General features: G+C 62.7%; 59 protein-coding genes and 1 pseudogene (1 of these 60 only partly in view). 28 read left to right on the top strand and 32 right to left on the bottom strand.

Annotation, left to right across the window (positions count from 1 at the left end):
• The 4 genes and pseudogenes from ABX74_RS26190 to dapA all read right to left on the bottom strand — a co-directional run.
• Positions 1–1,562 (bottom strand): ArnT family glycosyltransferase (locus ABX74_RS26190; RefSeq protein WP_082148565.1); only part of this gene is annotated, 1,562 nt, incomplete at its 3' end.
• A 93-nt stretch (positions 1,563–1,655) separates the two neighbouring features.
• Positions 1,656–2,168 carry a GNAT family N-acetyltransferase gene (locus ABX74_RS26195; RefSeq protein WP_019748801.1) on the bottom strand — a complete coding sequence of 171 codons (513 nt, stop codon included), beginning with the start codon at positions 2,166–2,168 and terminating at the stop codon, positions 1,656–1,658.
• Positions 2,169–2,291: 123 nt separating this feature from the next.
• Positions 2,292–3,595 (bottom strand): annotated as a pseudogene (locus ABX74_RS26200) (DUF222 domain-containing protein).
• A 48-nt stretch (positions 3,596–3,643) separates the two neighbouring features.
• Entirely contained in the window at positions 3,644–4,537 is an 894-nt protein-coding gene (gene dapA / locus ABX74_RS26205) for a 4-hydroxy-tetrahydrodipicolinate synthase (RefSeq protein WP_047890044.1), read from the bottom strand.
• 71 nt (positions 4,538–4,608) lie between these two features.
• On the opposite strand from dapA, the gene ABX74_RS26210 reads away from it, so the two are divergent.
• Entirely contained in the window at positions 4,609–5,517 is a 909-nt protein-coding gene (locus ABX74_RS26210) for a LysR family transcriptional regulator (protein ID WP_047890045.1), read from the top strand.
• Between the two features lie 6 nt (positions 5,518–5,523).
• Here ABX74_RS26210 and nadC read toward each other — a convergent pair whose 3' ends face one another.
• The 3 genes from nadC to nadA are packed head-to-tail and all read right to left on the bottom strand — an operon-like array spanning position 5,524 to position 9,001.
• Positions 5,524–6,396 (bottom strand): carboxylating nicotinate-nucleotide diphosphorylase, encoded by an 873-nt coding sequence (gene nadC / locus ABX74_RS26215; protein WP_003941805.1) that lies wholly within the window; start codon positions 6,394–6,396, stop codon positions 5,524–5,526.
• Complete coding sequence (locus ABX74_RS26220) at positions 6,396–7,967, bottom strand: L-aspartate oxidase (RefSeq protein WP_047890046.1); 1,572 nt, start codon at positions 7,965–7,967, stop codon at positions 6,396–6,398. Before ABX74_RS26220 ends, nadC begins: the two co-directional genes overlap by 1 nt.
• Complete coding sequence (nadA, locus tag ABX74_RS26225) at positions 7,964–9,001, bottom strand: quinolinate synthase NadA (protein WP_020908027.1); 1,038 nt, start codon at positions 8,999–9,001, stop codon at positions 7,964–7,966. The genes ABX74_RS26220 and nadA overlap by 4 nt, the downstream gene beginning before the upstream one ends.
• A 102-nt stretch (positions 9,002–9,103) precedes the next feature.
• On the opposite strand from nadA, the gene ABX74_RS26230 reads away from it, so the two are divergent.
• Complete coding sequence (locus tag ABX74_RS26230; RefSeq protein ID WP_047890047.1) at positions 9,104–9,832, top strand: NUDIX hydrolase; 729 nt, start codon at positions 9,104–9,106, stop codon at positions 9,830–9,832.
• Positions 9,833–9,846: 14 nt separating this feature from the next.
• Here ABX74_RS26230 and ABX74_RS26235 read toward each other — a convergent pair whose 3' ends face one another.
• On the bottom strand, positions 9,847–10,179 hold the full coding sequence (locus ABX74_RS26235) for an SDR family NAD(P)-dependent oxidoreductase (RefSeq protein WP_047890048.1): 333 nt from the start codon (positions 10,177–10,179) through the stop codon (positions 9,847–9,849).
• A gap of 110 nt (positions 10,180–10,289) precedes the next feature.
• Positions 10,290–10,892 carry a TetR/AcrR family transcriptional regulator gene (locus ABX74_RS26240; RefSeq protein WP_047890049.1) on the bottom strand — a complete coding sequence of 201 codons (603 nt, stop codon included), beginning with the start codon at positions 10,890–10,892 and terminating at the stop codon, positions 10,290–10,292.
• Positions 10,893–10,975: 83 nt separating this feature from the next.
• Here ABX74_RS26240 and ABX74_RS26245 point away from each other — a divergent pair, with 83 nt between their 5' ends.
• Positions 10,976–11,806, top strand: coding sequence for an SDR family NAD(P)-dependent oxidoreductase (locus ABX74_RS26245; protein WP_047890050.1), 831 nt, complete (start codon positions 10,976–10,978; stop codon positions 11,804–11,806).
• 45 nt (positions 11,807–11,851) lie between these two features.
• Here the strand turns inward: ABX74_RS26245 and ABX74_RS26250 are convergent, their stop codons facing one another.
• From ABX74_RS26250 to bioB, 3 genes are read right to left on the bottom strand one after another with little or no spacing between them, the layout of a single operon-like run.
• Positions 11,852–12,442, bottom strand: coding sequence for a DUF2567 domain-containing protein (locus ABX74_RS26250; RefSeq protein WP_019748811.1), 591 nt, complete (start codon positions 12,440–12,442; stop codon positions 11,852–11,854).
• 11 nt (positions 12,443–12,453) lie between these two features.
• Positions 12,454–12,678, bottom strand: a complete 225-nt coding sequence (locus ABX74_RS26255) for a hypothetical protein (RefSeq protein WP_019748812.1) — start codon at positions 12,676–12,678, stop codon at positions 12,454–12,456.
• On the bottom strand, positions 12,675–13,688 hold the full coding sequence (gene bioB, locus ABX74_RS26260; protein ID WP_024487821.1) for a biotin synthase BioB: 1,014 nt from the start codon (positions 13,686–13,688) through the stop codon (positions 12,675–12,677). The genes ABX74_RS26255 and bioB overlap by 4 nt, the downstream gene beginning before the upstream one ends.
• A 164-nt stretch (positions 13,689–13,852) precedes the next feature.
• Here bioB and ABX74_RS26265 point away from each other — a divergent pair, with 164 nt between their 5' ends.
• Positions 13,853–14,509, top strand: coding sequence for a TetR/AcrR family transcriptional regulator C-terminal domain-containing protein (locus ABX74_RS26265; protein ID WP_047890051.1), 657 nt, complete (start codon positions 13,853–13,855; stop codon positions 14,507–14,509).
• Here the strand turns inward: ABX74_RS26265 and ABX74_RS26270 are convergent.
• Together ABX74_RS26270 and ABX74_RS26275 are read right to left on the bottom strand one after the other, a co-directional pair.
• Positions 14,495–14,815 carry an AzlD domain-containing protein gene (locus ABX74_RS26270; protein ID WP_047890052.1) on the bottom strand — a complete coding sequence of 107 codons (321 nt, stop codon included), beginning with the start codon at positions 14,813–14,815 and terminating at the stop codon, positions 14,495–14,497. The two genes, ABX74_RS26265 and ABX74_RS26270, sit on opposite strands and share 15 nt — an antisense overlap.
• Positions 14,812–15,507 (bottom strand): AzlC family ABC transporter permease, encoded by a 696-nt coding sequence (locus ABX74_RS26275; protein ID WP_047890083.1) that lies wholly within the window; start codon positions 15,505–15,507, stop codon positions 14,812–14,814. Before ABX74_RS26275 ends, ABX74_RS26270 begins: the two co-directional genes overlap by 4 nt.
• Positions 15,508–15,571: 64 nt before the next feature.
• On the opposite strand from ABX74_RS26275, the gene ABX74_RS26280 reads away from it, so the two are divergent.
• The 3 genes from ABX74_RS26280 to ABX74_RS26290 all read left to right on the top strand — a co-directional run bounded on the left by ABX74_RS26280 (position 15,572) and on the right by ABX74_RS26290 (position 17,063).
• Entirely contained in the window at positions 15,572–16,144 is a 573-nt protein-coding gene (locus ABX74_RS26280) for a helix-turn-helix domain-containing protein (RefSeq protein ID WP_047890053.1), read from the top strand.
• Positions 16,145–16,245: 101 nt separating this feature from the next.
• Positions 16,246–16,659, top strand: a complete 414-nt coding sequence (locus tag ABX74_RS26285) for a VOC family protein (protein WP_019748817.1) — start codon at positions 16,246–16,248, stop codon at positions 16,657–16,659.
• A 29-nt stretch (positions 16,660–16,688) separates the two neighbouring features.
• Complete coding sequence (locus tag ABX74_RS26290; protein ID WP_047890054.1) at positions 16,689–17,063, top strand: VOC family protein; 375 nt, start codon at positions 16,689–16,691, stop codon at positions 17,061–17,063.
• A 5-nt stretch (positions 17,064–17,068) separates the two neighbouring features.
• Here the strand turns inward: ABX74_RS26290 and ABX74_RS30500 are convergent, their stop codons facing one another.
• Complete coding sequence (locus ABX74_RS30500) at positions 17,069–17,233, bottom strand: hypothetical protein (RefSeq protein WP_019748819.1); 165 nt, start codon at positions 17,231–17,233, stop codon at positions 17,069–17,071.
• A 288-nt stretch (positions 17,234–17,521) separates the two neighbouring features.
• Between ABX74_RS30500 and ABX74_RS30795 the strand changes: the two genes are divergently transcribed.
• The 7 genes from ABX74_RS30795 (at position 17,522) to ABX74_RS26325 (ending at position 24,450) form a co-directional block, all read left to right on the top strand.
• The gene (locus ABX74_RS30795; protein ID WP_021333694.1) at positions 17,522–17,650 is read left to right on the top strand and encodes a hypothetical protein; all 129 of its coding nucleotides are present in this window, start codon (positions 17,522–17,524) and stop codon (positions 17,648–17,650) included.
• A complete protein-coding gene (locus ABX74_RS26300; protein WP_144419599.1) occupies positions 17,634–18,149 on the top strand; it encodes a tail fiber domain-containing protein in 516 nt (171 codons plus the stop codon). The genes ABX74_RS30795 and ABX74_RS26300 overlap by 17 nt, the downstream gene beginning before the upstream one ends.
• 10 nt (positions 18,150–18,159) lie before the next feature.
• On the top strand, positions 18,160–20,133 hold the full coding sequence (locus ABX74_RS26305) for a helix-turn-helix domain-containing protein (protein WP_047890085.1): 1,974 nt from the start codon (positions 18,160–18,162) through the stop codon (positions 20,131–20,133).
• Between the two features lie 106 nt (positions 20,134–20,239).
• The gene (locus tag ABX74_RS26310; protein ID WP_019748823.1) at positions 20,240–21,529 is read left to right on the top strand and encodes a hydroxymethylglutaryl-CoA reductase, degradative; all 1,290 of its coding nucleotides are present in this window, start codon (positions 20,240–20,242) and stop codon (positions 21,527–21,529) included.
• A gap of 5 nt (positions 21,530–21,534) precedes the next feature.
• The gene (locus ABX74_RS26315) at positions 21,535–22,503 is read left to right on the top strand and encodes a hydroxymethylglutaryl-CoA lyase (protein ID WP_078377482.1); all 969 of its coding nucleotides are present in this window, start codon (positions 21,535–21,537) and stop codon (positions 22,501–22,503) included.
• Between the two features lie 61 nt (positions 22,504–22,564).
• Entirely contained in the window at positions 22,565–23,071 is a 507-nt protein-coding gene (locus ABX74_RS26320; RefSeq protein WP_019748825.1) for a hypothetical protein, read from the top strand.
• A complete protein-coding gene (locus tag ABX74_RS26325) occupies positions 23,068–24,450 on the top strand; it encodes a tripartite tricarboxylate transporter permease (RefSeq protein ID WP_003941745.1) in 1,383 nt (460 codons plus the stop codon). Before ABX74_RS26320 ends, ABX74_RS26325 begins: the two co-directional genes overlap by 4 nt.
• A 59-nt stretch (positions 24,451–24,509) precedes the next feature.
• On the opposite strand, the gene ABX74_RS26330 is transcribed toward ABX74_RS26325, so the two are convergent.
• The 3 genes from ABX74_RS26330 to ABX74_RS26340 all read right to left on the bottom strand — a co-directional run bounded on the left by ABX74_RS26330 (position 24,510) and on the right by ABX74_RS26340 (position 27,828).
• Positions 24,510–25,922 carry a GGDEF domain-containing protein gene (locus ABX74_RS26330; protein ID WP_223258018.1) on the bottom strand — a complete coding sequence of 471 codons (1,413 nt, stop codon included), beginning with the start codon at positions 25,920–25,922 and terminating at the stop codon, positions 24,510–24,512.
• A gap of 80 nt (positions 25,923–26,002) precedes the next feature.
• Positions 26,003–26,686 (bottom strand): dethiobiotin synthase, encoded by a 684-nt coding sequence (gene bioD, locus ABX74_RS26335; RefSeq protein ID WP_047890056.1) that lies wholly within the window; start codon positions 26,684–26,686, stop codon positions 26,003–26,005.
• Positions 26,683–27,828 carry an 8-amino-7-oxononanoate synthase gene (locus tag ABX74_RS26340; RefSeq protein WP_047890057.1) on the bottom strand — a complete coding sequence of 382 codons (1,146 nt, stop codon included), beginning with the start codon at positions 27,826–27,828 and terminating at the stop codon, positions 26,683–26,685. The genes bioD and ABX74_RS26340 overlap by 4 nt, the downstream gene beginning before the upstream one ends.
• Positions 27,829–27,866: 38 nt before the next feature.
• Here ABX74_RS26340 and ABX74_RS26345 point away from each other — a divergent pair, with 38 nt between their 5' ends.
• From ABX74_RS26345 to ABX74_RS26365, 5 genes are all read left to right on the top strand, one after another.
• Positions 27,867–29,159, top strand: coding sequence for an adenosylmethionine--8-amino-7-oxononanoate transaminase (locus ABX74_RS26345; protein ID WP_047890058.1), 1,293 nt, complete (start codon positions 27,867–27,869; stop codon positions 29,157–29,159).
• Between the two features lie 57 nt (positions 29,160–29,216).
• On the top strand, positions 29,217–31,556 hold the full coding sequence (gene glgX / locus ABX74_RS26350; RefSeq protein WP_047890059.1) for a glycogen debranching protein GlgX: 2,340 nt from the start codon (positions 29,217–29,219) through the stop codon (positions 31,554–31,556).
• Positions 31,557–31,569: 13 nt separating this feature from the next.
• Positions 31,570–33,927 (top strand): malto-oligosyltrehalose synthase, encoded by a 2,358-nt coding sequence (gene treY / locus ABX74_RS26355; RefSeq protein WP_047890060.1) that lies wholly within the window; start codon positions 31,570–31,572, stop codon positions 33,925–33,927.
• A gap of 94 nt (positions 33,928–34,021) precedes the next feature.
• Positions 34,022–34,834, top strand: coding sequence for a mycofactocin-coupled SDR family oxidoreductase (locus ABX74_RS26360; protein ID WP_047890061.1), 813 nt, complete (start codon positions 34,022–34,024; stop codon positions 34,832–34,834).
• Positions 34,835–34,900: 66 nt separating this feature from the next.
• On the top strand, positions 34,901–35,830 hold the full coding sequence (locus ABX74_RS26365; protein ID WP_047890062.1) for an NADP-dependent oxidoreductase: 930 nt from the start codon (positions 34,901–34,903) through the stop codon (positions 35,828–35,830).
• Positions 35,831–35,836: 6 nt separating this feature from the next.
• Here ABX74_RS26365 and ABX74_RS26370 read toward each other — a convergent pair whose 3' ends face one another.
• The gene (locus tag ABX74_RS26370) at positions 35,837–36,256 is read right to left on the bottom strand and encodes a PaaI family thioesterase (RefSeq protein WP_223258019.1); all 420 of its coding nucleotides are present in this window, start codon (positions 36,254–36,256) and stop codon (positions 35,837–35,839) included.
• Between the two features lie 55 nt (positions 36,257–36,311).
• Between ABX74_RS26370 and ABX74_RS26375 the strand changes: the two genes are divergently transcribed.
• Positions 36,312–36,905, top strand: a complete 594-nt coding sequence (locus ABX74_RS26375) for a TetR/AcrR family transcriptional regulator (protein WP_047890063.1) — start codon at positions 36,312–36,314, stop codon at positions 36,903–36,905.
• 34 nt (positions 36,906–36,939) lie between these two features.
• Here the strand turns inward: ABX74_RS26375 and ABX74_RS26380 are convergent, their stop codons facing one another.
• Positions 36,940–37,836 carry an EamA family transporter gene (locus ABX74_RS26380; RefSeq protein WP_047890064.1) on the bottom strand — a complete coding sequence of 299 codons (897 nt, stop codon included), beginning with the start codon at positions 37,834–37,836 and terminating at the stop codon, positions 36,940–36,942.
• A gap of 83 nt (positions 37,837–37,919) precedes the next feature.
• Here ABX74_RS26380 and ABX74_RS26385 point away from each other — a divergent pair, with 83 nt between their 5' ends.
• Positions 37,920–38,810: a LysR family transcriptional regulator gene (locus ABX74_RS26385; RefSeq protein ID WP_047890065.1), complete on the top strand. Its 891-nt coding sequence runs from the start codon at positions 37,920–37,922 to the stop codon at positions 38,808–38,810.
• A 1-nt stretch (position 38,811) separates the two neighbouring features.
• Here the strand turns inward: ABX74_RS26385 and ABX74_RS26390 are convergent, their stop codons facing one another.
• Genes ABX74_RS26390 through ABX74_RS30075 form a run of 3 tightly spaced genes read right to left on the bottom strand, consistent with a single transcriptional unit; the run spans position 38,812 to position 40,101 of the window.
• Entirely contained in the window at positions 38,812–39,168 is a 357-nt protein-coding gene (locus tag ABX74_RS26390; protein WP_019748838.1) for a PLD nuclease N-terminal domain-containing protein, read from the bottom strand.
• Positions 39,169–39,225: 57 nt separating this feature from the next.
• A complete protein-coding gene (locus ABX74_RS26395) occupies positions 39,226–39,849 on the bottom strand; it encodes a TetR/AcrR family transcriptional regulator (RefSeq protein ID WP_047890066.1) in 624 nt (207 codons plus the stop codon).
• A 57-nt stretch (positions 39,850–39,906) separates the two neighbouring features.
• The gene (locus tag ABX74_RS30075; protein ID WP_003941743.1) at positions 39,907–40,101 is read right to left on the bottom strand and encodes a DUF1918 domain-containing protein; all 195 of its coding nucleotides are present in this window, start codon (positions 40,099–40,101) and stop codon (positions 39,907–39,909) included.
• Between the two features lie 178 nt (positions 40,102–40,279).
• On the opposite strand from ABX74_RS30075, the gene ABX74_RS26405 reads away from it, so the two are divergent.
• From ABX74_RS26405 to ABX74_RS30800, 3 genes are read left to right on the top strand one after another with little or no spacing between them, the layout of a single operon-like run.
• Positions 40,280–42,292: an MFS transporter gene (locus ABX74_RS26405; RefSeq protein WP_024487828.1), complete on the top strand. Its 2,013-nt coding sequence runs from the start codon at positions 40,280–40,282 to the stop codon at positions 42,290–42,292.
• Positions 42,293–42,332: 40 nt separating this feature from the next.
• Positions 42,333–42,923, top strand: coding sequence for a TetR/AcrR family transcriptional regulator (locus ABX74_RS26410; protein ID WP_047890067.1), 591 nt, complete (start codon positions 42,333–42,335; stop codon positions 42,921–42,923).
• Complete coding sequence (locus ABX74_RS30800; RefSeq protein WP_256922339.1) at positions 42,920–43,051, top strand: hypothetical protein; 132 nt, start codon at positions 42,920–42,922, stop codon at positions 43,049–43,051. Before ABX74_RS26410 ends, ABX74_RS30800 begins: the two co-directional genes overlap by 4 nt.
• A 21-nt stretch (positions 43,052–43,072) precedes the next feature.
• Here ABX74_RS30800 and ABX74_RS26415 read toward each other — a convergent pair whose 3' ends face one another.
• From ABX74_RS26415 to ABX74_RS26430, 4 genes are all read right to left on the bottom strand, one after another.
• A complete protein-coding gene (locus ABX74_RS26415; RefSeq protein ID WP_007733138.1) occupies positions 43,073–43,486 on the bottom strand; it encodes an arsenate reductase ArsC in 414 nt (137 codons plus the stop codon).
• Positions 43,483–44,586, bottom strand: coding sequence for an ACR3 family arsenite efflux transporter (arsB, locus tag ABX74_RS26420; RefSeq protein ID WP_020969838.1), 1,104 nt, complete (start codon positions 44,584–44,586; stop codon positions 43,483–43,485). Before arsB ends, ABX74_RS26415 begins: the two co-directional genes overlap by 4 nt.
• Positions 44,583–44,969, bottom strand: coding sequence for an ArsR/SmtB family transcription factor (locus tag ABX74_RS26425; RefSeq protein WP_020969839.1), 387 nt, complete (start codon positions 44,967–44,969; stop codon positions 44,583–44,585). The genes arsB and ABX74_RS26425 overlap by 4 nt, the downstream gene beginning before the upstream one ends.
• A 64-nt stretch (positions 44,970–45,033) precedes the next feature.
• Entirely contained in the window at positions 45,034–45,918 is an 885-nt protein-coding gene (locus ABX74_RS26430; protein ID WP_047890068.1) for a helix-turn-helix domain-containing GNAT family N-acetyltransferase, read from the bottom strand.
• A gap of 95 nt (positions 45,919–46,013) precedes the next feature.
• On the opposite strand from ABX74_RS26430, the gene ABX74_RS26435 reads away from it, so the two are divergent.
• Both ABX74_RS26435 and treZ read left to right on the top strand, forming a co-directional pair.
• Positions 46,014–47,375: an NAD(P)-binding domain-containing protein gene (locus tag ABX74_RS26435; protein WP_047890069.1), complete on the top strand. Its 1,362-nt coding sequence runs from the start codon at positions 46,014–46,016 to the stop codon at positions 47,373–47,375.
• 69 nt (positions 47,376–47,444) lie between these two features.
• Positions 47,445–49,166: a malto-oligosyltrehalose trehalohydrolase gene (gene treZ, locus ABX74_RS26440; RefSeq protein ID WP_047890070.1), complete on the top strand. Its 1,722-nt coding sequence runs from the start codon at positions 47,445–47,447 to the stop codon at positions 49,164–49,166.
• A gap of 50 nt (positions 49,167–49,216) precedes the next feature.
• On the opposite strand, the gene ABX74_RS26445 is transcribed toward treZ, so the two are convergent.
• Positions 49,217–50,761 (bottom strand): MFS transporter, encoded by a 1,545-nt coding sequence (locus ABX74_RS26445; protein WP_019748849.1) that lies wholly within the window; start codon positions 50,759–50,761, stop codon positions 49,217–49,219.
• Between the two features lie 128 nt (positions 50,762–50,889).
• Between ABX74_RS26445 and ABX74_RS26450 the strand changes: the two genes are divergently transcribed.
• Complete coding sequence (locus ABX74_RS26450; protein ID WP_019748850.1) at positions 50,890–51,411, top strand: TetR/AcrR family transcriptional regulator; 522 nt, start codon at positions 50,890–50,892, stop codon at positions 51,409–51,411.
• Between the two features lie 13 nt (positions 51,412–51,424).
• Here ABX74_RS26450 and ilvA read toward each other — a convergent pair whose 3' ends face one another.
• The 3 genes from ilvA to ABX74_RS26465 form a co-directional block, all read right to left on the bottom strand.
• Positions 51,425–52,780 carry a threonine ammonia-lyase IlvA gene (gene ilvA, locus ABX74_RS26455; RefSeq protein ID WP_019748851.1) on the bottom strand — a complete coding sequence of 452 codons (1,356 nt, stop codon included), beginning with the start codon at positions 52,778–52,780 and terminating at the stop codon, positions 51,425–51,427.
• A 79-nt stretch (positions 52,781–52,859) separates the two neighbouring features.
• Entirely contained in the window at positions 52,860–54,635 is a 1,776-nt protein-coding gene (locus ABX74_RS26460) for a pyruvate dehydrogenase (RefSeq protein WP_047890071.1), read from the bottom strand.
• Positions 54,636–54,751: 116 nt separating this feature from the next.
• Positions 54,752–55,186: a nitroreductase family deazaflavin-dependent oxidoreductase gene (locus tag ABX74_RS26465; protein ID WP_019748853.1), complete on the bottom strand. Its 435-nt coding sequence runs from the start codon at positions 55,184–55,186 to the stop codon at positions 54,752–54,754.
• A gap of 220 nt (positions 55,187–55,406) precedes the next feature.
• Here ABX74_RS26465 and ABX74_RS26470 point away from each other — a divergent pair, with 220 nt between their 5' ends.
• Positions 55,407–55,640, top strand: a complete 234-nt coding sequence (locus tag ABX74_RS26470) for a hypothetical protein (RefSeq protein ID WP_047890072.1) — start codon at positions 55,407–55,409, stop codon at positions 55,638–55,640.
• Positions 55,641–55,735: 95 nt separating this feature from the next.
• On the opposite strand, the gene dnaE is transcribed toward ABX74_RS26470, so the two are convergent.
• On the bottom strand, positions 55,736–56,496 hold the 3' end of the coding sequence (dnaE, locus tag ABX74_RS26475) for a DNA polymerase III subunit alpha (RefSeq protein ID WP_047890086.1). 2,776 nt of this gene lie beyond the right edge of the window; 761 of the gene's 3,537 nt are visible here — the last part of the coding sequence; the start codon falls outside the window, past its right edge; the stop codon is at positions 55,736–55,738.

The raw sequence follows: 56,496 nt of genomic DNA on the forward strand, positions 1-56,496 counted from the left end.
CCCATGCCTCCTCCCCCGCCCATTCCGGAGTCTGACACGGCGCCGGTTGGTCCTGCTGTCGGGATGGACCCACCATGCGCTGTTGCGGCAGTGGCAATCGCGTAAGACGCCGAACCGGTTATCCCTGCCAACGAACCGATGATCAATCCAGCGACAGCGAGCTTGCGAAATCGACCCTTGGCTCCCACCAGAACCAGGATCGCGCCGACGACAGTGCCCGCCAACAGAATCCACTTCAGCATGGGCAGCCATTCGGCATTGCGGTGCAACAACACCCAGCTCCAAATTCCTGCGGACAGCATCATCGCCGCCAAGCTGCAGCGTCCGATCCAGCGGGCACGCACCAACCACAGGGCGTATCCGCCGATGCCGATCATCCCCGCAACAGCAGGCGCCAGCGCAACTGTGTAATAGGGGTGGATCGTTCCGGACATGTAGCTGAAGATCAGGCCGGTAACGAGAAACCAACCACCCCACAGGATCAACGACGCACGGAGAAGATCTGTGCGCGGTGCACGCCCACGGGTGAGGAGTCCGAACACCAACGCGATCAGTGCCGCAGGAATCAGCCAGGAAATCTGGATACCCATCTCGCTGCCGAACAGCCGATCGAGTCCGGCACTTCCCCCAAAGCTGGAACCTGCACTGCCACCGGCCATTCCACTACTACCACCGGACATTCCGCCACCGGTGTTCCCGAAAAGTCGACCCAATCCGTTGTATCCCAGTACCAAGTCCATGACGCTGTTGTTGGTCGATCCGCCGATGTACGGGCGAGAATCAGCGGGCCACAGCCACACTGCCAACACCCACCACCCAGCCGATATGACAACGGACGCAGCACCGATCACCAGGTGGAACAGGCGAGTCCGCAAGCGCACCTGTCCGGCAATCAAATACGCGGCACCAAATGCAGGCAACACCATCAGCCCTTGCAACATCTTGGTGAGAAAAGCGAAGCCCAGCGCGACTCCTGCGAGCGCCACCCACATTGCGGCTCGTCGACCCACCGCCGTGCACATGGCGCGAATCACGAAGTAGCCGGCGAGAGTCATGAGCAGGACAAGCAACGCATCGGGATTGTCGAACTTGAACATCAGGGCGGCAGCGGGCGTAGCTGCCAACACAGCTCCCGCCACAAGACCCGCAGCCGGGGTCGCCACTCGTTTGACGGCCGCATACACGAGCGCAACCGATCCGACGCCCATCAATGCCTGCGGAACAAGAAGGCTGGCACTCGAAAATCCGAAGATTCGTCCGGACAGACCCATGACCCACAATGAAGCGGGCGGTTTGTCGACAGTGATGAAATTCGAGGTATCGAGGGAGCCGAAGAACCACGCTTTCCAATTCTGGGAGCCGGCCTGCGCCGCCGCAGCGTAGAAGGTGTTGGCGTAGCCACTCGCGGTCAGATTCCACAAATACAAGACCGCCGTTGCTGCCAACAGGATCGTCAGCGCCAATCCTGTACGGCGAGTGCGGAACCACGACGGCGAGGGCTCGGCTCGATGGGCAGTTGGTGCCGGCCGCTGAGGCGGGGCCGGATGCAGAACGGCGGTCATCAGGAAGTCCCTTCACGAGTTACTGTCCTGCCAACGATCGCGCTTTCAACCCCGGCGGCACTGGGAGCCGGCTGGAAAGTTGCTGTGAATGAATCAGGTCAGGGAACGCTCGAACAGCACGACGCTGAACCAACCGTTGTAGACAACATCTCCGAAGTCACGACGCCCTACCTCGGCGAAACCCGCGTCTCGGTAGTAGCGGCGCAACCGCACGTTCGTTTCGACACAATCGAGCCGCAAGTACTGCGCGCCCTCCTCCGCGGACCGTCGATGGGCCCAGACGAGTAAGCGTTCGCCCAACGAGGTGCCCGAAAATTCTCGATCGATAACCAATCCGTGCACGTAGCCGGCAGGCTCGTTCGAATCGGGCCAGACCACGGGGTCTGACCAGATCAACCGCAGGGCGCCGACAATCCTTAACTGCGCCCGGTCTCGCGCAACAAAGAACTCCCCTCTCGAAATCTGCTCCCCGACCTGCTCGACAGACACTTCGCGTGGGCGCCACTGGATGATTCCGCGTTCTGCCAACCAGTCTTCTGCCGCGTGCCGCAGCGCCAGAATCTCCGGCCCATCGCTCTCGACCGCTTGCACAACGTCCACAACCATATGACCTCCCCCATATCTGCAGCCGTTCACAACAACACGGCCTCCAGGCCCCAACCCGGGTGTTTCTACGAGGTGAAGCCTATCGACGTGAAGTTGTGTATCTGAACGGGTCTCACCACTCAGTCAGGTTTTGAATATGGTGTTCGCCGATCGCGGGTGCTGCTGCGGGTCGATCGAGGGCGGCGGGATGAACCACGGTTTGTTGTCGACGCCGATGCGGATCACCCATTTCCCGACGAACCCGGACTTGCGGTGCATCAACCGGTGATGCGAACGGCACAGCAGGACAAGGTTGTTCATCACCGTCGGGCCACCGTTGGCCCAGTGCCGAATGTGGTGCGCATCGGTCCACGCGGGAACACATGTGCAGCCGGGGAACGCGCAGCCTCTGTCCCTCGCGATCAACGCCACTCGCTGTTCGGCGGACACCAATCGCTTTCCGGGTTTCGCATCGAGCGGCGCGCCGTGACCGTCGAGCAGCACCGTGGACAGGAAGCAGTCACACCCGAGGAGTCTGGTCTGCGAAACGGACAGCGGCCCGAGCCAGGGCATGTGCCCGACATCGAGATCCGACACAGCTACTCCGTCACCAGAAGCAGCGGGTGTTGCGGCGCAGTCCCGATGCTCCGCCAGGTCGCGGGCGTTAATGTGCACGTTCACGTGCGGCCGCTGCCCACCATCGGCGCCGGTTTTGGCGCAGTCCAGGTAACGCCGGATCAGTTCCGTGAACCCGTCCGCGGTCCGCTTCGCTGCCGACCGGGTATCCGGGGTTCCATCGGGTGCCGGGGTCGGCATCGTCAGATTCGACAGGGCGGAGAGCAGCATTTCACCGGTGAGGGCGTCGAAATCGCCGCGCACCACCACCCGGCCGTTCAACGTCGACGCGATGCGGAGTTCGTTCCGGTCGTCATCTTCGGCGGGTGGAATCTTGTCGGATTCGAAGATTCGCTCCAAGGTCGCGATGACGTTTCGCACCTTCGTGGTCGTCGCCTCCACCCCGGACGCGGCAGCCAACAACAAGTCGATACAGCGAGGGAGCGCTTCCTCCGGCATGCCCTTCGGCGGTGATTCGCAGAACGCCACGATCAACACTGCATGATCGAACGAGCAGTCCCCGTCATCGAACCGGGCAGCCACCGCCGGAAACGGGCGTAGCGCTGCACCGGGGCGGCGATCTTCTTCCCGTCCCGGATTTGCAGCATCGTGTTTGCCGCCAACCACGCACCCACTCCGCGGCTGGCGATCACCTGATCATCGGGACGCATCGACAACTCGTCCACCACCGCCACCCGAACAGCCTCGAGACGCAGAATCTCCGCACTCGCCGACACCGCAGCTGCACGCAACTCAGAAGCAGACAACCGCCACAGCCGTCCGCGCAACCCCACCGCAGAACCAGACACCACATCCGACAACAGAACACTCATTGAATCCCCCGATCCCCACCCCAGACAATACTCGAACACTCGTTCGAGTCAAGAGTGGTAGACCTCGAGCGCCCGCGCTACCGATTCGTCACTCGCAGGCAGCAACGGCAGTCGCACATGGGGAGTCGGAATCTGCCCCAATGCATGCAACACGCCCTTGATGACAGTCGGGTTCGATTCGGAAAAGAGAGCTCCTGACAGCGTCGACAACCGTCGTCCAAGATCGCGAACACTGTCCACATCTCCACTGTCCCAAGCCTTCACCAGGCGCACGAACTCGGCGGTCGACAGATGAGCGGACGCCAAGATTCCGCCTGACGCACCCAAGGCCAGAAGCGGCGCGAGAAACAGATCATCCCCCGCCAGCACGGCGAAGTCGTCCGGAAGATCCGCGAAGAGTTCGACGGCAGCTGCGTCGATACCGCCCGCGGCATACTTCACACCAACAACCCCGGGCAAATCACCCAGCTCCCGCAAAGTGCCGCTGTCCAGATCGCACGCAGTTCGGTACGGCACGTGATAGACGATCAGCGGCACGCGGCTCGACGACTGCAGATGCGCGAAATGCGCCACCACACCGGCTTTCGACGGCCTCGTGAAGGAGGGAACCGGCACCAAGGCCGCCGAGACATCAGGCCACCGAGTCAGCCTCCGGAGCGCCTGCGCACTGCCCGCCGTGTCGTTGCTACCCGCGCCCACGATCAACGTCGCACCTCTCGCACGGCACACGCTCGCACAGATATCCAGAACGGTCACTCTCTCTTGCTCGGTGAGGGTTGCGGCTTCCGCTGTAGTCCCCAGCGCAACGAGTCCGACCGCACCTTCGGAGAGGGCCTGGTGCGCAAGCTGTTCGAGTGCGTCGGTTGCAATACGACCGTCGCTCTCGAAGGGCGTGATCAGTGGTACATGGATTCCGGCCAGGTCAACTCGGGTCGTAGTCATAGAACTCAGCCTCACCGAACAGACCTTGTAGGTCTAGTTCGCATTTCCATCGTCGAGCGTAAGCTGAGCTGATGCTCGATGTTCGTCGACTGAAGCTATTGCGCGAACTAGCGCTGCGCGGAACCATCGTTGCCGTTGCCGAGGCGCTGTCGTTCAGTCCCTCCGCGGTGTCGCAGCAATTGGCCGTCCTCGAACGTGAAGCCGGCGTGCCGCTGCTGGAACGAACAGGCCGTCGCGTCCGCCTCACGCCGGCCGGTGAGAACCTCGCACGTCATGCCGAAGTCATCCTGCAACGCCTGGAGCAGGCGTCGGGTGAATTGGTCGACGCGCGTCGTGGACTGGCGGGGCCGCTGCGCATCGGAACGTTCCCGACCGCCGCACGGGCGATCCTCCCGCCGGCATTGATCGTCCTCTCTCGCGAGCATCCCGGGTTGGAACCGATGGTTTCGGAGATCGACCCAGCGGACGTCGCCGACGCCCTACGAGCTGGGAATCTGGACTTGGCGTTGATTCACGACTACGACTTCGTCCCTCGTCCCAGCGAACCGGGCCTGACAGCGTTGCCTCTTTGCAGTGAATCGGTCTATCTGGCGTCGAACGACACCGCTACAGATCCCGACAGCACCATTACCGCGCTGGCCGACTGCGTGGAGCAGCACTGGATTACTGCGATCCCCGGAACTGCTTGTCATGCAATGACCATTCGCGCGTGCCAAGCGGCCGGGTTCACCCCGAAAGTGCGACACCACATCGACGAGTTCGCCACCGTTCTCGCCCTCGTCGCTGCAGGGCAGGGCGTTTCACTGGTCCCGGAACTCGGAGCCATCCATCCGCCACTCGGAGTGCGCCTGACGCCGATGCCCATTCGACGAAGGACCAAGATCGCACACCGAGCCGGCTCCGACGCTCACCCGGCGGTCGCAACCGTGACAAGCGCGCTTCGCTCGGCCGTCCCGCAACTGCTGGACGCCGAGCGATAGCGGCACCTACATGTCGAGCCCGAGGTCGAGCACTGTCACCGAGTGCGTCAAGGCACCTACAGCGAGGTAGTCGACGCCGGTTCGGGCGTACTCTGCGGCAACGTCGATGGTGAGACCACCGGATGACTCGAGCTTGGTTTCGGGGGCAACAGCGTCTCGGCGTTGGACCGCGATCTGCGTCTGCCACAGCGGGAAGTTGTCCAGCAGAACAAGTTCCACGTTCTCCGCCAGCACCTGGTCGAGCTGAGTGAGGTTGTCGACCTCGACTTCGCACTCGATGTCCGGCGCGAGCTCACGGACCGCACGAAGTGCTGCGACCACCGAACCGGCAGCGGCAACGTGGTTGTCCTTGATCAACGCCGCGTCACCCAATCCCATGCGGTGGTTGACGCCTCCGCCCACGTGGACTGCATATTTCTGCAGAGAACGTAGTCCGGGCAGTGTCTTTCGGCTGTCCCGCACTTTGGCATGAGTGCCGGCGATGGCGTCGACCCACTGCGACGTCGCCGTGGCGATTCCCGAGAGATGGCAGACGAGGTTGAGCATCGTCCGCTCTGCCGTGAGAAGGCCGCGGGTGGGCGCGACGACGGTGAGCACCGATTGACCTGGCGCAACCCGAGTTCCATCGGCCACCCGATCAACGACCTCGTAGTTACCCGCGCCGATCACCTCGTCGAGAACAAGCAGTCCGACGTCGATGCCGGCGACAGTACCCGAGGAGCGTGAGACGACCGAGGCCTTCGCGACTGCATCGGCGGGAACCGTTGCGGTAGAAGTGATATCAGGGCCATAGCGCAGATCCTCGTCCAGAGCGAGCCTGACCAACGTGAGCAGTTCGTCACGGTCGAGCGGCGCGGGCAGGATCTTCTGCTCGGTCATCAATGAACTCCTGTCAACAACATGTCTAGTATTTCGAGCGCTCCATCGGCACTCATCTTGATCCGAGTGCTGCGACGCTGATTCGGATCTGTTTCACGATAGTCGGTGCGGGTGTGACAGCCTCGGCTCTCGGTTCGTGCCACGGCTACATCGACCAACGCTGTCGCGGTCAGTGTGAGCGCCGCGTCTTCGAGGTCCCCAGCAGCCACCGCCACTGTCTGATCGGCGCCGGCAAGCGCGGCTCGCGCAGTCTGGAGACCGCCTCCGTCGCGAACCACCGACGCGTGTGCTGTCATGACGGACTGCACAGTCTCTCGTGGGAGGATCGGCATCGGCTTGCGCACCACGTTGACCACTTCGGCATGAACCTCGCGACGCTCGGCAGCTGCGATTCCGGCACGCTCCCCGACCACCAAACCCTCGAGAAGGCTGTTGGACGCAAGACGATTCGCGCCGTGCAATCCCGTGCGAGCCACTTCGCCCGCTGCGTAGAGTCCAGGCACTCCCGTTCGTCCATGGACGTCGGTGGCGACTCCACCGCACGAGTAGTGCGCGGCCGGAGCGACGGGAATGAGTTGGGTGCGTGGATCGATGCCCGCTTCGAGACAGGATGCGGTGATGGTCGGGAACCGCGAATCGAAGCCGTCGAGCTTGCGGGCGTCCAGGTAGACGTGATCGGTGCCGAGATCTCGTAGGCGTGCTGCGATTGCGCGCGAGACCACGTCACGCGGGGCGAGATCACCCAGCGGATGAACACCTGCGGTGACCGAATCGCCGTTGGTGTCGACAAGAATCGCACCTTCGCCGCGGACCGCCTCACTGATCAAGGGCCGGCGACCTACTCCACCCGGAGTGAAGAGGACCGTCGGATGGAACTGAACGAATTCCAGATCCGCAATTGCCGCACCTGCTTCGAGCGCCAACGCGATTCCGTCGGCAGTTGCACCGGGCGGATTTGTACTGCAGGCATACAGCTGACCGAGTCCACCGGTAGCGAGCAGTACCGCGGGCGCATGGATCACTCCGAGCCCTTCCGGCGAGGAGACGATGAGTCCACACACCCCGCGCCGGTTGGTCACCACCTGAACTGCCGCTGCACCGAACAGAACGGGGAGGCCGGCAGCGTTGAGAGCCCGCTGCACTTCCGCGCCCGTGGCGTCGCCGCCCGCATGGATGATCCGACGCGTGCTGTGCCCACCCTCGCGGGTGCGCGACACCTCGCCGTCTCGCCCGCGATCGAAGACCGCGCCCAACGCGGCCAGCGCCGCAACTGCGTCGTGACCAGCTTCGACGATGGAATAGACAGCTTCCTCGTCGCACAAGCCGACGCCGGCCTCACACGTGTCCGCAACGTGCGACTCGACGGAATCCGTATTCAGATCGTCGACGACCGCGATGCCGCCCTGCGCGTACTGAGTCGAGGTGTCCGTCGGACCACCCTTGCTGACCGTGAGTACTTTCAGCCCCCGCAGAGAAGCGGTGCGCGCAGCGGTGAGGCCCGCGACACCGCCTCCCACGACGACCAGGTCGGCATGAGCCTCCCAGGCGAAACGCCCGGCAGGGCTGGTCACTCGCCGCCGCCCGGATTACCGATCTCGATCATGCGCTGCACCGATTTCTGTGCACGCTTGGCCATCTCGAGATCGACGTGGACCTCGTCCTTGCCCTCGAGAAGGCAGCGAAGCAACGCGGCAGGCGTGATCATCTTCATGTACGGGCACGACGCGCGGTCGTTGACGGCCTGGAAATCGACGTCGGGCGCTGCCTTGCGCAACTGGTGCAGCATCCCGATCTCGGTGGCGACCAGAACCTGCTTGCTCTTGGTGACGCGGGCAGCGTCGAGCATTCCGCCGGTGGAGAGGATCTTGACCTTGTCCGCGGGGACCGCGCCTTCACCGGCGAGGTACAGAGCCGAAGTAGCGCAACCACATTCAGGGTGCACAAAAAGCTCGGCATCGGGGTGAGCCTTGGACTTCGCCGTCAACTCGTCACCGTTGATACCCGCGTGGACGTGGCATTCACCGGCCCAGATCTGCATGTTGGTGCGGCCTGTGACGCGCTTGACGTGAGCTCCGAGGAACTGGTCCGGGAGGAAGAGAACTTCCCGGTCGGGATCAATCGAGTTGACCACGTCGACGGCATTGGACGACGTGCAGCAGATGTCGGTGAGACCCTTCACCTCTGCCGTCGTGTTCACGTACGACACCACCAGCGCGTTCGGGTTGTCGGCCTTCCACTCACGAAGCTGCTCGGCATTGATCGAGTCAGCCAGAGAGCAGCCGGCACGCTCGTCCGGGATCAGCACGGTCTTGGACGGCGACAGGATCTTCGCGGTCTCGGCCATGAAGTGCACACCGCAGAAGACAATCGTGTCCTCGGGCGCCTCGGCAGCGATTCGCGAAAGCGCCAGGGAGTCGCCGACATGATCGGCAACGTCCTGAATCGCAGGCAGCTGGTAGTTGTGCGCAAGAATCGTCGCGCCGCGTTCGCGAGCCAGACGTTTGATCTCAGCGGCCCACTCGGGGGTCGCTTCGACTCCGTTGTATCCGCCGGGGCCGTCGTGAATCTGCGAGGCCGATCCCTCCCATAACGTCGTGGTCGTCATGGCGTTCTCCTTCACCGTGAACCCGGGCTCGTCACCCAGTTCAAATCCGGACGGGCTGGCCCGGATTTCCGTATTCGAGGTTTTCGACTTAGGATCGAAAACGTGCCCAATAGTAACACCACCCACGAAGTGCTTGCAGCGGTGTTCCAAGTTCGCACCTTCCCCGCAAGCATCGCCGCAGGTGACGGCGATCACTGCCCACAAGGGCGTGAAGAGTTGGCCGTGCTGCTGTGGCAGCGCGCACTCAACCCGCAGAAAGGCACATGGTCCCTGCCCGGGGGCACTTTGCGCGACGACGAGGACCTGACGACCTCCGCTCGACGACTCCTCGCCGAGAAGGTCGACCTACGAAAGGTCGCCCACCTCGAGCAACTCTCCGTCTTCAGTGATCCACAACGAGTGCCGGGCCCGCGCCGCATCGCGTCGACCTTCCTCGGACTCGTTCCCCTCAGCGCCGACCCACAACTTCCACCCGACACGGCCTGGCACCCCGTTTCGACGTTGCCGGAGATGTCGTTCGACCACGGAACCGTCGTACGGCACGCGCGTAATCGACTGGCTGCAAAACTCTCCTACACCAACATCGCATTCGGGCTGGCTCCCGAAGAGTTCGCGATGTCGACACTGCGCGAAATCTACTGCGCTGCACTCGGTTACCAAGTCGACGCAACCAACTTGCAACGCGTACTGGGTCGCCGAGGCGTACTGACTCCCACCGGCAACACTGCACCGTCCGGCAAGTCGGGCGGACGCCCACCGGCCCTGTACCGCTTCACCGACTCCACCTTGCGAGTCACCGACGAGTTCGCTGCACTGCGTCCCCCGAGCTGACGTCGATCAGGTTCTCAGGCAACGGCTTCGAAACTTCCGCGTTGCAGCCACGCCGAGTTCACCGCGCCGGCCGGATCGATGACCCGATTGATTGCGCCGAACCGCGTCGTCACCCGATCGAGAATCCGATCGGCCTGCCAACGATCCGTCGGATCAGCGACTATCGCAAAGAAGCGATGGGTCGGTTTTCCCGCCATGATGCGCACCAATTCTGTCACCGTCCGCGCAGTGACCGCCACGCTCCAACCGGCGTCGAGAAACTCGGTGGCGATACGCGCACCGTGCTCGAATCCGATGTCCGTGACAAGTACAACTCCCCTGTTCGGGGCGATCTCAGAAACGCTCATTGCGAAACCTCCACTCGGAATCAAACTTCTTGACTCCCATGTAAGTCCGCAATCTTGTGGCTCCCTTGTGTTGGTTCTGTGAGAACTCTGGGGATTCCGCGCCCCACGCATCAGGCAGATCGAGACAGCCCCGCCCAGAAGACCGTCGAGGCCGCGTTCACCACATCGCCGACCGGCACGTCGCCCAACATTCCGCCCGCGGCCAGCGTCGCGACGCCATGGAACGTCGCAAAGGCAACCAGCGCAATACTTTCCGGATCACCGGCGGCAATGTCACCCGCAGCCTGCGCTTCCGATACGAGCCGAACGGTCAGGTCCATCGTCGCGTGCCCCGCGTTCACGACAGTCTCGGCCGCACCGGGTGCATGCTTGTTGCTGTACATCAGAGACAACAGGCCCGGATGCTCGAGCGCAAAATCCACATAGGCGTTGGCGAGCGAGGAGAACCGGGCTCTCGCGGTCGGCGGCGCCTCCGAAACTGCTCGCTCGAGCGCACCGGTCATCCGATGGAATCCGCTTTCAGCCAAGGCGTCGAGCAAAGCCTGACGGTCGCGAAAATGCTTGCCGGGGGCCGCGTGACTCACGCCCGCCTCGCGCGCAAGCTGCCGCAGCGACAACTTGTCGACGCCATCTTGCTCGAGGGTCGCTTCAGCTGACGCCAGGAGTTCCTGTCGCAGGCTGCCGTGGTGGTACGGCTGTTCGTGGGCGGGCATGGTGGCACCATATCAAAATGTTGTCATTGACAACTATGGTGTCAGTGCCTACATTTGGAATCACCCGAACCGAAGGAGCCACCATGGCCATTGACGTAGCCGGAACCACCGTCCTCATCACCGGAGCCAGCGCTGGGCTCGGAGTGGAATTCGCTCACCGCTTCGCCGCTCGCGGTGCAAATCTGGTTCTCGTCGCCAGGCGGGCAGATCGCCTCGAAGCCCTCGCTACCGAACTCCGCGTCGCCCACGGCATCACAGTCACAGTTCTGCCTGCCGACCTGGCGGCGCCCGGCGTCGGCGCAACACTGCACCAGGAGCTGACAAACCGTGGCATCACCGTCACCTCGCTGATCAACAACGCCGGATTCGGAACACACGGAGCATTCGTGGACGAAGATCTCGAGCGCGTCACGTCCGAAATTCAGCTCAACATCGCCACGCTGGTCGAACTGACGCACACCTTCCTGCCCGATCTCCTGGGCGGACGTGGAGCGCTCGTCAACATCGCGAGCACGGCGTCGTTCCAGCCGACCCCTGGCATGGCCGTCTACGGCGCGTCCAAGGCTTTTGTACTCAACTTCACCGAAGCACTCTGGGCAGAAGCTCGCGGCAGCGGATTGACCGTATTGGCGGTGTGCCCCGGCCCGACACGAACCGAGTTCTTCGACGTCGTCGGCTCCGAAGATGCTGCGGTCGGGCGAATGCAGACGGCAACTCAGGTGGTGGATACAGCTTTCCGGGCACTGGATCGACGCAACGCACCGCCGACAGTCGTATCAGGTTTGCCGAATTGGGTGTCCTCGATCAGCACTCGCTTCGCAACCCGCCGGTTGGGAGCGTTGATTTCGGGTCGACTGTTGGGTGACGTGCGAATGAAGTCCGCAGCGAACCGCCCGTCGACGTCGGCCATATAGACAAGCAACGGCTGTGTGGAAGCAACGGCTGTATAGAAGCAACGGCTACGGGAGTTTCGGCTGGACCTCGTCGTCGGTCTGTTCGGCCTCGGTGGCCGGATCCCCGGATTCCGGATCCCCAGATTCCGGGTGGTCCCCCACACCGAGGTCGTCGTACGGATTGAGCACTGCCAGAACCAAGGTCACGACGCACGCCGCGAGCGGCTGAAACAGAAGCACGAGCAACGTGCCGATGTTCGGTGCGCGCGCGATGATCTCCCCGACCGCCGGATTGTCGGCGGTGGGGAAACGCAGTTTTGTCACGCCCGAACCCACGAGTGCCATCAGTCCGGCACCTGCCGCCGAGCCGACTATCAACCCGCCCAGGGCATACGGGCCTCGACTCAGACGCGCCAACCACGCCGCTACTGCCGACAGCACACCGACGATCAGTGCCAGCCAGATGAACACAGCACTCGCGTCGAACTGATGGAGGCTCTCACCCGTCAACGCGACGCCGCGCCCCTCGGACACCACCAACAGATGCTCGGCCGGAGCCAAGAACGCCCACACCACACCGACGAGCACGCTCACGCCCGCAGTGGTTGCGGCGATCACGATCGCGGTGCGCAGACGAGTCTGCCGAAGAGAGATCACACAGAGTGACGCTACCTGCGGGCGGCGTCGATCGAGTCGACGACACCGTGTCGGGAGCATTTCGCCCACCATCCGTCAGGGCTGACCTGAACGATCATGCGGCGCCCGCACTGCTCGCAGAAGCGAGGCGGCTCTAGCCCCATCGACGCCGCAGTCGGCGTCGGATCGTCGACACCGTCGACGATCCGACGCCCGGTGAACGGGTTGTACCGCTCCTCGGTCACCGGAGTGCTCACAGAGTGTCGTTCAGTGCTTTGATCGGCATCTGCAGATCCACCAACAAATCCAGATCCTTCTCGGCGGGACGCCCGAGGGTGGTCAGGTAGTTGCCGACGATGACGGCGTTGATTCCGCCGAGGATGCCCTGCTTGGCACCCAGGTCGCCGAGGGTGATCTCGCGTCCACCCGCGAAGCGCAGGATCGTGCGGGGCAGCGCGAGACGGAATGCCGCCACGGACTTGAGCGCCTCGCTGGCGGGCAGCACATCCAGATCCCCGAAGGGGGTGCCGGGACGCGGGTTGAGGAAGTTGAGCGGGACCTCGTCCGGCTCGAGCTCAGCCAAGTTCGCGGCAAATTCTGCGCGCTGCTCCAATGATTCACCCATACCGAGGATTCCGCCGCAGCACACTTCCATGCCTGCTTCGCGAACCATCCGAAGCGTGTTCCACCGCTCTTCCCACGAGTGTGTGGTCACGACGTTCGGGAAATGCGACTTCGAGGTCTCCAAGTTGTGGTTGTACCGGTGCACACCCATGGCGGCCAGTTGGTCGACCTGTTCTTGGGTCAGCATGCCGAGCGAGCAGGCGATCTGGATGTCGACCTCATTGCGGATCGCCTCGATACCTGCGGCTACCTGAGCGAGCAACCGGGCGTCAGGTCCGCGGACGGCGGCCACGATGCAGAACTCGGTAGCGCCCGACTTCGCAGTCTGCTTGGCAGCTTCCACCAGGCTCGGGATGTCCAACCAGGCCGCGCGAACCGGCGACTGGAAGAGTCCGGACTGCGAGCAGAAATGGCAGTCCTCGGGGCAACCGCCCGTCTTGAGGCTGATGATGCCCTCGACCTCGACCTCCGGTCCACACCATTTCATACGCACATCGTGGGCGAGAGCCAGCAGGTCCTCGAGCCTGTCGTCGTCGAGTCGGAGTACGTCGAGCACCTGGCTTTCGGTCAGGCCAACTCCTCTTTCGAGAACTTGCTCGCGCGCCTGGTCGAGGATGTCGACCGTCGCAGGGGCCGTGCTAATCGGGGGCGGGGTCACAGACGTCTCCTTCGAAACCAGCAAAATTGAACACCGTACAAGTTGAACGGTGTTCACGTTAGAGACGTGGTGGAATACTGTCAAAGGCGGATCCGATCGACATCCGATCGCGAGCGGTCCACAGCGGGACGAAACGAGGGGAACAACAAGTGCAGTTGCGACGCGGCGACGTGCTGGACGGCGCCATGGCGATACTCGACGAGTTCGGACTTGCCGACCTCACGATGCGCAGGCTCGCAACGTCACTGGGTGTCCAACCCGGCGCCCTGTACTGGCACTTCCCGAACAAGCAGACCTTGCTCGGTGCGGTCGTCGACAAGATCCTCGAAGACCTCGACACTCCCGTAGACGCAGAGACATGGCAAGACGCGTATTCCGACCTGGCACACAGACTTCGGTCTGCCCTGCTGGCGCACCGCGACGGCGCCGAGTTGGTCAGTGCCACCTTCGCCTCGCGGATGACAAGCAGCAAGGTGCGCGAGCACTTCGTACACGCCGGCGAAGAATCCGGGCTATCACGCGAGCATGCCCAACTCGCGGCGTACGCCCTGCTGTACTACGTGCTCGGCCACACCGTCGACGAGCAGTCCCGAGCGCAGATGGAAGAAATGGGGGCACTTACCCGAGCACCCATTTCCCCCGACTCCCCCGAGGTGATCGGCGGCGGTTCCGACGAGGACCTCCTCGACGGCGATCCGACAGTGCGCTTCCAGTTCGGCCTGGACCTGTTCATCGACGGCATCCGCACTCGCCTGAATTCGACCACACATTCAACGCGCACCGAATCGGCTCTACGACACCCCTGACAGCCGCAGTAATGCAGTAGTGCCGGCCGCGGCAATCACCACTAGTACCAATGGCGCCTTGAACCAGGCGCAGATGCCTCCGGCCACCACACCGAGCATCCGCGCCGGCCCTGCAACGTCATGCCCGATGAAGATCGTCGATGTCGCAACCACTGCAAGCAGCAGCACCACGACAGCACGATCGAGGGTTTTCTCGGCAAAGCTCGAAAGCTTCACCCGAGCGCGGAGCAGAACGCCACTTGCCCGCAAAGCGTAAGAGCCGCAAGCGAACACGACAATACCGATCCAGACCGACGCGGTATTCATCGAACCTTCTCCCGGAACGGTATCGTCACTGCGATACTCAGCAGCGCTACGAGCGGCGCGGTACCGGGCGGCAGGAACGGCGACGTGGCCACCGCGACTGCTGCACCGATCAGGGCGGCAAGCAGCGTCACCTTTTCCTTCAGCGCAGGCAAGACAAGGGCCAGAATGACAGCCGGAAACGCGGCATCCAATCCCAACACGCCGGGGTCTCGGACGACGCTGCCGAGCAACCCGCCCAGCAGCGCTCCGATCGGCCACGACACCGCGATCCCGATTCCACAGAACCAAAAAGCCGCACGCTTACGCTCCACCGATCCCTGCGCCATGGCGACCGCGACGCTTTCGTCGTTGACCAGGTGCGCGCCGACCATACTGCGCCAGCCTGAATCTTTGTAGCGACCCCGGCCGAGAAATGATCCTGCGGACATCCCGTAGGCGAAGTTACGTGAGTTGATCAACAAGCCCGCCACAACAGCAGCGGTGGCACTGCCTCCGGCTGCGATGATTCCGATGAACAAGAACTCCGAAGACGCTCCCAGAACGAGTACAGCCAATGCCGAAAGCTGCCACAACGAGAATCCAGCCGATCCTGCCGTCACACCGTAGGACACACCGACGATGACCACGGAGAGACAGATCAGCACGCTCACCCGAACCGTGTCTCGATCAACTGTTCGCCATAAAGAACGCATGTATTCTATGTTGAACGAAGTGACACCGTTCGTCAAGTAGAACGACCGATCGGAGAATCGAACGATGCCCAGTAATGAAACGGATACAGCGGAGACTCCTCAGAAACTGGTCGCCGTCGCACTCAAACGCGAACGTGCCCGAGCAGGCTTGAGCCTCTCGGAGGTGGCGCGGCGCGCCGACATCGCCAAATCCACACTCTCCCAACTCGAATCCGGCCTCGGGAACCCGAGCCTCGAAACACTGTGGGCACTCGGCAACGCGTTGGGTGTGCCGTTCTCACAACTCGTCGACTCGCAGGCACAGACCGTTCAATTGATTCGAGCCGGAGAAGGTCCCGCAATTGCTTCGGCAAACGCGTCGTACATCGCGACGCTCTTGGCGCCGAGCCCACCGAACGCACGACGTGATCTGTATCGGATAGTCGCCGAACCGGGCGAGCCGCGTATTTCGACTCCGCATGCGCGCGGCACCACCGAACACGTTGTGATCGGCACCGGGCGAGCGGAGGTCGGGCCCACTGCAGATCCGATCGAGCTCGGCCCGGGCGACTATCTCGCTTATCCCGGTGACGAGGAGCATATCTTTCGGGCGCTCGAACCAGGGACGACGGCGACCATGGTGTCGGAACACATCTGAGCCGCGATGAGTTTCGCCGCTGCGGGAAGTCTGTATCTGGGAGGTGATGTGGCCAGAGCCTCGATTGCCGACGACAGTAACGACCGACAGCAGGAGGACCCATGTCCGGATCCAGCATCAGCAGCATTTTGCTCTCGAGCACCAACCCCGAACGCTTGCGCGACTGGTACGCCGAGGCGTTCGCCCCGAAGGTCGACCGGACTCCCGGTGACCCTGGCTACGACGTCCTCGACTTCAACGGTTTCTACGTAATGCTCGACAGACGCGACGACGTCGGTGAGACCAACCCCCAACCGGGTCGCATGTTCCTCAACGTCGAGACCGACGACGCCCGGTCGATCGCACAGCGCATCGACGCACTCGGCGGAAACTGGCACGCTCCGCTCGAAGTCCGCGGGGGCAGTTTGTTCGCCACCGCGATCGACCCCGACGGAAACTACGTTCAGATCATCGAGTTCAGCGAGGAAGCCAGGGCCGACATGGAATCCGGAATGACGGATTCCCAACCCACCTAGTCCGACACCAGCTAGGAACGGAGACAGTCATGCTTGCGGACACCAAAGCATTCAGCGGATTTTCGGTGACAGACATCGATGCTGCAAAGAAGTTCTACGGCGAAATACTCGGGCTGAAAGTGACCGATGAAGACATGGGGCTGATTCGGCTACATCTTGCCGGAGGAACCGAAATCCTCGTCTATCCCAAACCGAATCACGAAGCGGCGACGTACACGATTCTCAACTTCGTCGTCGACGACATCGACACAACCGTCGATCAACTGACCGCACGTGGCGTGGAGTTTCTGAAATACGACGGATTCCCCCCGGATGCGCGAGGCATCATGCGTGGCAACGGCCCCGACATCGCGTGGTTCACCGATCCAGCCGGCAATGTTCTGTCGGTAATCAAGGAGTCCTGACGCGCTTAACCGCTGAACAGCTGTGACTGCCGCTGTTCAGCGGTGTCGGTGTTGGAGCGTTCTGCTGCCGCAGTTTCACGCTCGGCCGCCAGTTGCTCGGCGCTTTTTGCGTCGACAACGGGCTCCGACGCGCTGAGGTCGGAAAACAAGCCATTGCTCGATTCGTTCACATGCCACCCTTTTGCCTGGTCATCGTTGCCGCGCGCAGATAAACCTGCGTTAGAGATCGGTCGATGGCTACTTGATTACTGCCGCCCGTACGGCGCCGACAAGGCGCCGATGACCCAGCAGTTCTTGACCCAGTGTTGCACGCCTGTGTTTTCCACGAGAAATTCGGTCCAGACGGGTTGTCATCGCCCGCACGGCGGAGCAATGTGAAAGATGAGCGCGGAGCAGGTCGGCAGCACTTTCGTCGGACACCTGGCCCCTCAATTCACCGCACAATTTTTGGAGGAATCATGTTGGGAATTGCTTTGGGCCTCGGCAGCGCTGCTGTCGGAATCGGCCTCGGACTACTGGGCGCGGGAGCGGGAATTCTGCTGAGCGACAAGACCGTCAAAACTGCGCGACGTGACCTCACCGCCTGACGAGGGCGAGCGCACTGACTATTTGGACACTCGGGTCAGCACTCGGATCAACGCGGCGATGCGCCACCCCGCGCAGTGGGTGCTCTCGCACGCCACACGTCGCCGCGGCGTGGACACAGACGCAGCCGTTCCCACCAGCGCCCAGGACGTGCTCGACCGGTTGACGGCTCTCCGAATCAGCACGTGGAGTTACGGTTTCGACCACAAGTCGATCCGTCATCTCGGACCGATGGCACAGGATTTTGCCGCAGTCTTCGGCCTGGGATCCAACACCCGTCGGATCTCGGCCGTCGATGCAAACGGCGTCTGCATGGCGAGCATCCAAGCATTGAACCGCAAAGTTCTCGCCCTCGAGACAAAGGTCAGCGCGCTCGAGAAGGACATGGGCAGACTGCACGAAGAACTAGGAGGCACGGGCACGGATCGAAATGCATTAAAGGTCAACAACAGTCACACACCCCCGCCGCTCGACGAGTCCGGTAGGTCCGCAGGTCTGTAGTTTGTTCGGTGTGACCGCCCCTGATTCAGACTCCGACTCGGAACCCAACGAGATTGCCGCGCTGTTCGACGTGACGTCCGACTCCGTCGGTGACGAACATGTCGAACAGGTACTTTCCGAATTCGGCCTCGGCGCAACGGAGATCACGCAGACCGCGGCCCGCATCCGGGCCAGTCGGTCGGAATTTCGCCGACTGCGCCGTCGCGAGAACGAATTGGCGGTCCTCTACTCGAGTGCGCGTGAACTCGCGCAAGTTCGCGACGTGGACACTCTGCTCCAGCGACTCGTCAACCGAGCACACGACATCATGGGCACCGACGTCACGTACCTCTCCGAGTTCGATGTGGTCACCAGAGATCTGAATGTTCGAAAGACAGCAGGCGCCGTCTCGCCGGAGCTACAGCATCTACAGGTTCCCGCCGGCGCGGGACTGGTCAGTGCGATTGCCGAATCTCGAGCAGCCCAATGGGTTCAGAACTACAGCGACTACACGCAGTCGCGTCACGACGAGGTGGTCGACGCCGCGATAGTCGCCGAAGGTCTGGTGGCGATTCTCGGCGTGCCGATGCTCTCGGACGGCCAGATCCTCGGAGTCCTGTTTGCCGCCGACCGCCGGGAACGACGATTTACTGCCGATCAGATAGCCCTGCTCTCGGCGCTGGCGGATCATGCCTCGGTGGTCCTGCAAACCGCGCGGGCGCTCGACCGCGCCGAGGAATCCGCCGCCGAGACCGGGCGAGCACTCGACGAACTGCGGGAGCACGTGTCCGCGCGCGACAAGTCGAACATCGTCCACCAGGATCTGATCCACGCCGTTCTCCGTGGCGGCGGATACGCCCAGGTTGCACGAACCCTCAGCAGCGCACTCGAGCGCGGCACCGTCGTGGTCGACAGTGAGCTACGCCCTCTGGTCAAATCCTCGGGCGAGCAGATCACGACGGTGCCGTTGTCTCTACCTCGCGCCGTGTCCGAGGCCATCGACCAGAGTCGCCGAAGCGGCCGATGCACGTTTGTCGCCGATGACGGTGAAACCGTGATCCAACTCGTCAGCGCCATCACCGCCGGCGAATCATTCCTCGGGGCCATCTTGCTGAATCGTTCGGACGCGCCGATCGGACCTGTCGAACTCAGGACCGTGGAACGGGCCGCTCAGGTTACTGCGATCCTCGTGTTGCAACACACGGCGGCGGCAGCAGCGGATCGGCGCGCACGTGACGAACTGGTCGCCGATCTGTTGAGCACTGCGCCCGAGCGCAGGCGCGATCTCGAACGTCGGACCCGCAACCTCGGCATCTCCCTCGGCGAACTCGATACCGTCCTCGTGGTGTCGGTTGCTCCGGAACTCCGCACCGCTGCGCTCCGCACAATCGGGCAGAGTTTGCCGGTCGGGGCTTTGGCGTCGCAGCACGCCGGATTGATCGCGGTGGTCTCGCGCTCGGGGAACCCGGCAGCCGCGGCAACCGTCGTTCACCGCCAGATCACCGGTTCGGTGGGACCTCACGCCGTGGTGATTGCGCCGGCAACGGCGGAGCGTCCCGAAGACCTCCCGGCGCGCTTCACCTCTGCCCTGCGTACTGCTCGCCTGCTCTCGGCGTTGGGCAAGACCGACGGCGCGGTCACGACGGCGTCGTATCTGCCGTACACCGTTCTGTTCGGCGAAAATCCGGAATCACTTCATCAGTTCATCGATGACGTGATCGGCCCGGTACTCGCCTACGACCGCGACAAGGACACCGATCTCACTGCGACCCTGCGCGCCCTCGTGCGCAACGAAGGAAGCCCGACCAAGGCTGCCCGCGCCCTCAACTATCACCCGAACACCGTCATTCAGCGTCTCGAGCGCATCCGCACGCTCCTCGGTCACTCGTGGCGTGAAGACGAGAACTTCTTTCGGGTGTCCATGGCGACGAGGCTCGACGAGCTTCGGCAAGTGGGCGCCGAAGAGGCCGAGGGCGAGACCGTCGACAGAGACGGTGGTGCATGACACTACAATTTCGACCGATCAATGTGCCCTGAGCACGTGGCCTGGCAAGCATCAACCTCCCTACTGTGAAGCGGAGCACAGAATCACTTCAGGAGGACCACCCCCCGTGTCAATCAACAGCCCGTCTATCAATAGCCGTATCGCCAATTTCCGGTCCTACGATGTCGCCGCACGGCGCGCCGAGATCGTCCGCCAGACGGACCTGACCGAAGCAGACATCGCGGTCTACGACGCTGCCGACGGTCTCACCATCGATCAGGCCGATCGCATGGTCGAGAACGTAGTCGGCGTCATCGGCATCCCGGTCGGCGTCGCCACCAACTTCACGATCAACGGCACGGACTACCTGATCCCTCTCGCCACCGAGGAGCCGTCGGTAGTCGCAGCCGCGAGTAACGCTGCCCGCATCGCACGCGGACTCGGCGGCTTTCACGTCTCGAGCACCCCGCCGATCATGCAGGCCCAGATACAACTCGTCGACGTCGTGGATCCGGCGGCCGCCCGAATCCGACTCCTCGAGGCTCGCGAGGAAATCATTGCACTCGCCAACGAGCAGGACCCGAAGCTGGTCAGCGTCGGCGGTGGCGTGAAGGACATTTCGGTTCGCATCGTCCCTTCGGGCAAGGCCACCTACGTGGTCCTCCATCTTCATGTCGACGTACGAGATGCCATGGGCGCCAACGCCGTCAACACGATGGCCGAGGCAATCGCGGATCGAGTCGCCGAGATCGGCGGCGGACACGTCGTCCTGCGCATTCTCACCAACAAGGCCGATCTGCGGCTGACGCGCGTTCGCGCCGTGTTCGACGCCGAATTGATCGGCGGCGCAGTGGTTGTGGACAACCTGATCCATGCCGCGCGCTTGGCGGAGCTGGATCCCTACCGCGCCGCGACGCACAACAAGGGCATCATGAACGGCATCAGCGCCGTAGTGCTGGCGACCGGAAATGACACGCGCGCAGTCGAAGCCGGATGCCACTCCCATGCAGTCAACGCCGACGGAATCTACTCCTCGCTCTCGCATTTCGAGAAGAATGCCGACGGAAACATCGTCGGCACCCTCGAGCTGCCCATGCCGGTCGGCCTCGTCGGCGGGGCCACCAAAGTGCACCCCGTAGCGCAGGCCGCAATCAAGATGCTCGGCGTCGAGAGCGCCGAGGAACTCGCCGGCATCATCCTGGCAGTCGGTCTGGCGCAGAACCTGGCCGCTGTCCGCGTTCTGGCCAGTGAAGGTGTCCAACGCGGACACATGGGACTGCACGCCCGCAACATCGCTGCCACCGCCGGAGCGCAGAGGAGCGAGATCGACGCCGTGGTCGCACGCCTGATCGCGGACAAGAGCATTCGCGTCGAACATGCCGAGAAGGTTCTCGCCGAGATCCGCGGCGGAAACTGACGACAATGACCGAAACAGTTGCAGGATCACCAGTGTGGAAGCCGGCGCCTCATCGAGTGCCGGCGCCGGGACTACCGACCTCGGTCCGGATCTACGAAGTCGGGCCACGCGACGGACTTCAAGCAGAGACGGCGGTGATCCCGACCGAGACGAAAGCCCAGTTCATCGAACGCCTCGTCGCGGCCGGTTCCCGCACAGTCGAATTGACGAGCTTCGTCTCACCTCGATGGATCCCGCAACTCGCGGACGCGGAAGAATTGATGGATCGGCTGCACCTGCCGGACTCGGTACGTACGGTCGTTCTTGTCCCGAACCGTAGGGGTCTCGAGCGGGCCGTTGCCGCCGGAGCGCGCGAAGTTGCAGTGTTCGTCAGCGCTACAGAGGAATTCGCGAAACGAAACCTCAACTCGACGGTGGACGGCGCTATAGCCGCGGCCACCGAGGTCACTGCCGCCGCAAGAGCTCTGGGACTTCCCGTCCGCGGCTACATCTCGATGTGCTTCGGCGACCCTTGGGAAGGCACTGTGCCCGTCGAACGTGTCGCCGACATCGCGAAGACCCTGGTCGACAGCGGTGTCACGTCACTCTCACTCGGCGACACCATCGGCGTCGGCACACCTGGCCATGTGCTCGCCTTACTCGACGCCCTCCGAGAACGTGGCATCCCTACATCGCAGATCGCCATGCACTTTCACGACACCTACGGCCAGGCGCTGTCGAACGTCTATGCGTCATTGACCGCTGGAGTATCCGAATTCGACAGTTCCGCAGGTGGTCTCGGACGGTGCCCGTACGCCAAGGGCGCGACCGGGAATCTCGCCACCGAGGACCTGGTGTGGATGCTCCACGGCCTCGGGATCGACACCGGCATCGACCTGGATTCCCTTACCGACACAAGTAGTTGGATGGCCGAACAGATCGGACACTCGAGTCCGTCCCGAGTCGTCACCGCCCTCCGCGCAGCACGTACCTGACACTCGCACGCAAGCCCCTCCCTGTACGACCCCCTGCCATGCATGACACTGGAGAAGACTGATGTCACCACCGCAGTCGGCAACGACGCCGACCACCACAACCGCGCCGACCGATCAGCAGACATACCTCGAAGTCTGGGGCGACACTGTCAACGGTCGACACCTCGCGATCTCCGTCGCAGTCGGCAGTGTCGTGGGCGCCTCGGCTCTGCTTGCGGCCCAGTCGCTGTTCGAACGGGTCGTCAGCGAACCGTCGTTGGCCCAGGCGTACAGCCTGCTGGTCGGGATCGCGGCCTGCCTGCTCGCCGGCGTCGTCTGCGGAATCTTCATCAAGCCGAAGCGGATAGTCGCCTTGGCCGCCGCCGACGCGGAGTCGATCGACGGTGTCATCACGACGATGAGTGAGCAGCGTCAGGGTCTGGGCACTCTCGCCGACATTCCGGAGCAGAGTCGACAGGAACTTCGCGAACTCGGTCTGTACGACCACTTCGCCGCTGCCGAGGCCGAGCACGCACAGGCCTCGAAGACATCGCCCTCGAACCCGCCGAAGGACGGTGGGCGCGCATGAGTTCGGTTCTGACCAACGAAATTCTCATCGCCGTTCTCTTCGGCATCATCGGTGCTGTCGCGTTCACGTTCATCGGATTGATCTCCGGCACGGACGAGACCGCCACCATCGCACCGCTGACTCTGCTCGTGATTCTGCTCGGCGCTCCCCCGGCGGCAGTCTTCACGTTCTTCCTCTCCGGTGCGATCGCCAAACACATGACGCATGCGGTGCCGACGATGCTGCTGGGCATTCCCGGCGACACGATGGCGATTCCGCTCTTGCCGGAAGCGCAGATGATGCGCTCACTCGGCATCCCGCACATCGCACTCCGCAAGGCGATCTCGGGAGCAGTGATCTCGGCGTTCGTCGCCGTGCCGGTTGCCGTTCTGTTCGCGACCATCCTCGCGCCGTTCGCCGACACCGTTCAGTCGATCGCACCGTGGCTGTTCCTGGTCGCCGCCATCGGCATCGCCTATGCCTCACCAGGCCGTTGGGCCGGGGTGGTCGCCCTCGTTCCGTTTGTCATCTTGATCCTCGGTGCCCGCGCGTTGACGTCGAATTACGATGTGTCGCTGAACATCAGCTACTTCCTGGCCATTGCGGTCGGGCCGCTGATCGCCGACCTCGCGCTGACCCTGGGGCCGTCGAGCCGCAAGGACATGGAACGCAGCGAACCCAAGACCGTCGCACTGGCCCCGGACATCAAAGGATGGAAGGGATACTTCCCCAATCCTCTGAAGGTCCTCGATCGCAAGCAGATCGGTTACACCGCAGCCGCTTCCACGGTGTCGAGCGCAACGTTCGTTTTCAGCCCCGTCGCCATGACAGTTCTGATGGGTGAGCTGGTAGGTGCGCGGATCAAGAACGGATATCACCGACTGACCACCATGGTCTCGGCAAAGAACGGTACGACGGAATCCACCTACATCGCGGAAACCCTCATCCCTCTCGTGGCCTTCGGCCTTCCGCTCAGCCCGCTGGCAGCAGGTCCCGCGGCCCCTCTGTTCAACGCTCCGCCGGTCTTCGAGACCAATCAGGAAACCGGAGTGATCAACAATCTCTCCACGTACCTGACGCAGTGGGAGTTCCTGCTCTACGGACTGCTCGCAGTGGTCACGGCAACGGTCATCGCGTACCCGTTTGCCATGAACTACGCGTACCGCGCTGCGTCAGCGGTGGTCAAGCACATCAGTCACGAAGCTGTGATCGCGGTGTTCACGGGACTGGTTGTGGTCATCAGCATCTGGGAGGGCGGCATCCTCGGGCTTCTGATCACCGTGACGGTCGGCCTGGTCGGTGGCCTTCTCGGGCGCCTGTTCAAGATTCACGGCGGTGTTCTGTTCATGGGTTACTACGTGGCGCTGTTCAGCGTTCCTGCCCTGATCAATCTGTTCTGATTCGCTGGATTCCACCAACACGTGCGGACCCGCAAGAATGTGGGTCCGCACGTGTTTTCTCAGCTACCGACCGTGAGAGCCACGGTTCGATTCCGGTCCAGCTTCTTCGCTCGGTACAACGCCTCGTCAGCGCAATCGACCAATTGCGTCAGGTCTGCGTCGCCGTGGGGTGAACATGCGACGCCGATGCTGACCGTCGGCCCGAGTTCACCCAATACCGCCGACGAATTCTCCGCTTGTGCGCGTCGAATCATCTCGGCCGTTTCGGTCGCACCCTCGAGATCGACGCCGGCCATCAGTACGACGAACTCCTCACCGCCCAACCGGGCGAAGAGATGCTTGTCATCGAGGTTCCGCCGCACCTGATCGGCAAAACTCACCAACGCGGTATCGCCGGCGCGATGGCCGAGGTTGTCGTTCACCATCTTGAAGTGATCCAGATCCATCATCAGGACGCTCACCGGGCGACCAGAGTGGCGACGCGGATCGGGCGCACCCGTCACGCTGCCGCCTCGCCGCAAGAACTCGTCCCGGCGCAACGCACCGGTGAGATCGTCGTGGGTGACGGCCTGTGTGAGTGCCTCGAGCGCGCGGCGGCGCTCGAGGATCACACACGCCACCGCGATCGGCGCTACCGCCAGCAACGACAATCCGATCTGGACGGACGCACTGACGGGCGAGACGCCTTCGCTGGACAATCCGAGATGCCCGTCGGCCGTCAGTACCAACGTCCAGGCAGTTGATGCGGCGGTGAGCACCGACGTGACAAAGACATTGGTGAGCAAAGCGGCAGTCACCAGCGCCGGCATGGCAAACGCGATCGCTCCGGCGCCGCCGATCACCCACTCCAAGATGATGCAGATGGCCAGCAGCGCTGTCGGAACAACTGATCGACGCAGAAGTGTGGCAACAGCTTTCGGGTCTCGATCCACCCACCGAAGCGAAGGGAAACTCAGCACCAACGGGACGATGGTCATGTAGTTGACGAACTCACTCGAGAACCAGAGCAACCAGCCGTCCCACCACTGCCCGCCGAACAGCACGCGGTTCGCGATTCCGCCCACGAGCGCCGCCATCGACGCGGCCACGACAGTCATCGACACGAGATAGCCGACGGACTGAATACTGGTCAGTCGACGATCGTCGCCGCCCACCCAGCGGAAGGCGTAAAAGCCACTCGCAACACCGACGATGTTGGCCGCGTTGAGCCACACCGTGGACTCCCACGCCCCGCCCGTGATGAGGTCGGCTCCAACGTAGCCGGCTGCAGCGCAGATCCAGGTGAGCGGTGTGGCCGAGCGCGGCGATCGAAAGAGAATCCCGAGAAGCAGCGCATTGGCCGGCCAGAAGACAGCAAGCGTGCCCGGTAGGCGGCTCAGAATTCCGACCAGGCACGAGGCGAAGACGACTACGCCGATAAGCAGTGCGCGACGTACGGCCGATGACGACAACGACTTTTCGACCGTGCTCACCACCTACATTCGGCTGACCTACTCACAATTCGCCCCACTGTGCCTTGGCTATCGATGCAGACAAATCGGATGTTACGGCGTCAGTTGGCCAAAGGAGACGTACCGAGCGCGCCCCAAGCGGTCTGAGCAAACTCTTGGACACTCTTGCTGCCACTTCCCGCAGGCATCAACGCGAGAAGGGGAACACCACTGACCGAGACAAGATCCTCGCGATTGCATCTCTCGGCGAGGTCCGGTTCCTGCGGCCACGAACCGATCACCAACCCGGCGCATTCCACACCGGATGCACCCAGCGCTTCCACGGTCAGAGCGGTGTGATTTAGCGTGCCCAGGCCGGACGCAACCACCAGCACTACCGGTGCTGCCAGAGCTGCGGCGAGATCGCGCGCGGTGAACCCGTCCACCCCCAACCGAACCAACAAGCCGCCGGCACCTTCGATCAGGGTCAAGTCGTGGGTGGTGTCCAGGTCGCGAGCAACTCGGACTACGTCGTCGAGCTCCAACAACGGCAGACCACTTCTACGTGCAGCAGTATCCGGCGCCAAAGGTTCGGGATACCGCGCCAACTCGACCAGCGTCACGCCGCCCCCGGTCAGACGCTCGATCTCGGCCAGATCACCCGCACCGTCCACGTCGACGCCGGTCTGGGCCGGTTTGAGCACTGCAACCGACTTGCCCGACTGCAAGGCCACCGATGCCAATGCGGCTGTCACCACTGTTTTTCCGACGTCGGTCGACGTTCCGGTCACCAGGAAAATGCTCATGCTCGGGCTCCGGCCAATACTTCGCGCAGTACGAGAGCGATCTGCTCCATCTCGGATGCGGACAGCGTCGCTCGTGCGGTCAGACGCAGCCGTGACGTTCCTTCCGGAACCGACGGCGGGCGGAAGCAACCGACATGCAACCCCTGATCCCGGCACGCCGACGCGGCATCGAACGCCCGTTGCGGATCGCCGAGAACGACCGAGACGACAGCAGATTCAGGCGACGGTGCACCGGTGACGTCGGCGAGTTCGGATGCCCGGGCCAGGACGTCGAGCGCTCGCGTCGGCTCGCGCTGGAGTACGGCGAGTGCAGCTCTGGCCGCGCCGACAGCGGCGGGAGCGAGACCGGTGTCGAAGATGAACGTTCTTGCCGCGTCGATGAGATGCGCGCGAATCTTGTTGTCGCCGAGCACAACTCCGCCCTGGCTGGCGAGCGACTTGGACAGCGTTGCCGTCACGACGACGTCGGGTTCACCCGCCAGGCCCGACTCGTGGACGAGTCCACGTCCACCGGCACCGCGCACACCGATGCCATGCGCCTCGTCGACCAGCAGGATCGCCCCGTACTCGCGGCACACCTGATGCATCTCCCGCAGCGGCGCGAGGTCTCCGTCGGCGCTGAAGACCGAATCCGTGACGACCAGCGCTCGCTCTTCCACTCTGCTGCGCAACGTGTCGGCGAGAAAGCTCACGTCCGAATGCGGAGCTACCGCAACCCGGGCACGTGACAGGCGGCAGGCATCCACGAGTGAGGCATGCGATCCCGCATCGGAGACGATCAACGATCCGGGACCCGAGAGCGCCGTCACCGCGCCGAGATTGGCTGTATAGCCGGAAGAGAAGACCAGTCCGGAGTCCGCCCCGACGAACTCGGCCAGTTCGACTTCGAGCAGTTCGTGTTCGGTGGTGGTGCCGGTGACCAGACGCGAACCCGTGGCGCCCGCGCCCCAACGGCGCAGAGCCGCCGTTGCACCCTCGATCACGTCGGGGTGCCGCACGAGTCCGAGGTAATCGTTCGACGCCAGGTCGATCAACGGGGAGTCGACCGTGCGAGGACGGAGTTCGCGGCGCAGTCCAGCGGCCCTACGGTCCGCTTCGACGGCAGTGAGCCAATTCAGCGAGGTGTTCACTTTTCCGACCATACTTGAACACCGTTCAACTCAATGGTTAGGGTGCATCCGTGCTCACAACCGGACTTGATCCCCATGACGTCTCCGCCATCGATGCCGATGTCCTCTGGCATCCGTACGGATCATTTCCCGCGTCGACTCGTCCGCTGATCGTCGACTCTGCCCAGGGGGCTACCCTCACGCTCTCCGACGGCCGCCGATTGGTCGACGGAATGAGCTCGTGGTGGGCCGCCATTCACGGATACCGCAATCCCGTGCTCGACACTGCTGCTGCACGGCAGCTGGGCAAGATGAGTCATGTCATGTTCGGCGGACTGACGCACGAACCCGCCGCTCGCCTCGGGCGACTGCTCGTCGACATCACACCACCTCACCTCGACAAGGTGTTCCTCTCCGACTCCGGTTCGGTGGCCGTCGAAGTAGCAGTCAAGATGTGCCTGCAGTACTGGCGGAGCCTCGGAAAACCGTCGAAGAATCGTTTGATGACCTGGCGCGGTGGATATCACGGCGACACATTCACCCCCATGAGCGTCTGCGACCCCGACGGCGGCATGCACTCTCTCTGGACCGACGTCCTTCGCCCTCAGGTCTTCGCGCAGACTCCCCCGGCGGACTATCTCCCCGAATACGTGCAGGAGTTGGAAACGCTGCTGGCCGAGCATCACGACGAGTTGGCCGCGGTGATCGTCGAACCGGTAGTCCAAGGCGCCGGCGGAATGCGTTTCCACGACCCCGCATACCTGATCGACCTCCGTAACCTCTGCGACAAATACCAAGTCCTCCTGGTCTTCGACGAGATCGCGACCGGATTCGGACGCACCGGTGAACTGTTCGCCGCCGATCATGCCGGCGTCAGTCCCGACGTCATGTGCGTCGGCAAGGCACTGACCGGCGGGTACATGAGTCTGGCGGCAACGCTGTGCACCACGGAGATCGCAGAGACCATCACTGCCGGCGAGGGCGGCGGACTGATGCACGGCCCCACCTTCATGGGCAATCCACTCGCGTGCGCTGTCGCGGTCGCGTCGACCGAACTTCTGCTCGCAATGGACTGGCGGCGTGACGTCGCAACCCTCGAACGTAGCCTCGCTCGCGGCCTCGCCGAAGCCGTCACAATTCCCGGGGTGGTGGACGTTCGAGTCAAAGGCGGAATCGGGGTGATCGAACTCGAGCAGCCGGTCGAGATGCAGAGCGCCACCGATGCGGCCGTCGACGCCGGGGTCTGGCTTCGACCGTTCCGCAACCTGGTGTACGCGATGCCTCCGTACCTGTGTTCGGACGCGGAGGTGGAACAGATCACAGCCGGAATGCTTGCAACCGCCCGCAGCCAGGCGAAACGGTGATCAGCGGCGTAGACAGTCGACAAGATTCGATCGGCTGCACCCGATAGGGTCTGATTCATGGATCAACCGCCGAGCGCGCCCTCAGCCACTCCCATCCCGGTATGGCCTGGCAGTGCGTACCCACTCGGTGCCACCTACGACGGCGCGGGGACCAATTTCTCGCTCTTCTCCGAGGTCGCCGAAGCCGTCGAACTGTGCCTGATCGCCAAGGACGGCACCGAAACCCGCATTCGGATGGACGAGGTCGACGGTTACGTCTGGCATGCGTACCTTCCGTCCGTGTCCCCCGGCCAGCGATACGGCTACCGCGTGCACGGGCCGTACGATCCGGCTGCAGGTCTGCGCTGCGATCCGAGCAAACTCCTGCTGGACCCGTACGGAAAAGCGTTCGACGGAGACTTCGACGGAGATCGTTCACTGTTCTCGTACGACGTCGAGTCGGCGGCGGACCCCGAACCTGTTGGAGACGACGAAACTCCTGCCGTGGAGCCGGAAGAAGCCACCGACGAAACGAGTTCGGAGGCCGAATCGGGCGAGGTGGGCCTCGAAGACGAGTCACCCACGGACGATCAGGAATCGGACGAGAGCCTCGAGCCCGAACCCTTCGATCCCGAACCGCTCGTCGACGAACCCGCTACCATCCCTTTCCCCCAACATGATTCGCTCGGTCACACGATGTCGACCGTCGTCATCAATCCGTTCTTCGACTGGGCGTCCGACCGCTCGCCGAAGCGTCCGTACCACGAGACGGTCATCTACGAAGCGCACGTCAAGGGTATGACCGCGACGCACCCCGGAGTTCCGGAGGAATTGCGCGGCACTTACGCCGGACTCGCGCATCCGGTGATCATCGAGCACCTCACCAATCTGGGTGTCACGGCGATCGAACTGATGCCGGTCCATCAGTTCATGCACGACCAGGTGCTGCTCGATCAGGGACTGCGAAACTACTGGGGCTACAACACCTTCGGCTTTCTTGCTCCACATACCGACTACTCCTCGGCCGCCAAACCCGATGCGGCCGTGGCGGAATTCAAGGCAATGGTGCGCAGTTTCCACCAGGCGGGTATCGAGGTGATCCTCGACGTGGTCTACAACCACACCGCCGAGGGCAACCACATGGGGCCGACCATCAGCTTCCGCGGAATCGACAACGCCGCCTACTACCGACTGGTCGACGGCGACGAAGCGCACTACATGGACTACACCGGAACGGGCAACAGCCTCAATGCCCGTCATCCGCACACCCTGCAATTGATCATGGACTCGCTGCGGTACTGGGTCACCGAAATGCATGTCGACGGTTTCCGCTTCGACCTGGCCTCCACACTCGCCCGTGAACTGCACGACGTGGACCGCCTTTCCGCCTTCTTCGATCTGGTGCAACAGGATCCGATCGTCAGTCAGGTGAAACTGATCGCCGAACCGTGGGACGTCGGCGAAGGCGGTTACCAGGTCGGCAACTTCCCAGGCCTGTGGACCGAATGGAACGGTAAGTACCGCGATACCGTCCGCGACTACTGGCGTGGTGAGCCGGCAACGCTGGGCGAGTTCGCTTCCCGCCTCACCGGATCCTCTGATCTCTACGAGGCGACCGGACGTCGCCCCGGCGCGAGCATCAATTTTGTCATCGCCCACGACGGTTTCACCCTGCACGACCTCGTCTCGTACAACGAGAAGCACAACGAAGCCAACGGCGAGAACAACAACGACGGCGAATCGCACAACCGATCCTGGAACTGCGGCGTCGAAGGCCCCACAGACGACCCCGAAATCCTCGAACTGCGTGGACGTCAGAGCCGAAACATCCTGGCTACGCTGATGCTCAGCCAGGGCACCCCGATGCTTGCTCACGGCGACGAGATGGGCCGAACTCAGCAGGGTAACAACAACGTTTACTGCCAGGATTCGGAACTGTCATGGATGGATTGGACTCTCGCGGAAACCAATGCGGACCTCGTCGAGTTCACCAAGCGCGCAATTGCCTTGCGCGCCAAGAACCCGGTCTTCCGGCGTCGTCGATTCTTCGAGGGCCGACCCATTCGAAGTGGCGATCAGGGCCGAGACATCGCCTGGCTCACGCCGTCGGGCGAGGAGATGACTCCGGCCGACTGGGACAGCGGTTTCGGTAAGTCGTTGGCCGTCTTTCTCAACGGCGACGCGATCCCGGAACCGAACTACCGCGGCGAGCGTGTCACGGGAGATTCGTTCCTCCTGTGTTTCAACGCTCACTACGAAGATCTCGAATTCTCCACCCCCAACGCGGACTACGCGTCGGAGTGGACCGTCGTACTCGACACCTCGGTCCCCACTGGTGAGAGCGATACCGTGATCAAGGCCGGAACAACTTTGGATGTAAAAGCGCGAGCATTGACGGTACTTCGCAGAACCGCCTGAGGGAGACGTGCACATGGCCCCGATAACCAGCACCTACCGACTGCAGTTGCGACCGGATGCATTCACTCTTCGTGATGCGGCCGCACAGGTGGACTACTTCGAGGCATTGGGGGTCTCACATCTTTATCTCTCCCCCATCCTCACTGCGACGTCCGGGTCGACGCACGGCTACGACGTCACCGATCCGACGACCGTGTCCGAAGGACTTGGTGGCCGCGAGGCTTTGGTGGAGTTATCGCGCGCGGTTCGATCACGTGGGATGGGCCTGATCGTCGATCTGGTCCCCAACCATGTCGGTGTCGCCAAACCTCGCGAAAATGCTTGGTGGTGGGACGTTCTCACGCACGGGCAGTCGTCGGAGTACGCGGACTTCTTCGACATCGATTGGGCCGAGGACAACGGAGTCGACGGCAAACTCTCGCTCCCGGTGCTGGGCAGCCAGGACGATCTCGACGCACTGACTGTCGAGAAAGACGGTGAGGAAACACTTCTCGCGTTCTACGAGCACCGCTTCCCTGTCGCCTCCGGCACCGAATCCGGATCTCCACAGGAGGTCCACTCCAGGCAGTCGTACCGACTCGTACCGTGGAACGCCGGAATCATCAACTACCGACGGTTCTTTGCCGTCAACGAACTCGCTGCACTGCGCCAAGAGGACCCCAAAGTCTTCGAACTCTGCCATCGGCAATTGAAGTCGTGGGTCGACGAAGGACTGATCGACGGCGTTCGCATCGATCACCCGGACGGACTCGCCGATCCGGCGGAGTACCTTTGTCGCCTGCGGGAACTGATCGGACCAGATCAGTGGCTCGTGATCGAAAAGATCCTCGGCCATACGGAACCACTCGATCCGCTGCTCCCGATCGACGGCACTACCGGATACGACGCACTCAATCAACTGGGCGGCATTTTCGTCGATCCCGCCGCCGAACTCGAATTGACCGAACTCTCCGCAGATCTGACCGGCGACGACGGGGACAGTACGTGGTTGCATCACACCGAACGTCAGTTCAAACGCGACACCGGGCGCGGTGACCTTGCACCCGAGGTTCGCAGACTCGTGCGCGCAATCCGACGCGAAACCGGAAGTCGTTGCAGTGAGACCGAACTGAACGACGCAGTTGTCGTCGCGATCGCTCGGATGCCGGTCTATCGATCCGACTACAGTCCGCTCGCCGGTTTGGCCGCTCGTATCGTCGGCGACATGCACGAACTGGCGCCTGGGCATGAAGCGGCGTTCAACGTGCTGGCGCAATCCCTGGTGAACGGCGGTGAAGCGGCGGTTCGCTTCCAGCAGGTGTGCGGCGCCGTCATGGCGAAGTCCGTCGAAGATCGACTCTTCTATCGGACGGCGCGACTGGTCTCACGTCAGGAAGTCGGCGGCAACCCTGCATCACTTGCCGTCTCCGTCGCCGAATTCCATCTCCACAACGCGGACCGAGCGAAGCGGTGGCCGCGGGCGATGACGAGTCTGTCCACTCACGACACCAAACGCGGCGAGGACGTGCGGGCACGGATCGGTGTTGTGTCTCAGGTGCCGACCCTGTGGTCCCGGCTGATTCGCGACTGGGAAAACGTCTGCCCCAGCCCTGATCCGCTGACCGGATTGTTCTTGTGGCAGAACATCATCGGCGTGTGGCCGGCCGACGGTCGCCCCGCGTCCTCGGTTCCAGAACTGCGCGAGCGTTTACACGCCTATGCGGAGAAAGCCGTCCGCGAGTCCGGCGCCAGGACTTCCTGGAACGATCCGGACGTCGGCTTCGAGTCGGCAGTGCACCGCTGGATCGACGAGGTGATCGACGGTCCTGTCGCTGATTCGGTCAGCGAATTCGTCGGCCGGATCGCGCGTCACGGCTGGGCGGACTCTCTGGGCCAAAAGCTGCTCCAACTCCTCGGGCCCGGAGTTCCCGACGTCTACCAGGGCACGGAGCTGTGGGAGGACTCGCTGGTCGACCCGGACAACCGGCGCGTTGTCGACTACGGAACGAGGCGATCACTGCTCGAATCCGGCGCCGCGCCGATCGACGCAACAGGAACCGCAAAGTTGCACCTCGTTCGCACGGCACTGACACTGCGGCGGGAGAACCCCTCGTGGTTCGATCACGGTGAGTACCGGCCCATCTTCGCTTCAGGTTCCGGATCCGGTCATCTGGTCGGCTTCTCGCGCGGCCCGGCAGGTGATCCGCCCATGGTCGTTGCTCTGGCGACGCGACATTCGCTCGGCCTATCGGCGCACGGCTGGCGAGACACCCGAATCGACCTTCCCGAAGGCGAATGGGTCGACGCGCTGAGCGGACAACCCGTCACGTCCGCAGATGCGCGCGATGTCTTCGCCGACGGACCATGTGCCCTGTTGACCAGGGTGTGCTGAGCGGTTTCCGCTGACTGGACATTCACCCCCGAAAAGAACTTCGTCGCGCTAACTTCCGAAGAGCAGATCGTCACCACTATTCGGAGGTTTGAGCATGACTGCCAATCGATACACCGGAAAAGTTGCCTTCATCACCGGAGCAGCCCGCGGTCAGGGGCGGGCGGAAGCTGTCCGGCTGGCAGAAGAGGGCGCAGACATCATCGCCGTCGACGCGTGTGTTCAATTCGAATCCACGTCTTACGCCGGCGCCACCGAAGACGACCTGGCCGAGACAGTCGAACTGGTCAAGGCTCTGGACCGACGAATTGTCGCTACCAAGACCGACGTCCGCGACTTCTCTGCGCTGTCCGCGGCGCTCGATGCCGGCATCGACGAACTGGGGCGCCTCGACGTCGTCGTCGCGAACGCCGGAATCTGTTCTGCCAACATGTCCTGGGAAATCACGCCCGAGCAGTGGCAGGAAACGCTCGACGTCAACCTGACCGGCGTCTTTCACACCGCCAAGACAGCGATCCCGCACCTGATCAAGCAAGGCACCGGTGGCTCGATCATCTTCACCAGCTCCGTCGCCGGCCTGCGTGGGCTCCCCTTCCTCGGCCACTACGTCGCGAGCAAACACGGCATCACCGGTCTGGCCAAGACGATGGCCTCGGAATTGGGGCAGTACAACATTCGGGTCAACACCATCCACCCGCACGGCGTGGAAACCGGAATGCAGATGACGGACATGCGGCCGCTCATCGACGCCAACGCTCACACCCTCGGTCCGATCTTCATGCAGACCTTGCCAGACCCGGTCAGCCAGCCGGAGGACATCGCCGCAGCCGTCGCGTTCCTCGGTTCCGACGAGGCCCATCACATCACCGGCATCGCGATGCCGCTCGATCTGGGCACCCTGATCCGCTGATCGAATCTTCTCGAGTTTTTCCCGTCCTCGGGGAATATCGCTTCCCCGAGGACGGTTGCGCGAGACATGACCAAAACTGTTGTAGCGCAGACGTACGGCACGCCCGAGGTCCTGGAGCTGGTGGACATCGATTTACCGGCACCGAAATCAGGCGAAGTCCTGGTCGACGTGAAGGCGATCGGCGTCAATCCCTTCGACTTCAAGCTCTACAGCGGTGCTTTCGGCACTGATCCCGAGAAACTTCCGATCCGCCTCGGCGGCGAGGCAGCGGGCGTCGTCTCGGCGGTCGGCGACGGCGTTACCGGTGTTGCAGTCGGCGACGAAGTGATCGTCAGCCCCGGCAACGGTCTTTACGCCGAACAGGTAGTCGTTCCGGTCTCCTCGATCACCGCGAAGCCCGCCGGCATCAGCTGGGAACAGGCGGCCGGACTCCTTCTCGTCGGCGGAACTGCAGTCGATGCCCTCGACACCATTCGCGTCGGCTCCGGGGACACCGTCCTCATCCACGGCGCGTCCGGTGGCGTCGGCGCTATTGCGGTTCAGCTCGCCGCAGCACGCGGTGCCACCGTGATCGGCACTGCGGGAGCATCGAATCAGGACTACGTGCGCTCGCTCGGCGCCACGCCGGTGCTCTACGGCGAGGGCCTCGAAGCCCGCGTTCGTGAACTCGCACCGAACGGTGTCGACGCTGCTTTCGACACCGCCGGAACTGACGAAGCCGTCGATACATCTCTGGCATTGGTCGCCGACAAGAGCCGTGTCGTCACCATCGTCGCGTTCGGACGCGCCCAGACCGACGGCTTCGCGTCTGTCGGCGGAGGCAATCCGGCAAGTGCCGAAGCACGTTTGAAGGCTCGCTCCGAACTGGTCGAACAAGCCGGGTCGGGACACCTCACCGTGAAGATCGCCAAGACCTTCCCGCTCGCAGACGTCACCCTCGCTCACACCGAGTTGCAGAGTTCTCATCCCGCCGGGAAGTTCATCCTCATTCCCTGAGGTTCCCTAAGCCTGAACGGCGAGTGGAACCAAGAGGGTAGTGCCGAACGCGACGAGCACGGATTCGCCTTCGCGTTCGGCATGTACCTCGGCAGTGACGAACACCTGCTTGCGCCCAGCCTTGACCGAGCGTGCCGTGGCGACGAATGCCGTTCCGACTCCCGGGCTCACGAAATTGACCGCGCAGTTGGACGCCGCCACGACACCAACCTGTGTAAAGGCGGCAAATCCGCACGCAGTGTCGATAAGTCCCGCCACAAGCGCAGCGTGCAAGTGTCCCGAGTACTGGCCGAGATCCTCACGCCATTCGAGCCGCAGGCAGACACGTCCTGGTTCGGCCTCCGTCACTTCGAATCCGGCCCACCGGTTGAAGGCCGCCGAGGCGTTGACTGCGCGCAACTGTTCCAGCATTTCCGAATGTTCCATGTAGACCAGTCTACATAGATTGTGGTGGATCGCTGGGGTGTTTAAGCTCCAATTCGTGGCGACTCCCCCGAAACACCGCGAAGCACTGGTACGAGCTGCCGCCGATCTGTTTCGCCGCCAGGGGTATGCGGCTACGGGACTCAACGAGATCCTCAAGTCGAGTGGCGCCCCGAAAGGTTCGCTCTACCACTACTTTCCCGGCGGCAAAGAGCAGATCGGTGAAGAGGTCGTCCGCGTCGGCGGGCAGTTGGTCACCGACACTCTGACCGAACTCGCCGACAACCACCCAGACGCCGGAGCACTGCTGCGCGAGTATGCGCGGCGGCTCGCTGGATGGGTGAGCGATTCGGACTTCCACGAAGGCTCGCCGATCACGACGGTGTTGTTGGAACTTGCCCCCGATTCGGAGAGCGTGACAGCCGCAGGACAGGCGGTCTACCGACAGTGGACTTCGCTACTACGCGACTCACTGATCGAGTCCGGTGTCGCACGCACTCGAGCGGAACGGCTTGCAGTCCTGGCAGTGTCCGCACTCGAGGGTTCGCTGGTGCGGGCTCGCGTCGAACGATCAGGTCAGCCGATCCTCGATTCACTCGGCGAGGTCGCCGACGTGTTCGACGGAGCAATCGCTTCGGCGGCCGCGCACTGAGCCGACACACCCTGAGCGAACGGCACTCTCGGTCTCATGAAGGCGCCGAAAGGTACGTTCGCTCGGAATCGGAGGGTGGGCCTGCCGGCATCCCGCCACCACCCCGAGCACCACCGCGGGCCGCGCCGATCCCCGCAACGACGACGCATGCGATACCTGCCACTGCCAGAACACTCGGAACTTGTTGCAACACAACAAGACCGATGAGCTGCGCGAAAGCGGGCTCGAGACTCATCAGCGTGCCGAATGCTGCCGTCGACAGCCGCCGCAGTGAGACCATCTCCAGAACGAACGGCACGACGGGCAGCAAGATCGCAAGTCCGAGGCCCACGAGAACCAGGTGCGGGGTCAGCCGCCCAATGGCCGAGTGGCCCACGGCAATTGTCGCGGCCGACCCGGCAACCGCCATCGACACCGCCAGCCCGTTGATACCGGCAACCTCGTCGCCGACCCGCTGGGTGAGCAGTATGTACATCGCCCAGCAGAGCGCCGCGCCAAGTGCGTACGCCACACCGACCATATCGACTGTCCCTGCCCACGGTTCGGTGAGAAGGACTACGCCCACGCCTGCCAGAACCGGCCACAGAACGCGGCCACGCCCCCGGAGCAAAGCAACCGTCAGCGGACCCAAGAACTCCAGCGCGCTTGCCGTTCCCAGAGGAAGACGCTCGACGGCCGCCATGAACAACAGCGTCATGCCGGCGGTGACCACACCCAGGACCACGCAGGCCAGAAACGCTTTGCGAGTGAACGCGGAGGGACGGGGCCTGACGATGATCAGAAGAATGATGCCCGCCCAGGCGAGACGTATCCACGCTGCTCCGTCTGCTCCGAGCTGATCGATCAGACCCACCGACACGGCGAGTCCGAGCTGCACGCACAACATCGCCAGAACAGCCAGGCCCACTCCGGCCCGCGCTTTCGTATCCATAGCTGAATTGAACGGGACGCCAACCGTTCGTGTCCACGCGATCTTGACCTACATTATGTTCACGATTAGTGAATGATCGAACGATGGAAACCCGTCGACTCCATCTCCTCCTCGAACTCTCCCGCTTGGGTTCCATGCGCGCGGTCGCCGAAGCTCACAACCTCACGACATCGACAGTGTCCCAACAGCTCGCGGCTTTGACCGCGGAAACCGGTACTTCATTGATCGAACCGGAAGGCCGACGCGTTCGCCTCACGCCTGCCGGTCAACGACTCGCCGATCATGCCGTCACCATCCTGGCAGCCGTGGATGCAGCTCGCCTGGACCTCGATCCGACCGCCGAACCGGAGGGGACATTGAGAGTCGGCGGATTCGCTACTGCCGTCAGAACCGCGATGCTCCCCGTCGCCCTGAGCCTGCAACACAGCCATCCACAGTTAGACGTGGTGATCTGCGAGTACGAACCGGCCGAGGCTTTTGCCCTACTCGAACGAGATGACCTGGACCTCGCGCTGACGTACGACTACAACCTCGCCCCCGCATCCCCGAGCTCGTTACTCGAAGCACTACCGCTCTGGTCGACGCCGTGGGGATTATGCGTTCCCGACAACGCCCACACACCCGACGAGTCCACGAAATCCGGGATCGATCTCCGTGCCTTCGCAGACACACCATGGATAGTGAACTCGCGAAATACAGCCGACGAGCGGGCCGTGCGGACCCTCGCGTCACTGGCTGGATTCACCCCTCGGATCACTCACCAGATCGACAGTCTCGACTTGGTCGAACTCTTGATCCTCAGTGGTTACGGCGTGGGGCTGATGCCACTCGAACGCAAGACCCGCGAAGGCGTACGCGTCGTGCCGCTGACCGATCCGCCTGTCATCCTCACCGCCTATGCGGTGACGCGTCGCGGCCGATCGTCGTGGCCGCCGCTTCGGCTCGTGCTGGACCGTCTCACGGCCTACCGATAACTCAAATCCGATCAGCGTCGCCGTCGCGGCGCTGCTGCTTGGCAATTCGACGCTGCTCTTCCGCCCGCTCGCGGCACTGACGCAAGAATGCTTCGTCCGCCGCCGGATCCTGCGCAACGGCGCGTCCCGGACGCTCGTATTCGCCGTAACCGGTTGGGCCGACGTAACCGCGGGGCGCGTTCTGTCCGCGCCCGACCACCAGCCACAGAACGGACCCCAAGGTGGGAAGGAAGATGATGATCAGAATCCAGACGACCTTGGGTAGGTACTGGATGTAGGCGTCATCTCTCGTGATAGCGTCGACGATGCAGAAAATCCACAGCAACATCGTGATGAGGCCGAACAAGGCATAGGGCACGCTGGCGATTCCTCCCGAGAATAAAAAACCCTCGCCATGCTAACGAAAACAGACCGATTAGTACATTAGATTCTGGCGAATGTTGAACTCGAGCCATCCTCGGTATGCATCGACATCCCATCCACTGACCCGACGCAATTGCTGATGAAGCTGAGGCGAGACGAAAGCGGCAAGTATGCCCGCGGCTTTCTCGAGCGAAATCTCGGGCCTCAACAATCCATGCTCGGACAGACCCTCGGCTATCGACATCGCATTGACGGCCGACTGATCCGACGATTCCTCGGACAGTCGCCGCATGTCGGCATCCGCACCTGACGATTCGACCGCGACCATCATCAGAGCGCCGGCACGTTCGAGCAGTCCGATGCCCTGTGCCACGATCTGGGAGACGATCCGGCGAACGTCATCGGGGTCCGAGGCCAGGTTCGGCGCGCCGAGTGGAACCTCGTCGGCATCGAGCGCCGCGGCGAGGGCCGCTTCGAAGATCTCGAGCTTCCCGCCCGGGAAGGCTGTGAACACCGTCCGATTGGCGACGCCGGCCGAGTCGGCAATCTGTTTGACGGTGGCACTGACGTATCCGTCTCGGACAAACAAGGTCGTCGCCGCATCACGAATGAGTTCACGCGTTCGCTGTGCGGAAGCTTCACGCACGCGGGAGTGGTACTGGCGTATGCCCTCCATTGCGCACACTTTAGCCGCATTCGATGCAACGGCCATGCATGGAAAGAATCGTGCAGTTCAAGAGCCTTTTCCGGGGTGATCTATCCAGCCGTCGCTACCGGGAAACACCAACGCCTCGTGCCCGTTGTCGTACCTGACCAGATAGGGCGGCCCTCCGTCCTCCCCGTGGACTTCGAGGACCTCGGCAGTTACCTCCGCCTGCCCAACCACGCGCCCCTGGACATGGAGACGGTCACCCACTTCGGCATGCATCACTCCTCCTCGCTGCCCGCTCGCGCGGGCGCAGACCAACCACTGACGTTGTTCCCGCGATACCGACTTGGAAACCCTGGACGGGTTGCCGTCGTGAGGAATCGCATATTCACCGAAGGTGACAGCGAGGGGTGAACAGTGGTTCACTCATGGGTGAATTCCCGTTCACCACCGCCGCGTGAAGGACCGTCTCTTGGCATTGCACTCGTCTCCGACCACTCGCCGTTCAAGTCGGCTCATCACCGCAATTCTCTGTCTTTCCGGCACCGTGGTCGCGCTGCAGCAAACGATGGTCATTCCGTTGTTGCCCGATTTCCCGAAAATCCTCGGCGTCAGCGCTGACGACGCCTCCTGGCTCGTCACCGTCACACTCCTCACGAGCGCCGTCGCCACTCCGATCGTCTCCCGCCTGGCGGACATGTTCGGAAAACGGCGCATGATGCTGATCTCGATGACGATGATCGTGGTCGGATCACTGGTCGCGGCGATCGGCGGCAACTTTGTCGCCCTGCTGATCGGCCGTGGCCTCCAGGGCTTCGCGATCTCGATGATCCCCGTCGGAATCAGCATCATGCGCGACGAACTGCCCAAGGAGAAGGTGGCGTCGGCAACAGCCTTGATGAGTGCCACTCTCGGAATCGGCAGCGCACTCGGGCTCCCCCTGTCCGGGTTGATCTTCGAGCATCTAGGCTGGCCCGCCATCTTCTGGCTCTCGGCGATCGTGGGCGTCCTGTTGATCATCGCGGTAGCCGCCGTCGTCCCGGAATCGAGTGTTCGCACCCGCGGCAAATTCGACTTCCTCGGCGCGGTCATGCTCTCGACAGCACTCACGGCGATCCTCCTCGCCATCTCCAAGGGGGCCCGTTGGGGATGGACGAGCGAACTGACATTGCTCATGTTCGTCATCGGAATCGTGACGCTCGCACTGTGGTTCCCGTACGAACTTCGCGTCACCCAGCCGATGGTCGACTTGCGAACGTCGGCCAAGCGGCCCGTTCTCCTGACCAACGTCGCCTCGATCCTCGTCGGCTTCTCGATGTATGCGAACAACCTCTCCACCACTCAACAACTCCAGATGCCGAAGATCTCCGGCTACGGCTTCGAACTGGGAGTGATGGCGGCCGGACTGTGCATGATTCCGGCAGGCCTCGCGATGGTCTTCTTCGCTCCCGTCTCCGCGAACATCACGAAACGATTCGGAGCCAAGATCACCCTGATCGTCGGCGGCACTGTGCTCGCGCTCGCCTACATCGCGCGCGTGTTCCTGACCGGCTCGATAGCACTGATCATCATCAGCGCGGCGGTGGTCAGCATCGGAACTGCAATCGCCTACTCCGCGATGCCGATGCTGATCATGCGATCGGTTCCGATCACCGAAACCGCGTCGGCAAACGGCCTCAATTCGCTGCTCCGCTCAGTCGGTACGTCCACATCCAGTGCAGTGGTTGCCGCCATGCTCACCTCGATGGTCATCCCGTCCGGGCCGGGCGAGGGCCTTCCGTCGATCGACGCCTTCAAGAACATCTTCTGGCTGGCCGCCCTCGCCGCCGTGGCTGCTGCCGCTGCCGCTGCGTTCATTCCTCGCCGCGGCGCAAAACCGGAAACGGCGCTTCGCCCGGTGACCCCGGAAGGGTTCGAGCTTCCCGACGCCGCCGTGTCCGAAACGGAAATTGTGGTTGCCGGTCGTGTGGTCCGAGCCGACAGCCGACCGATCCGGCAGGCTGTTGTCACCGTGATGGACATGGAGGGGCGACCGATCGACTGGAGTCGCGCCGACAACGAGGGCAACTTCTCCCTCGCACTACCCCGGCCCGGACGGTACTTGGTAGTGACGAGTGCCGACGGCTGGTCCCCTCGGTCGCAGGTGATCGCTTTCGACAGCGCGCAATCGACGCACACCGTCGAACTCGGTGACCGGCTCACCATCTCCGGCAAGGTCGGAGTCGACGGCCGAACAACCTCGGGAACCGTCGTCACACTCACGAAACCGACCGGCGAATTCGTCGCATCCACCGTCACCGACGGAACCGGGCACTACGGAATCGCACTCCCGACATCCGGCCGGTACATCCTGACCGCGCTGACCGAGAGTGGACACGGCACATTGGCTCGTCAGATAGCGGTCATCGCGCAGTCCACCGTCGTCGACTTCGACGTACCCGTCGATGCCGAGCCGTTGACGACAGTATGAGCAACCAAACGCATGGCGATCGGGTATCGAGGCGAGCGGAATGAGCAGCGGTGAAGCCAGCATCCTCACAGCAGCGAAAGCCTTGTTCGCGGAACGAGGTTACGCATCGACGACCATCAAGGACATCGCGGTCGCAGCCGGTTACTCCCCTGCCCTGGTCATGAAGATCTACGGCAGCAAAGCTCGGTTGTATTCGTCTGCGATCCCGTCCGCACCTCCGATGGACGAGGATCCGAATGCCGACGCCACCGGAAACATCGGCTGTCAACTGGTCGAGAAACTTGTCGCTCGTAGAGAATCCGACGAAACCGATCCGTGGGCAATGCTCGCAGTACACGTTCACGAGGCGCCAGATCCGGACGCCGCCCGGGCAGAGATCAAGGAACGATACGTTCACGGGATCGCGCGACGCATCGGCGACACCGAGCCCGGTTTGGTTCGCAGCCAGGTCGTCGTCTCACTGTTGCTCGGACTTGCCACCGGCATGCGAACGCTCGAACTCCTCGGTGAGGATTCGTTGTCGTCGAAGGACCTGATCCGGCGCTACGGAAGTCTGATTCAAACAGTCGTCGACGAAATCGAACCGGTATCCGAGCACGAACCGGACATCAGTGGCACGGTGGAGGAATGACTACCTACCGATACCTCGACGCCGATCGAAACCTCCTCGAAGAGAAAGATTTCGAAACCGAGCAGGACGCACAGGAATACCGACTCTCGGTCCTCGGTGCCGAACACATCGAGCCCGCCGACGAATGATCCTGTCGATTCCCCGATCGGTCAGGGAGACTTCGCGGCAGTGGTGAGTTCAGCGATCAAGGCTTGAACGCGACGCTCGATTTCGTCACGGATCGGGCGAACCGCTTCGAGGCCCTGTCCGGCCGGATCGTCGAGAACCCAGTCTCGGTAGCTCTTGCCGGGGAAGATCGGGCACGTGTCGCCGCAGCCCATGGTGATGACGACATCCGAATCCTGGACGGCGTCAACGGTGAGGATCTTCGGAGACTGAGCTGAGATATCGATACCGCGCTCTGCCATCGCCTCGACCGCTGCCGAATTGACGGTCTCGGCGGGTGCGGATCCGGCGGAACGGACCTCGATGGCGTCGCCTGCGAGATGGCTCAGGAATCCCGCGGCCATCTGAGATCGGCCGGCATTGTGGACGCAGACGAACAACACCGATGGTTTGCTCATGACCTCGCTCTTTCTCGACTGGATGAAACCTCTTTGACTGCAAAGCGTTTGCGTAGAGCAAGGGAAACATAGACCAGCCCGACGAGCACCGGTACCTCGATCAGCGGGCCGACAACACCGGCAAGAGCTTGCCCCGAGGTGGCGCCGTAGGTGGCGATGGCTACGGCGATCGCGAGTTCGAAGTTGTTGCCCGCGGCGGTGAACGCCAGGGTCGTCGTGCGTTCATAGCCCAATCCGATTGCGGCGCCGAGGATGTAGCCTCCGCCCCACATGAGCGCGAAGTACGCGAGCAAGGGCAGCGCGATCCGGACGACATCCCAAGGCTGGGAGGTGATCTGTTCGCCCTGCATCGAGAAGAGCACGACGATGGTGAACAGCAGACCGTAGAGCGCCCAGGGGCTGATCTTGGGGATGAACTTGTTGTCGTACCAGTCGCGGCCTTTGGCGCGTTCACCGAAGAAGCGGGACAGAAAACCTGCCAGCAGCGGGATACCGAGGAAGATCAGGACCGATTTCGCGATCTGCCAGGGCGAGGTGTCGATGGTGGTCTGTTCGAGGCCGAGCCACCCGGGCAGGACCGAGAGGTAGAACCAACCGAGCACGGCGAACATGATCACCTGGAACACCGAGTTGATGGCGACCAGCACCGCGGCGGCTTCGCGGTCTCCGCAGGCCAGGTCGTTCCAGATGATCACCATCGCGATACAGCGAGCGAGACCGACGATGATCAAACCGGTTCGGTATTCCGGCAGGTCAGGCAGAAACAGCCAGGCGAGGGCGAACATCAGCGCCGGGCCGAGAACCCAGTTCAGGAACAGGGAGCCGGCGAGGAGTTTCTTGTCCCCGGTGACTGTGTCGAGGCGGTCGTAGCGAACTTTCGCCAACACCGGGTACATCATGATCAGCAGGCCGAGGGCGATCGGTAACGAGATGCCGTCGATCTGCACCTTGTCCAGGGCAGTGTTCACACCGGGGATCCAGCGTCCAACCAGCAGGCCGACGACCATGGCCACGCCGATCCAGACCGCCAGATAGCGGTCGAGGGTGGAGAGTTTTCCGACGACTTCGGGGTGTTCGGTGGTGGCAGCGGTGTTGCTCATGCGGTGACCTCTGCGCACGCGTCCGCGACACTCACGCTCGTACCTTCAACCAGTAGAACGGCGGAAAGCTGTTGCAGTGCAGTAGGAATCACCCAGTAGTACACCCAGGTCCCGCGACGTTCACAGTCGAGCAGCCCGGCCTGGCGCAACACCTTGAGATGATGCGAGATCGTCGGCTGAGATAGATCGAACGAGTCGGAGATGTCGCAGACGCAGGCTTCACCACCCTCGTGACTTGCCACCAAGCTCAGCAAGCGGAGACGAACCGGATCGCCGAGGGCTTTGAACATCCGCGACAAATCGCCGGCCCAATCCTCGGTCAGCGGTTCACGGACGAGCGGGGTGCAGCAAGGCTCGGACTCCGGTGACTCTTGATTCGACATTCTTCGATATTGACAGATATCGAATCAACGCGCAATCGAGTGCTCGGTCGGCCGGATCCCGGACTCACCCCTCGGCGGTCACCGCACGTCGTTCGAGCAGAACGGTGTCACGCCACACACCGTCGAGCTGGGCAATCTTCTCGCGGAGACCGATAGTTCTGAACCCGGCCGAATGATGCAGCGAGATGGAGGCGCGATTCTCGGGAAATATCGACGTCTGCAGTGTCCAGAGGTCGTCGACATCAGCGGCCATGACTTGCTTGCGCAACAACGCCTTTCCGACACCCCGACCACGCATTCCGCCCGCGACGTACACGGATTTTTCCGCCACCCCGCGGTAGCAGTCACGCTCGGAAACTGGACTCAACGCAGCCCAACCGACAACAACACCCTCGATAGTCGCGACCCACCGATGCTTCGACAGCCACCGTTCGTGGAGATGCTCACGCGAGGGGACCTCAGTAGCAAAGGTGGCATTTCGGGTGTCGATACCCTCGCCGTAAATACGGCGAACCGCATCCCAGTCGTCGTCGATCATGGCCCGGACAGAGACATCGTCGGGCAGATCACTCGGGCAGCAAGGACGCGGAGCAAGGACTCCCATCACCACGTCCGCCGCCTGCGGCAAGGCAACGCAACACGTCGGATTCACCGCGACGACCGTGCTCGTCCCCTCCTTACGCATGGTCACAAAACCCACATCGGCGAGCTTGCGCAGGTGGTGCGACACCGTCGGTTGTCCGATCCCCAACGCTTCGGCGAGCGCTCCGACGGTAATACCACCGACCGCGCTCGCCACCCGGTGAAGCAATCGGACGCGCATCGGCTCGGCAAGGCAGGCGAACCACTGCGCGTAGGTATCGGCATCGCCCTGCGCGAGGACGGAAGAACCAATCTGATCCGGGTCCGAATCACCGACGCGCACCGTCGGAGTCTGCAGCGATGTCATCTCTCCACTATATCGACAGCTGTCGATGGTTGCCTACATTGATGATTGTCGATACAGTTCAACTTAGATCGATAATCGTCGATGAAAGGTACGAGATGAACCCCCTACCCGTTGTCGTGATCGGGGCCGGCCCGATCGGCCTGGCAGCTGCAGCAGAACTGCGCGAACGCGGACTCACACCCCTTGTCTTCGAGCGCGGAAGCACAGCCGGTGCTGCGATCTCCGAGTGGAATCACGTTCGACTGTTCTCCCGGTGGTCCGAACTCGTCTCCCCTGCCGCGCGGCGACTCCTGGACCAGAATGGATGGAGCTCACCGGACGGGCAGACCTACCCGACTGGCAGTCAATGGCGCGAGCTCTACCTCGAACCACTCGCCTCGGCCCTCGGCGACCTGGTCCAGTTCGACACCGAAGTGGTCGGCGTAGCCCGACGCGGACGTGACCTGGTCGTCGACGCCGGCCGCGATACCGAACCCCTCTCGATTCATCTGCGCCGCCGTGACGGAACCGAGGACCGCGTGTTCGCCCAGGCGGTTGTCGACGCATCCGGCACCTGGGGTACTCCCAACCCGCTCGGCGGTGAAGGTCTTCCCGCCCTCGGCGAGGGCGCTGTGGGCACTGCGATCAGGTACCGGGTTCCTGATCTCGACGATCCGGCTGTGCGTGCACAGTTCGCCGGAAAACACACGGTCATCGCGGGGAGCGGCCACTCTGCGCTGACGGCGATCGTTGCGCTGTCGGGGTTGGCGGAGCGGGCTCCGAGCACCCGCATCATCTGGGCGGTCCGCCGAGGAAACGTCGGCTCAGCGTTCGGTGGCGGCGAAGCTGACGAACTGCCCGCTCGCGGCGCCCTGGGATTGCGCGCAAAGAAGGCCGTCGATGACGGATTGCTGAGAGTGGTCACCGGTTTCCGCACCGCAGAGGTGACAACAACCCCTTCGGGACAACTCGTACTTGCCTCCGATGCGGGTGATCGCATCGAGAACGTGGACAACGTCATAACGCTGACCGGATTCCGCCCCGATCTTTCCTGGCTTTCGGAAATCCGACTCGGCCTCGACCCGGTCTTACAAGCACCGGTCGAGTTGGCTCCACTGATCGACCCGAACGTCCACTCGTGCGGCACGGTGTACCCGCATGGCGCGAAGGAGCTTCGCCATCCGGAGCCAGGCGTGTACTTGGCAGGAATGAAAAGCTACGGCCGGGCACCCACCTTCCTGGCGATGACCGGCTACGAGCAGGTTCGCAGCATCGCCGCCGAACTCGCCGGCGATCACGAAGCCGCAGCCCGGGTCGAGTTGATCCTTCCGGAGACCGGAGTCTGCGGCGGTGCAGGTGTTTTCGACGAAGCTGACGCAGCGGAAGCCGAGGGCGGGGAAGCCGAGGGCGGATGCTGCGGCGCACCCACTCCGGAACTGATCACGTTGTCCGCTCCGTCTGGCAACACCTGCGGCTAGAAACAGTCCATGACGACGGATCCACCCCGCCGGGCTGCCACATCCGACCGAACAAGGCATGCTGATCGTGTGCATACTTTCGAGGTCTGGGCGCCAACGCCGGAATCGGTCCGGGTCGAAGTCGATGGCATCACGCACGACATGGAGCGGATCGACGACGGGTGGTGGCGAGGCGAGGTCGACTGCGACAACCAGGCTCGCTACGGCTTTGTCGTCGACGGTGAAACACTTCCGGATCCACGATCACCGCGACAGCCCGAAGGCGTGCATCTCCGCTCCCAACTGCACCTACTCGACGAGGCGTCCTGGACCGACTCTCAGTGGACCGGACGGCAACTCCCAGGATCGTCGGTCTACGAACTGCACATCGGAACGTTCACCCCCGAAGGAACTTTCGACGCCGCGATCGAGCGTCTCGATCACCTCGTCGACCTCGGTGTCGGGTTCGTCGAGATCATGCCGGTCAACGGTTTCAACGGAACTCACAACTGGGGCTACGACGGTGTGCTCTGGTACACGGTCCACGAGATCTACGGTGGCCCGGACGGGTTACAGCGCTTGGTGAATGCAGCCCACGAACGTGGACTCGGCGTGATTCTGGACGTGGTCTACAACCACCTGGGCCCGTCGGGCAACTACCTCGAAAAGTTCGGCCCCTACATTGCCGATGGCGCGAACACCTGGGGCCGAACGATCAACATCGGAGGCCCGCAGTCGGGCGAGGTTCGCGAATACATCATCGGAAATGCCCTGCGATGGATGCGTGATTTCCACATCGACGGCCTACGCCTCGACGCCGTCCACGCGTTGGTCGATCACACCGGAACGCACATCCTCGAGGAACTCGCCGTCCGAACGGAAACACTGTCGGCCCATCTGGGCCGACCGCTCACGTTGATTGCCGAAAGTGATCTCAACGACGCCACTCTGATCACGCCACGAGCGGCGGGCGGGTTCGGCTTGGACGCGCAGTGGGACGACGACATCCACCACACCATTCACACAGCCGTCTCCGGCGAACGTCAGGGTTATTACGCCGACTTCGGATCCTTGGAATCCCTTGCAAGTACATTGCGGCGCGGGTTCTTCCACGCCGGAACGTATTCCTCGTTCCGTGGGCGGGTTCACGGCCGGCCGATCGACATCACGCATCAGCCCGCCAGTGCTCTGCTTGCATACACGTGCACTCACGATCAGATCGGCAACCGAGCGATCGGCGACCGCCCGAGCGCCTATCTGACGCCAGGACAATTGGCGATCAAGGCAGCACTGGTCCTGCTCTCGCCGTACACGCCGATGCTGTTCATGGGAGAAGAATGGGGAGCCTCCACTCCGTTCCAGTTCTTCACCTCGCATCCGGAACGGGAACTCGGCGAGGCCACCGCCAAGGGCCGTAAGGCGGAGTTCGCGGCACACGGCTGGAACAGCGACGACATTCCGGATCCGCAAGATCCACAGACATTTCTGCGATCGAAACTGGACTGGGACGAGCGAACCGACGAGACACATGCTCGCGTCCTGGCGTGCTATCGCGATCTCCTTGCCCTGCGCAAGAAGCGAATCGAGATCACCGACCCCTGGCTGGGGCACCTGCACGTCGACTACGACGAGGACGACCAGTGGATCACCCTGCGCCGCGGCGCATTACAGATCGTGTGCAATCTGGGAACGGACGCGGCCTCGGTCCCAGCCGGCGGAACCCCCATCCTCTGGTGGGATCCGCCGACACAGGACGAGACCGCGTCCGCAACAGTCGTGCCTGGGCACTCGTTCGTCGTACTCGAAAGCTGACTACCCGGATTCTGCAGGAGCTAGCGCTTCGCGTTCTACCGTTCCACGCATCAACGCTTCGCGTTCTCTGGTGTACTCCGCAGCATCCGCAATACCAATGCGGCACTGACGAACAGAACCAAAGCGGTTGCGCCGGCGGCAACGTGCATACCGTCGACAAACGCCGCCTTCGCGGAATCGGCAAGCACCGAACCGAGTTCACCAGGTAGGTACGTCGCTTCCTGCAGCGCACCGCCGAGGGTGCCCTGCGCAGCGTGCGCCTGATCTGCTTCGAGCATGGACGTGTCGATTCCCTTGCGGAAGATCGCCATCACCACGCTGCCCAGGATCGCCACACCGAGCGCGATACCGAGTTCGTACGCAGTCTCCGACACCGCGGACGCAGCGCCGGCACGCTCGGGTTCCACCGAACTGACCACAAGATCCGACGTCAGGGTCAGTGCGACACCGACACCTGCACCGGCCAGACCGAAGCCGATCACGAACATCAACGGGCCGCTGTCCACCCCGAGGGCGAGCAGCATCGCAGCACCGATTCCGGCAACCGCGAGGCCTGCGCTGAGCACGTGAGACACCGACCACCGGCGAATCAACCAGGCCGCCGCAACCGCGGTGAATGCGCTGAGCAACATACCCGGGAGCATCAGCAGGCCGGCGTCGAGCGCCGAGTTACCCAGCACCAACTGCAGGTACTGCGAGCCGAAGAACAGGACACCGGCCAGCGCGAAGATCGAGAGCAGGTTGGTGATGACGGCGGTGGAAAACGACGCATTGGCAAACAGTTTCAGATCCAACATCGGATCCTTCAGCATCCGCTGACGACGCACGAACACGTAGCCGGCGGCGAGACCCACAAGGCCGATCACCAGCAACGTGATGCTGACGCCGTGCACCACGGATTCCTTGACCGCGTACACCAACGGCAACATGGTCGCCATCGACAGACCAGCGCTGATGAGGTCGAATCGACCCGGGTTGGGGTCTTTCGACTCCGGGATCAGGATCGGGCCGAGTACAACCAGCGCAATCATGACCGGAATGTTGATCAAGAAGACCGAACCCCACCAGAAGTGCTCGAGCAACCAACCACCGACCAAAGGTCCTGCCGCTGTACCGCCACCGGCCATCGCGCCCCAGACACCGATTGCCTCGGTGCGCTGACGCGGGTTGACGAAGATCGTGCGGATCAGACCGAGGGTGGCCGGCATCAGCGTTGCACCGGAAATACCCTGCAGCACGCGGGCGGCAATGAGCATCTCGGGACTGACAGCAAGAGCGGCGATGATCGAGGCGAGACCGAAGCCGACTGCGCCGATCAGGAGCAGTTTTCTCCTACCGATCCGGTCACCGAGCGTACCCATGGTGATGAGCAGACCGGCGAGCACGAACGAATAGACGTCGATGATCCACAGCAACTGCGTGCTGCTCGGCTCGAGGTCGGCGCTGATGAACGGAAGCGCAAGATCGAGCACCGTGCCGTCGACTGCGATGAGCAACACAGCAAAGGCAAGGACTATCAAGCCCGCCCAGTCACGCTTTGTCGCCCGAACCTCGTCGGGATTGATTGCAGACGTCTGATCTGCCGACACTGACATTGCTCCCCTGCGACTTTCTCTGAGTTCTTTCGAAAAGATTTCACTGAACCGTCCAGCCGGTACAGTAGGTCTACGGTAACAGTGAACCGTCCAAGCGGTAAAGTTATTTCCGGGTAGGGTCACATCACATGGCTGCCGACACTCGCGATCGAATTCTCGACGCACTGGAGAAGCTGCTGCTGGTCAGCGGCGTTGCCCAAGTCACGCTCGAAGGCGTTGCCGCCGAAGCCGGGGTTTCCAAGGGCGGACTTCTCTATCACTTCCCCAGCAAGGAAGCACTCCTCGCGGCGATGGTCCGCAGACTCGGAGAACGCTCGGATCAACAACTCGAAGACGCCGTAGCAGGCGGTACGACGGTCACCGAGTTCTATCTGCAGATCCCCGATGCGAACGAAAGCGAAGAACTCTCACTCTTCCGGTCGATCATCGCGGCACTGAGAACAGTCGACGGACAACACGACGAGATACAGAAAGCCGTTACCCACGTGATGCGCAGCTGGGACAAAGGCCTTCAGACCGAGATCGCCGATCCCATACAAGCCGAGATCATCCGACTCGTCGGCGACGGTCTGTACTTGGCGGCCATGCTCGGGCTCCCCCAGCCAGATCCCGAATTGCATCGACAGGTGGTCGAGCGACTGCGGCCCTGACCGGGGGCGTCCCTTACGTCAGATAGCGGTACGCCGGGCTTCCCGGCTCGAGCCTCTCGGACTGCATCGGCGCGCGCTCCATTCGCTCGAGCAAGGCCGCCAAACCGTCGGCGGAACCGAGTTCGATACCCACCAACGCGGCACCCGTCTCGCGATTGTTTCGCTTGACGTACTCGAACAGCGCGATGTCGTCGTCCGGCCCGAGCACGTCCGAGAGGAAGCGACGGAGCGCTCCCGGTTCCTGCGGAAAGTCCACCAGGAAGTAGTGCTTGAGCCCGAGGTGAACGAGCGAGCGCTCGAGGATTTCGCCGTAACGGGAGACGTCGTTGTTGCCACCGGAAATCAGGCACACGACGGTCGAACCCGGCTCGAACGTCAAATTCTGAAGTGCCGCAACGGAAAGCGCTCCCGCGGGTTCGGCGATGATGCCCTCGCTCTGATACAGCTCGAGCATCGCCGTGCAGATAGCGCCCTCGTCGATCTGATTGACGACAAACGATCCCGAACCGGACCGTGTCTGAAGTTGACGAGCCACGAGCGGCAACGACGCGTGCGACACCACGGCGGCACCCAGACGTGAGACGACCTCGTAGGGAACATCGCCGATCCTCTTGACCGCTGCCCCGTCGACAAATGGATCGACGTCGGGAAGAGTCACCGGGCCCCCGGCAACGAGAGCGGCCGTCATGGACGCCGCGCCGGACGGCTCGATCCCGACGATCGACGTCTTGGGCGATCGCTCGTGCAGATAGGTGGCTATGCCCGCGATGCAACCGCCGCCGCCGACCGGCACGACGATCGTGTCGAGAGGTGCGTCCAGTTGCGTGAGAATCTCCGCTGCGATGGTTCCTTGCCCCGCAGCGGTGCGCACGTCGTCGAACGGGGGAACCATGGTTGCGCCGGTTTCGGCTACGTCCTCCGCGGCCGCAGCAGCGGCGGCGTCATAGGTCTCACCGATCATGAACAGTTCGACAAACGCTCCACCGTGGGCGCGGATGCGATCACGCTTCTGCTTGGGGGTATTTGCCGGAACGTAGATCCGACCCTTGATCTGCATCGTTCGGCACGCGAAGGCAACACCCTGCGCATGGTTACCGGCACTGGCAGTCACCACGCCGGCCGCGCGCTCGGCCTCGTTGAGCTGAGCGATCAGGTTGTACGCGCCACGAATCTTGTACGAACGAACGCCCTGGAGGTCCTCGCGCTTGAGGTACACGTGCGCGCCGGTCAACGCCGAAAGACGGTCGCTGTACTGCAGGGGTGTCGCCGCAATGACGTGCTGAATTCGCTCGATGGCCGCGTCGATCTCCTGCGCGTCGAGCGCGGGGACGGTGGACTTCGTTACTACGACATCGGGCGAGTTAGACACTCCGCCATTTTCGCACGTCGGGGATCAACCTTCCCACCACCCCGCCCCACATGGTCTGCGAGGCAGGGCGGCGGGTAGGTCAGCCGCGAGGATCCAACTGTGAGGGACGTGGCACGTTCCGCAGGTTCGACTTGGCCATCTGCACAGCCTCGCCGACGCCGCCGTTCATCACCATCTTCGACATCGCCAAAGCGAAGCCCTTCATCTGACCACCGGTGATGGTGGGCGGCAACGACAATGCCAGCGGATCGGTCACCAGATCAACCAAGGCCGGACCGTCGTGATCGAGCGCGGCGCGTAGGCCCGCTTCGATGTCCGCGGGATTCTCGATTCGGCGCGAGAAGATACCGAGCGCAGCAGCAACCGCCGCGTAGTCGACCGCGGGCACGTCGACCCCGAAATCCGGAAGGCCGTCGACCAGCATCTCGAGCTTGACCATTCCGAGCGTCGAGTTGTTGAACACCACGATCTTGACCGGCAACTTGTACATCGCGACGGTGACCAACTCACCGAGCAGCATCGACAATCCACCGTCGCCCGACACCGAGATGACCTGACGCCCCGGACTCGACCATGCCGCACCCATCGCATGTGGGAGCGCATTGGACATGGATCCGTGCAGCGCCGAGGAGATGAAGCGTCTCGATCCGTTCGGATTGAGATAGCGCGCCGTCCACACGTTGCACATCCCGGTGTCGGCGGTGAAGATTGCGTCGTCGGCCGCCAGATCGTCGAGGATCGAGGCCGCATACTCGGGATGAATGGGTGTGCGCTGCTTGACCGGATCCGTGTACGCACCAACCACTTTGGTCATCAGAGTGTTGTGCTTTGCGAGCGTATCCTCCAGGAACCCGCGGTCGGTCTTTCGATCGAGCTGCGGAATCAGTGCGCTCAAGGTGCTCGCGACGTCACCGTGCACCGCCAGGTCCAGGCTGGTTCGACGCCCCAACCGCTCGGCCGCGATGTCGATCTGAGCGGTACGAACGTCATCGGGCAAGAACTGGTCGTAAGGAAAGTCCGTACCGATCAGGAGCAGGAGATCGGCGCCGTGGATACCGTCGTGCGCCGCACCGTAACCGAGCAATCCCGTCATCCCGACGTCGTACGGGTTGTCGTACTGGATCCATTCCTTGCCGCGCAGCGAATGCCCGATGGGAGCCCCGACGGTTTCGGCCAGCGCCAACACCTCGGCGCGTGCGTCTCGCACGCCTGCGCCGGCGAAGATCGCAACCTTACGCGAGCCGTTGATCACATCTGCCAACGCCTTGACGTCACCGGCATCCGGAACGACTGTCGGCCTTCGGGTTTCGACGAGCGTCGGCGGGGTGCCTTCTGCCGGACAATCGGCGATGTCCCCGGGAAGCACGATCACCGAGACGCCGTTTCGAGCCACCGAATGCTGAATCGCCGACTGCACCACGCGAGGTGATTGGACTGCCGTGCTGACGAGTTCGGTGTAACTCGAACATTCGATGAAGATCCGCTCGGGATGCGTTTCCTGAAAGTAGCCCATTCCGATCTGGGCGCTGGGGATGTGTGACGCGATCGCGAGGACCGGGGCGCCCGAACGATGAGCGTCGTACAGGCCGTTGATCAGGTGAAGGTTTCCGGGACCGCAGGATCCGGCACACACCGCGAGTTTTCCGGTGATCTGGGCATCCGCTGCGGCCGCAAACGCAGCTGCTTCCTCATGACGGACGTGTATCCAGTCGATTCCGCCCTTTTCGGAACCACCGGTGCGACGTACCGCATCGACGATGGGATTGAGACTGTCACCGACAATTCCGTAGATCCGACTGACACCCGCCTCAACGAGCTGCTGAACCAATTGATCTGCAACGGTTTTCGGACTCATCAGACCTCCATGACACACTCACGGGAGTCGGGATCGCCGACCCCCGCGAGTGACGATTTGCTTGTGGTTTATGCAGTGCTTCTTGTGGACTGCCGTTTCGTGAGGACTGCAGTGCGTTACTTGGGTTCGAGCACGAACACCGGGATCTCACGATCGGTCTTCGTCTGATAATCGGCGTAGTCGGGGTACGCAGCGACAGCGCGCTCCCACCAGATCGCCTTCTCGTCTCCGGTGACTTCACGAGCAACCAGGTCGAAGACCTGCGTCGCGTCACGCAGCGTGACGTGCGGATCGGCTTTGACGTTGTAGTACCAAACCGGATTCTTCGGAGCGCCACCAAGCGAAGCCACAACGGCATACGAGCCGTCGTGCTCGACGCGCATCAGCGGCGTCTTCCTGACCTTGCCGGACTTTGCCCCGACGGTCGTGAGAACGACGACGGGCATGCCGTTCATGTCGTTTCCCTCGGTGCCACCGGAGTTCTCGATGCGTGCGACCTGATCGGCGGCCCACGACGCTGGACTGGGTTCGTACTCACCTGTGATTGGCATGTGTACCAGTGAACACCCACTCGAGCACCTTGGCCACCGAACCACACCGACCAGGTCCGTCGTCGGCACACTCCCCTGGTTGATCGATTAAGTGAGCTGCCGATCAATAAAGTTCGCTTGCCCGAACTCTCATCTCTGGTTACTCTGAAACCACAGCTTCGAACAGCCGTATCGCTAACCAGGCCGCAGCGAGAACAGACTGCACCGAGAAAGGGACGAGATGACTACCGCAGATATCTCCACTCGCGAATCACGCCCCGCGTCCGACCATTTCGTCGATCTGGCCGGGACTCGGTGGCCGCTGTACAAGATCGAAGCTCTCGCGGTCGGTTTTGTGCTGTTCGTGGTCGCCGGAGCTGTCACCCAGTCGATGCAGGTAGCCGTACTGACTGCCGCAACAGCAGCCGTGGTCACCTGGTGGGCGCGTCGCGTGTACTACTCACGCACCACCTGATCACCCCACTCCCCGATCTCCCGCGAACCACGAAGGGACCTTGCTGCTGATGCAGCAAGGTCCCTTCGTTCGGTTCAGATCCGCTCGATCGGCGGTCAGACCGTCAGACAGCTCGGCCCGAGCAATGCCTTCAGGTCGCCCATCAGCGCCGAGGACGGTTCGACCCGAAGGACGTCGTCGACCTTCCACAAGCTGATCTCGGTTCCGCCGATCAGCCGGACATGGACGTCGGACGTTCCGGGGTGCCTCGTCAGCACCTGCTTGAGAGCACTGAGCTTGTCCTTGGTGCATTGCCGAAGGGGCAGTGAGACCGACAGGGGGCGTGCGACCCCGATCGCCGAAATATCAGGCACCGCAAGGTCGTTGCCGATCAGCGACATCCGATCGTCTCGGATCGAGACGCGAGCCTTGACCAACACGATGGCATCCTCGGCGATGTCCATTCCGTACACCGCGTACGCCTGTGGGAAGAACAGCACCTCGATTCCACCCACGAGATCTTCGAGCTGCACGATGCACCAGGTCAGACCGTTCTTGTTGACCCGGCGGTCCACCGAGGCGATGATGCCGCCGAGAGTTACCTGGGCACCGTCCTGAACGCCGCCTTCGAGTATCGCGGCGATGGACGTGTCGGACTGCTGGCGAAGAATGTGCTCGACGCCGTTGAGCGGGTGACCGGAAACGTATAGCCCCAGCATCTCTCGTTCGAGCGCCAGGCGATGCTTGGAGTCCCACTCTTCGTCAGGAATCTTGACGTCGAACACCGAGGTGATCGACTCGTCCGCCTCGGCACCGCCGAAGAGGTCGAACTGTCCGATCGCCTCTGCCTTCTTGGTGCTCATCACGGAATCGATGG

It is taken from the genome of Rhodococcus sp. ARP2 (genome assembly GCF_001029585.1).
GTDB lineage: Bacteria > Actinomycetota > Actinomycetes > Mycobacteriales > Mycobacteriaceae > Rhodococcus_F > Rhodococcus_F erythropolis.

Coding starts and splice junctions, on each gene's coding strand:
- ABX74_RS26195 (WP_019748801.1), bottom strand. CDS start 2,168: ATGGTTGTGGACGTTGTGCAAGCGGTCGAGAGCGATGGGCCGGAGATT.
- dapA (WP_047890044.1), bottom strand. CDS start 4,537: ATGACTACGACCCGAGTTGACCTGGCCGGAATCCATGTACCACTGATC.
- ABX74_RS26210 (WP_047890045.1), top strand. CDS start 4,609: ATGCTCGATGTTCGTCGACTGAAGCTATTGCGCGAACTAGCGCTGCGC.
- nadC (WP_003941805.1), bottom strand. CDS start 6,396: ATGACCGAGCAGAAGATCCTGCCCGCGCCGCTCGACCGTGACGAACTG.
- nadA (WP_020908027.1), bottom strand. CDS start 9,001: ATGACGACCACGACGTTATGGGAGGGATCGGCCTCGCAGATTCACGAC.
- ABX74_RS26235 (WP_047890048.1), bottom strand. CDS start 10,179: ATGAGCGTTTCTGAGATCGCCCCGAACAGGGGAGTTGTACTTGTCACG.
- ABX74_RS26240 (WP_047890049.1), bottom strand. CDS start 10,892: ATGCCCGCCCACGAACAGCCGTACCACCACGGCAGCCTGCGACAGGAA.
- ABX74_RS26245 (WP_047890050.1), top strand. CDS start 10,976: ATGGCCATTGACGTAGCCGGAACCACCGTCCTCATCACCGGAGCCAGC.
- ABX74_RS26270 (WP_047890052.1), bottom strand. CDS start 14,815: ATGAATACCGCGTCGGTCTGGATCGGTATTGTCGTGTTCGCTTGCGGC.
- ABX74_RS26275 (WP_047890083.1), bottom strand. CDS start 15,507: ATGCGTTCTTTATGGCGAACAGTTGATCGAGACACGGTTCGGGTGAGC.
- ABX74_RS26280 (WP_047890053.1), top strand. CDS start 15,572: ATGCCCAGTAATGAAACGGATACAGCGGAGACTCCTCAGAAACTGGTC.
- ABX74_RS26285 (WP_019748817.1), top strand. CDS start 16,246: ATGTCCGGATCCAGCATCAGCAGCATTTTGCTCTCGAGCACCAACCCC.
- ABX74_RS26290 (WP_047890054.1), top strand. CDS start 16,689: ATGCTTGCGGACACCAAAGCATTCAGCGGATTTTCGGTGACAGACATC.
- ABX74_RS30795 (WP_021333694.1), top strand. CDS start 17,522: ATGTTGGGAATTGCTTTGGGCCTCGGCAGCGCTGCTGTCGGAATCGGC.
- ABX74_RS26315 (WP_078377482.1), top strand. CDS start 21,535: ATGACCGAAACAGTTGCAGGATCACCAGTGTGGAAGCCGGCGCCTCAT.
- ABX74_RS26320 (WP_019748825.1), top strand. CDS start 22,565: ATGTCACCACCGCAGTCGGCAACGACGCCGACCACCACAACCGCGCCG.
- ABX74_RS26325 (WP_003941745.1), top strand. CDS start 23,068: ATGAGTTCGGTTCTGACCAACGAAATTCTCATCGCCGTTCTCTTCGGC.
- bioD (WP_047890056.1), bottom strand. CDS start 26,686: ATGAGCATTTTCCTGGTGACCGGAACGTCGACCGACGTCGGAAAAACA.
- ABX74_RS26340 (WP_047890057.1), bottom strand. CDS start 27,828: ATGGTCGGAAAAGTGAACACCTCGCTGAATTGGCTCACTGCCGTCGAA.
- glgX (WP_047890059.1), top strand. CDS start 29,217: ATGGATCAACCGCCGAGCGCGCCCTCAGCCACTCCCATCCCGGTATGG.
- treY (WP_047890060.1), top strand. CDS start 31,570: ATGGCCCCGATAACCAGCACCTACCGACTGCAGTTGCGACCGGATGCA.
- ABX74_RS26360 (WP_047890061.1), top strand. CDS start 34,022: ATGACTGCCAATCGATACACCGGAAAAGTTGCCTTCATCACCGGAGCA.
- ABX74_RS26365 (WP_047890062.1), top strand. CDS start 34,901: ATGACCAAAACTGTTGTAGCGCAGACGTACGGCACGCCCGAGGTCCTG.
- ABX74_RS26370 (WP_223258019.1), bottom strand. CDS start 36,256: ATGGAACATTCGGAAATGCTGGAACAGTTGCGCGCAGTCAACGCCTCG.
- ABX74_RS26380 (WP_047890064.1), bottom strand. CDS start 37,836: ATGGATACGAAAGCGCGGGCCGGAGTGGGCCTGGCTGTTCTGGCGATG.
- ABX74_RS26385 (WP_047890065.1), top strand. CDS start 37,920: ATGGAAACCCGTCGACTCCATCTCCTCCTCGAACTCTCCCGCTTGGGT.
- ABX74_RS26395 (WP_047890066.1), bottom strand. CDS start 39,849: ATGGAGGGCATACGCCAGTACCACTCCCGCGTGCGTGAAGCTTCCGCA.
- ABX74_RS30075 (WP_003941743.1), bottom strand. CDS start 40,101: ATGCATGCCGAAGTGGGTGACCGTCTCCATGTCCAGGGGCGCGTGGTT.
- ABX74_RS26410 (WP_047890067.1), top strand. CDS start 42,333: ATGAGCAGCGGTGAAGCCAGCATCCTCACAGCAGCGAAAGCCTTGTTC.
- ABX74_RS30800 (WP_256922339.1), top strand. CDS start 42,920: ATGACTACCTACCGATACCTCGACGCCGATCGAAACCTCCTCGAAGAG.
- ABX74_RS26415 (WP_007733138.1), bottom strand. CDS start 43,486: ATGAGCAAACCATCGGTGTTGTTCGTCTGCGTCCACAATGCCGGCCGA.
- arsB (WP_020969838.1), bottom strand. CDS start 44,586: ATGAGCAACACCGCTGCCACCACCGAACACCCCGAAGTCGTCGGAAAA.
- ABX74_RS26425 (WP_020969839.1), bottom strand. CDS start 44,969: ATGTCGAATCAAGAGTCACCGGAGTCCGAGCCTTGCTGCACCCCGCTC.
- ABX74_RS26430 (WP_047890068.1), bottom strand. CDS start 45,918: ATGACATCGCTGCAGACTCCGACGGTGCGCGTCGGTGATTCGGACCCG.
- ABX74_RS26435 (WP_047890069.1), top strand. CDS start 46,014: ATGAACCCCCTACCCGTTGTCGTGATCGGGGCCGGCCCGATCGGCCTG.
- ABX74_RS26445 (WP_019748849.1), bottom strand. CDS start 50,761: ATGTCAGTGTCGGCAGATCAGACGTCTGCAATCAATCCCGACGAGGTT.
- ABX74_RS26450 (WP_019748850.1), top strand. CDS start 50,890: ATGGCTGCCGACACTCGCGATCGAATTCTCGACGCACTGGAGAAGCTG.
- ABX74_RS26460 (WP_047890071.1), bottom strand. CDS start 54,635: ATGAGTCCGAAAACCGTTGCAGATCAATTGGTTCAGCAGCTCGTTGAG.
- ABX74_RS26465 (WP_019748853.1), bottom strand. CDS start 55,186: ATGCCAATCACAGGTGAGTACGAACCCAGTCCAGCGTCGTGGGCCGCC.
- ABX74_RS26470 (WP_047890072.1), top strand. CDS start 55,407: ATGACTACCGCAGATATCTCCACTCGCGAATCACGCCCCGCGTCCGAC.